The organism is Mycobacterium scrofulaceum (assembly GCF_002086735.1).
In the GTDB taxonomy this organism is placed as follows: domain Bacteria; phylum Actinomycetota; class Actinomycetes; order Mycobacteriales; family Mycobacteriaceae; genus Mycobacterium; species Mycobacterium scrofulaceum.
The window spans coordinates 113,747-156,149 of record NZ_MVIJ01000008.1 but is presented as its reverse complement, the minus strand read 5'-3'; the positions used below and the strand labels follow the sequence as shown (position 1 = coordinate 156,149).

48 protein-coding genes and 1 pseudogene (1 of these 49 only partly in view) are annotated in these 42,403 nt (G+C 68.9%); 8 read left to right on the top strand and 41 right to left on the bottom strand.

The genetic code is table 11. From position 1 onward, the window contains the following. Positions 1–125 precede the first annotated feature (125 nt). Both BST44_RS07960 and BST44_RS07955 read right to left on the bottom strand, forming a co-directional pair. The gene (locus tag BST44_RS07960; RefSeq protein WP_083176363.1) at positions 126–1,109 is read right to left on the bottom strand and encodes a DUF4436 domain-containing protein; all 984 of its coding nucleotides are present in this window, start codon (positions 1,107–1,109) and stop codon (positions 126–128) included. A gap of 227 nt (positions 1,110–1,336) precedes the next feature. Further along, entirely contained in the window at positions 1,337–2,227 is an 891-nt protein-coding gene (locus BST44_RS07955; RefSeq protein ID WP_083176399.1) for a formylglycine-generating enzyme family protein, read from the bottom strand. Positions 2,228–2,523: 296 nt separating this feature from the next. On the opposite strand from BST44_RS07955, the gene pstS reads away from it, so the two are divergent. Next, the gene (gene pstS / locus BST44_RS07950; RefSeq protein WP_083176361.1) at positions 2,524–3,651 is read left to right on the top strand and encodes a phosphate ABC transporter substrate-binding protein PstS; all 1,128 of its coding nucleotides are present in this window, start codon (positions 2,524–2,526) and stop codon (positions 3,649–3,651) included. 3 nt (positions 3,652–3,654) lie between these two features. Here pstS and BST44_RS07945 read toward each other — a convergent pair whose 3' ends face one another. The 15 genes from BST44_RS07945 to BST44_RS07875 all read right to left on the bottom strand — a co-directional run bounded on the left by BST44_RS07945 (position 3,655) and on the right by BST44_RS07875 (position 14,221). Then, a complete protein-coding gene (locus BST44_RS07945; RefSeq protein WP_083176359.1) occupies positions 3,655–4,590 on the bottom strand; it encodes a DUF4436 domain-containing protein in 936 nt (311 codons plus the stop codon). Positions 4,591–4,633: 43 nt separating this feature from the next. Beyond that, positions 4,634–5,311 carry a hypothetical protein gene (locus tag BST44_RS30625; RefSeq protein WP_244184753.1) on the bottom strand — a complete coding sequence of 226 codons (678 nt, stop codon included), beginning with the start codon at positions 5,309–5,311 and terminating at the stop codon, positions 4,634–4,636. Next, a complete protein-coding gene (locus BST44_RS07935) occupies positions 5,286–7,646 on the bottom strand; it encodes an arylsulfatase (RefSeq protein ID WP_083176355.1) in 2,361 nt (786 codons plus the stop codon). Before BST44_RS07935 ends, BST44_RS30625 begins: the two co-directional genes overlap by 26 nt. A 116-nt stretch (positions 7,647–7,762) precedes the next feature. Then, positions 7,763–8,107 (bottom strand): 30S ribosomal protein S17, encoded by a 345-nt coding sequence (rpsQ, locus tag BST44_RS07930; protein ID WP_083176353.1) that lies wholly within the window; start codon positions 8,105–8,107, stop codon positions 7,763–7,765. Further along, on the bottom strand, positions 8,107–8,340 hold the full coding sequence (rpmC, locus tag BST44_RS07925) for a 50S ribosomal protein L29 (RefSeq protein WP_067924221.1): 234 nt from the start codon (positions 8,338–8,340) through the stop codon (positions 8,107–8,109). Before rpmC ends, rpsQ begins: the two co-directional genes overlap by 1 nt. Next, positions 8,340–8,756, bottom strand: coding sequence for a 50S ribosomal protein L16 (rplP, locus tag BST44_RS07920; RefSeq protein WP_007167840.1), 417 nt, complete (start codon positions 8,754–8,756; stop codon positions 8,340–8,342). Before rplP ends, rpmC begins: the two co-directional genes overlap by 1 nt. Positions 8,757–8,759: 3 nt before the next feature. Then, positions 8,760–9,596, bottom strand: coding sequence for a 30S ribosomal protein S3 (gene rpsC, locus BST44_RS07915; RefSeq protein WP_083176351.1), 837 nt, complete (start codon positions 9,594–9,596; stop codon positions 8,760–8,762). Next, the gene (gene rplV / locus BST44_RS07910; RefSeq protein ID WP_083176349.1) at positions 9,596–10,144 is read right to left on the bottom strand and encodes a 50S ribosomal protein L22; all 549 of its coding nucleotides are present in this window, start codon (positions 10,142–10,144) and stop codon (positions 9,596–9,598) included. The genes rpsC and rplV overlap by 1 nt, the downstream gene beginning before the upstream one ends. After that, positions 10,141–10,422, bottom strand: a complete 282-nt coding sequence (rpsS, locus tag BST44_RS07905; RefSeq protein WP_010908582.1) for a 30S ribosomal protein S19 — start codon at positions 10,420–10,422, stop codon at positions 10,141–10,143. The genes rplV and rpsS overlap by 4 nt, the downstream gene beginning before the upstream one ends. Positions 10,423–10,443: 21 nt before the next feature. Then, positions 10,444–11,286 carry a 50S ribosomal protein L2 gene (gene rplB / locus BST44_RS07900; RefSeq protein WP_083176347.1) on the bottom strand — a complete coding sequence of 281 codons (843 nt, stop codon included), beginning with the start codon at positions 11,284–11,286 and terminating at the stop codon, positions 10,444–10,446. Positions 11,287–11,313: 27 nt separating this feature from the next. Beyond that, complete coding sequence (gene rplW / locus BST44_RS07895) at positions 11,314–11,616, bottom strand: 50S ribosomal protein L23 (protein WP_065441075.1); 303 nt, start codon at positions 11,614–11,616, stop codon at positions 11,314–11,316. Then, entirely contained in the window at positions 11,617–12,270 is a 654-nt protein-coding gene (gene rplD / locus BST44_RS07890) for a 50S ribosomal protein L4 (protein WP_083176345.1), read from the bottom strand. Then, positions 12,270–12,923, bottom strand: coding sequence for a 50S ribosomal protein L3 (gene rplC / locus BST44_RS07885; RefSeq protein ID WP_083176343.1), 654 nt, complete (start codon positions 12,921–12,923; stop codon positions 12,270–12,272). The genes rplD and rplC overlap by 1 nt, the downstream gene beginning before the upstream one ends. Positions 12,924–12,938: 15 nt before the next feature. Further along, complete coding sequence (gene rpsJ, locus BST44_RS07880; RefSeq protein ID WP_003873519.1) at positions 12,939–13,244, bottom strand: 30S ribosomal protein S10; 306 nt, start codon at positions 13,242–13,244, stop codon at positions 12,939–12,941. Positions 13,245–13,612: 368 nt separating this feature from the next. Next, positions 13,613–14,221, bottom strand: a complete 609-nt coding sequence (locus BST44_RS07875) for a TetR/AcrR family transcriptional regulator (protein ID WP_083176341.1) — start codon at positions 14,219–14,221, stop codon at positions 13,613–13,615. A gap of 147 nt (positions 14,222–14,368) precedes the next feature. On the opposite strand from BST44_RS07875, the gene BST44_RS07870 reads away from it, so the two are divergent. Then, positions 14,369–15,964: an MFS transporter gene (locus BST44_RS07870; RefSeq protein WP_083176339.1), complete on the top strand. Its 1,596-nt coding sequence runs from the start codon at positions 14,369–14,371 to the stop codon at positions 15,962–15,964. A 150-nt stretch (positions 15,965–16,114) separates the two neighbouring features. After that, positions 16,115–16,402 (top strand): hypothetical protein, encoded by a 288-nt coding sequence (locus tag BST44_RS07865; protein WP_142274396.1) that lies wholly within the window; start codon positions 16,115–16,117, stop codon positions 16,400–16,402. Between the two features lie 242 nt (positions 16,403–16,644). Here BST44_RS07865 and mftG read toward each other — a convergent pair whose 3' ends face one another. From mftG to mftA, 7 genes are all read right to left on the bottom strand, one after another. Continuing rightward, positions 16,645–18,084: a mycofactocin dehydrogenase MftG gene (gene mftG / locus BST44_RS07860; RefSeq protein WP_439330703.1), complete on the bottom strand. Its 1,440-nt coding sequence runs from the start codon at positions 18,082–18,084 to the stop codon at positions 16,645–16,647. Between the two features lie 36 nt (positions 18,085–18,120). Further along, complete coding sequence (mftF, locus tag BST44_RS07855) at positions 18,121–19,533, bottom strand: mycofactocin biosynthesis glycosyltransferase MftF (protein WP_083176333.1); 1,413 nt, start codon at positions 19,531–19,533, stop codon at positions 18,121–18,123. Beyond that, positions 19,530–20,261 (bottom strand): mycofactocin biosynthesis peptidyl-dipeptidase MftE, encoded by a 732-nt coding sequence (gene mftE / locus BST44_RS07850; RefSeq protein WP_083176331.1) that lies wholly within the window; start codon positions 20,259–20,261, stop codon positions 19,530–19,532. Before mftE ends, mftF begins: the two co-directional genes overlap by 4 nt. Before the next feature lie 164 nt (positions 20,262–20,425). Then, positions 20,426–21,616, bottom strand: coding sequence for a pre-mycofactocin synthase MftD (gene mftD / locus BST44_RS07845; RefSeq protein WP_083176329.1), 1,191 nt, complete (start codon positions 21,614–21,616; stop codon positions 20,426–20,428). Positions 21,617–21,618: 2 nt separating this feature from the next. Then, entirely contained in the window at positions 21,619–22,785 is a 1,167-nt protein-coding gene (gene mftC, locus BST44_RS07840) for a mycofactocin radical SAM maturase (RefSeq protein WP_083176327.1), read from the bottom strand. Next, positions 22,782–23,054 carry a mycofactocin biosynthesis chaperone MftB gene (mftB, locus tag BST44_RS07835; protein ID WP_341865313.1) on the bottom strand — a complete coding sequence of 91 codons (273 nt, stop codon included), beginning with the start codon at positions 23,052–23,054 and terminating at the stop codon, positions 22,782–22,784. The genes mftC and mftB overlap by 4 nt, the downstream gene beginning before the upstream one ends. A 5-nt stretch (positions 23,055–23,059) precedes the next feature. Continuing rightward, positions 23,060–23,149 (bottom strand): mycofactocin precursor MftA, encoded by a 90-nt coding sequence (mftA, locus tag BST44_RS07830; RefSeq protein WP_040621348.1) that lies wholly within the window; start codon positions 23,147–23,149, stop codon positions 23,060–23,062. A gap of 98 nt (positions 23,150–23,247) precedes the next feature. Between mftA and mftR the strand changes: the two genes are divergently transcribed. Beyond that, the gene (gene mftR, locus BST44_RS07825) at positions 23,248–23,844 is read left to right on the top strand and encodes a mycofactocin system transcriptional regulator MftR (protein ID WP_167380169.1); all 597 of its coding nucleotides are present in this window, start codon (positions 23,248–23,250) and stop codon (positions 23,842–23,844) included. Further along, positions 23,841–24,887 (top strand): DUF2332 domain-containing protein, encoded by a 1,047-nt coding sequence (locus tag BST44_RS07820; RefSeq protein WP_083176323.1) that lies wholly within the window; start codon positions 23,841–23,843, stop codon positions 24,885–24,887. The genes mftR and BST44_RS07820 overlap by 4 nt, the downstream gene beginning before the upstream one ends. Before the next feature lie 7 nt (positions 24,888–24,894). On the opposite strand, the gene BST44_RS07815 is transcribed toward BST44_RS07820, so the two are convergent. The 9 genes from BST44_RS07815 to BST44_RS07775 form a co-directional block, all read right to left on the bottom strand. Beyond that, the gene (locus BST44_RS07815) at positions 24,895–26,070 is read right to left on the bottom strand and encodes an NAD(P)/FAD-dependent oxidoreductase (protein WP_083176321.1); all 1,176 of its coding nucleotides are present in this window, start codon (positions 26,068–26,070) and stop codon (positions 24,895–24,897) included. Positions 26,071–26,095: 25 nt separating this feature from the next. Then, on the bottom strand, positions 26,096–26,914 hold the full coding sequence (locus BST44_RS07810; RefSeq protein WP_083176319.1) for a mycofactocin-coupled SDR family oxidoreductase: 819 nt from the start codon (positions 26,912–26,914) through the stop codon (positions 26,096–26,098). A gap of 47 nt (positions 26,915–26,961) precedes the next feature. Continuing rightward, positions 26,962–27,789, bottom strand: a complete 828-nt coding sequence (locus BST44_RS07805; protein ID WP_083176317.1) for an SHOCT domain-containing protein — start codon at positions 27,787–27,789, stop codon at positions 26,962–26,964. 90 nt (positions 27,790–27,879) lie between these two features. After that, positions 27,880–28,632, bottom strand: coding sequence for a PE family protein (locus BST44_RS07800; protein ID WP_083176315.1), 753 nt, complete (start codon positions 28,630–28,632; stop codon positions 27,880–27,882). Positions 28,633–28,770: 138 nt separating this feature from the next. Beyond that, on the bottom strand, positions 28,771–29,961 hold the full coding sequence (gene tuf, locus BST44_RS07795; RefSeq protein WP_083176313.1) for an elongation factor Tu: 1,191 nt from the start codon (positions 29,959–29,961) through the stop codon (positions 28,771–28,773). Positions 29,962–30,071: 110 nt separating this feature from the next. Continuing rightward, positions 30,072–32,177 carry an elongation factor G gene (fusA, locus tag BST44_RS07790; RefSeq protein WP_083176311.1) on the bottom strand — a complete coding sequence of 702 codons (2,106 nt, stop codon included), beginning with the start codon at positions 32,175–32,177 and terminating at the stop codon, positions 30,072–30,074. A 68-nt stretch (positions 32,178–32,245) separates the two neighbouring features. Next, complete coding sequence (rpsG, locus tag BST44_RS07785) at positions 32,246–32,716, bottom strand: 30S ribosomal protein S7 (RefSeq protein WP_083176309.1); 471 nt, start codon at positions 32,714–32,716, stop codon at positions 32,246–32,248. Then, positions 32,716–33,090: a 30S ribosomal protein S12 gene (rpsL, locus tag BST44_RS07780; RefSeq protein WP_007167812.1), complete on the bottom strand. Its 375-nt coding sequence runs from the start codon at positions 33,088–33,090 to the stop codon at positions 32,716–32,718. The genes rpsG and rpsL overlap by 1 nt, the downstream gene beginning before the upstream one ends. A 245-nt stretch (positions 33,091–33,335) precedes the next feature. Further along, entirely contained in the window at positions 33,336–33,980 is a 645-nt protein-coding gene (locus BST44_RS07775) for a TetR/AcrR family transcriptional regulator (protein ID WP_083176307.1), read from the bottom strand. 136 nt (positions 33,981–34,116) lie between these two features. Here BST44_RS07775 and BST44_RS07770 point away from each other — a divergent pair, with 136 nt between their 5' ends. The 3 genes from BST44_RS07770 to BST44_RS07760 all read left to right on the top strand — a co-directional run bounded on the left by BST44_RS07770 (position 34,117) and on the right by BST44_RS07760 (position 35,820). Beyond that, complete coding sequence (locus BST44_RS07770) at positions 34,117–34,485, top strand: DUF3060 domain-containing protein (protein WP_083176305.1); 369 nt, start codon at positions 34,117–34,119, stop codon at positions 34,483–34,485. Positions 34,486–34,541: 56 nt separating this feature from the next. Then, a complete protein-coding gene (locus BST44_RS07765; RefSeq protein WP_439330702.1) occupies positions 34,542–35,030 on the top strand; it encodes a DUF3060 domain-containing protein in 489 nt (162 codons plus the stop codon). Between the two features lie 88 nt (positions 35,031–35,118). After that, positions 35,119–35,820: a DUF732 domain-containing protein gene (locus tag BST44_RS07760; protein ID WP_083176303.1), complete on the top strand. Its 702-nt coding sequence runs from the start codon at positions 35,119–35,121 to the stop codon at positions 35,818–35,820. A 20-nt stretch (positions 35,821–35,840) separates the two neighbouring features. Here BST44_RS07760 and BST44_RS07755 read toward each other — a convergent pair whose 3' ends face one another. The 8 genes and pseudogenes from BST44_RS07755 to BST44_RS07720 form a co-directional block, all read right to left on the bottom strand. After that, entirely contained in the window at positions 35,841–36,608 is a 768-nt protein-coding gene (locus BST44_RS07755; protein WP_083176301.1) for a crotonase/enoyl-CoA hydratase family protein, read from the bottom strand. Next, on the bottom strand, positions 36,605–37,324 hold the full coding sequence (locus BST44_RS07750; protein WP_083176299.1) for a PaaX family transcriptional regulator C-terminal domain-containing protein: 720 nt from the start codon (positions 37,322–37,324) through the stop codon (positions 36,605–36,607). The genes BST44_RS07755 and BST44_RS07750 overlap by 4 nt, the downstream gene beginning before the upstream one ends. Before the next feature lie 3 nt (positions 37,325–37,327). Continuing rightward, entirely contained in the window at positions 37,328–38,266 is a 939-nt protein-coding gene (locus tag BST44_RS07745) for a crotonase/enoyl-CoA hydratase family protein (RefSeq protein ID WP_083176297.1), read from the bottom strand. After that, positions 38,263–39,891: an acyl-CoA dehydrogenase family protein gene (locus BST44_RS07740; protein WP_083176295.1), complete on the bottom strand. Its 1,629-nt coding sequence runs from the start codon at positions 39,889–39,891 to the stop codon at positions 38,263–38,265. Before BST44_RS07740 ends, BST44_RS07745 begins: the two co-directional genes overlap by 4 nt. 51 nt (positions 39,892–39,942) lie before the next feature. Further along, positions 39,943–40,773 carry an extracellular catalytic domain type 1 short-chain-length polyhydroxyalkanoate depolymerase gene (locus BST44_RS07735; protein WP_083176293.1) on the bottom strand — a complete coding sequence of 277 codons (831 nt, stop codon included), beginning with the start codon at positions 40,771–40,773 and terminating at the stop codon, positions 39,943–39,945. A gap of 10 nt (positions 40,774–40,783) precedes the next feature. Further along, the gene (locus BST44_RS07730) at positions 40,784–41,539 is read right to left on the bottom strand and encodes a deoxyribonuclease IV (protein ID WP_083176291.1); all 756 of its coding nucleotides are present in this window, start codon (positions 41,537–41,539) and stop codon (positions 40,784–40,786) included. Positions 41,540–41,567: 28 nt separating this feature from the next. Next, positions 41,568–41,810 (bottom strand): annotated as a pseudogene (locus BST44_RS07725) (dihydrofolate reductase family protein); the annotation flags it as partial. Positions 41,811–42,012: 202 nt separating this feature from the next. Next, positions 42,013–42,403, bottom strand: partial view of a DNA-directed RNA polymerase subunit beta' gene (locus BST44_RS07720; protein ID WP_083176289.1) — the 3' portion only. The gene runs 3,560 nt beyond the window's last position; only the last 391 of its 3,951 coding nucleotides appear in the window; its start codon lies off the right edge, out of view — the gene reads right to left on this strand; its stop codon occupies positions 42,013–42,015.

The window sequence follows — 42,403 nt, the reverse complement described above, 5'->3', positions numbered from 1 at the left end:
TCCGCCGTCCCCGAGGGATACCGCCGCTCGAAGAGCTCATCAAACTCCGCGATCACCGCCGCCGACGACACCCTCGACTCGAACATAGGTTCGAGTATGCCACTCCCCTCCGACGAACTCGTCGGTCAGTCCCCCTGGCGCACCCAGGAGAAGATGTAGAGGCTCATCGCCGTCACCAGCGCCAGCAGCACCCACTGCACCAGGGCCTGGTCGATCCACGAACCGGGCGGTGGGCTGCCGGGCAGGATGTTGCGCAGCGGCACGACGGCAAACAGCATCGCGGCGTACCAGGTGCCGAAGGGCGGGACGAACTTCCGCCTGCCCATTGCCATCGGGATGGCCACCAGCAGGGCCAGGGTCGGCAGGGCCACCAGGACGAGGCAGATGACCAGGTCGAAGACAAGCGGGCCGTCGGCCCTCTCCAGGGTGACGACCACGTTGCCGGTGTCCAACGAGCGCGATGTCCGAAGGCCGCTCGGGTCCCGGACGCGCTCGACGTTGATGCTCCAACCGTCCAATGAGCCGGTTACCTCGACGAGCGCCGGCACCTTCCTACGGTTGTCACCGGACCCGACGAATGCGTCGGCCGCGATCGGCTCGGTCTTGTACTTGTCGAATGGCCAGTTTCGGGGATTTCCGTGCGCCTCGATGGTCGTCGTGAGTTGTGCCGGCGCCTTCCCTTTCGGATAGTTCAGGTCCCCGAGGTCGCTCGTCGGATACAGCCGCACGGCGACGTCGTTGCCCAACACGTCGAATCGTGGGTCGTACTGCGCAACACCCGGGTACACGAGCACGTTGACCGTGAGGCGATTTGCGACCGGCTTCAGCTCCTCGACGCGTAGCTGCACGATGGTCGCATCACCCCCGCCCTGACTCAGGTCCAGCGGAGGAAGCGGACCCGATTCCCGCTGCAGGGCATGGACGAAGAGCAGCGAGAGGGCATAGGTGATGGCGACGGTGACCAGGATGGCCACCCCGATCTCGACCTGGGACTTCTTCAACTTCGGCGGCTTCACCTTGCCTGCCGATTTCTTCTTCTTCTTCGCCGGTCCGGCCGGGTCGCCGACCGCCGGTTGCGGCGACGCCGGCGCCGGTGCCTCAGACGTCATGGGCCGACCGCCGTGACGGCTTGCTCCGGCCGGGCGGAAATGGCCGCCGAGTTTCCATTCGTCGGGGCACCACGTGGTGGGATGCTAGCGAACGGCCATGCTGGTCGCGCGGCGAATTCCCATGTCCGCGTGCGTCTTGCGGTTCCGTCACCCGGGCGACATCCGCCGTTCATCTGCCCGACGACGGCGCCGTCCGCGGAACCAGCGGGTGGCGGGGCACCGGTTTGCTAGGGCGACGCCGGGTCCGCCGCGCAGCGAAACCCGATATGGGACGTCGCGGTGTCCTGAGACTGCGGCGACCGGGCCGCCGGGCGGTAACGGTGGCAATACTCGGGCGCACACAAATGCGAACCACCTTTGAGGGCTTGGCTGACCGAGGGGTTCGGGGGTCCCGTCGGGGCGCAACAGGCTTTCGGCGGCTGATCGAGGCGGTGGTGCGCGGAAAATTCGGTGGCGGTCCACTCCCACACGTTGCCGATCATGTCGAGCAGGCCGAATCCGTTGGGCGGAAACGTTCCCACCGGTGACGTTCCCACCCAGCCGAGCGCCCCGTCGTTGCGGTAGGGGAAGTCTCCTTGCCAAGTGTTCGCCATCAGCCGTCCGTCGACTCTGGGCTCGTCGCCCCAGGAGTAGGTCGTCGTGCTCCCCGCGCGCGCCGCGTACTCCCATTCGGCTTCGCTCGGCAGCCGCCGGCCGGCCCAGCGAGCGTAGGCCGCGGCGTCCGGGTAGGCCACCTGGACCACCGGGTGGTCCCGGCGATCGGCGATGTGGCTGTGTGGCCCGAATGGATGGCGCCAGTTCGCCCCCGGCGCCCAGTGCCACCATTGGCGCCAGTCCCGCAAATCGACCGGGCCCGTCGTCGGGCGAAACACCATGGCGCCCGGGCATAGTTCGCTGGGATCCGCGCCCGGATAGAGCGCAGGGTCGATCGGTTGCTCGGCTACCGTCACATAGCCTGTGGCGGCGACGAATTCGGCGAACTGTGCATTGGTCACCGGGTGCCGCTCCAGCGCGAACGGGCCGACGGTGACGGTGTGGATGGGCGCCTCTTCAGGGTAGAAGCTGGTCGAACCCATGCGGAACGACCCGCCAGGCAAGTCGACCAGCTCGGTAAGCACCACTTCAGCGTAGGACCACGGCGCAGTGCCGGTGACGCCGCGGGAGAAACGGGCACCCGCGGATAACTGCGGGAGGACCCGACGCCGAAGCATGCCGATCGAGACCGGCCTCAATTTCCTTCTGCCCCAGCCGATTAGGGCGCGATGCTACCCTCTGTTCGCCAGGCCGAGCCAACCGGTTCACCTGAAATTGGTTTGCTTGCTCGCGAGCATGACGGTAAGTCTCGACATGTGCCGAAAGGGGTGACACCCGAGCCCCGCACCGCCGGATCCGTTGCCCGCAAGGAATCGCCGAAGTGAAGCGCAATCGCTCAGCCGCCGCCATGAGCTTGCTTGCCGCGGGCGCTTTGGCGCTTCCGGCATGCAGCAGCGCTCCCGCGACCCTGCCGTACACCGCCGGAGCGAAGGTCAACTGCGGTGGCGACCAGGACTTGTCCGCCAGCGGCTCGACCGCACAGGCCAACGCGATGAACCGGTTCATCGCCGCCTATACCAAGGCCTGCCCCGGGCAGAACCTCAACTACACGGCCAACGGCTCCGGCGCCGGCGTCAGCGATTTCCTCTCCGGCAAGACCGATTTCGCTGGATCTGACGTACCGCTGACCGATGACCAATACGCCGCCGCCAGACGGCGATGCGCTGGTTCGGACGCCTGGAACCTGCCGGTGGTGTTCGGTCCGCTGGCCATCACCTACAACCTCGCCGCCGCCGACTCTTTGGTGCTCGACGGGCCGACGCTGGCCAAGATCTTCAACGGGACCATCACGCGCTGGGACGATCCGGCCCTCACCGCCCTCAACGCATCCATGCCCGCAGAGGACATCCACGTCATCTACCGCAGCGACGCGTCCGGGACCACCGACAACTTCCAGTCCTACCTGAAGGCCGCCTCAGGCGGGGCCTGGAACAAGGGCACCGGCAAGGCGTTCAGCGGCGGCGTCGGAATCGGCGCCGCGGGCAACGCAGGCACCGCCGCGCTGGTCAGAACCACCGAGGGGGCGATCAGCTACAACGAACTGTCGTTCGCGCTCAAGGAAGGGCTGTTCGCCGCGGAGATCAAGACCCCGGCCAGCCGCAGGTCGTTGCGGCCGGTCCGGATCGGCGCCGACGCGGTCGGCAAGACGATCGCAGGCGCCAAGGTCATCGGCGACGGCAACAACCTCGTGCTCGACCTCTCGTCGTTCTACAACCCGGCCCAACCCGACGTCTACCCGATCGTCCTGGCCACCTACGAGATCGTCTGTTCCACCTATCCCAGCGCCGACGTGGCCAAGGCGGTCAGGGCCTTCCTGCAGGCAGCGATCGGTCCCGGGCAGGTCGACCTCGCGAGGACCGGCTACATCCCGCTGTCGGTGGACTTCCGGGCGCGGGTGTCGAGCGCCGTCGACGCGATCGGCCCCCGCGACACTTCGAATGCGGAGTAGCCCTCACGTCCTCTTCGGCGTCTTTTTCTCGCGGGATCGCCACCAGGCGACGATGAACAGCGACATCGCCGTCACCAACCCGATCAGCACCCACAACACGACGGCCTGGTCGATCCACGAGCCCGGCGGCGGGGAACCGGGCAGGAAATTGCGCAGTGGGACGACGGCGAACAGCAGCGCCGCGAACCACGTCCCCAACGGCGGCAGGAACGTGGTCCGCCCCAGCGCCATCGGAATGGCCACCCACAGGGCCAGCACCGGCAGCGCAATGAGGACCAGGCAGATGCCGACGTCGAAGATCAACGCGCCCTTGGACCTTTGCAACGTGATCACGAGGTCGTCCTGCACATCGGGATTGGCGTCTTCGGGGTCGTGGATGCGGGTGACGGTGGCGTCCCAGCCGTCCAGCTTGCCGGTCGCCTCGACGCGGGCGGGCGCCTTCTCGCGGTTCGCGCCGGTACCGGTGAACACGTCCGCGGCGATCACCTCGGTCTTGTAGGTGTCGAACGGCCAGTTGGCGGGGTCGCCGTGGGCCACGATGGTCGTGCTGACCTGGGCCGGCGCCTTCCCCACCGGGTATTGCAGGTCGCCGAGGTCGTTGTCGGGGTACAGCCGTACCGCGGCGTCGGTGGTCAGCACCCCAAAGTTCCTGTCGTACAACGAATCCTTGGGGTAGACGGTCACGTTCACCGTCAGGCGGTTCGCTACGGTGTCCAGCTTCTCCAGGCGCACCTGAACGACGCTGTCTTCGGCCTCCACCTTGCTCAGGTCGACCGACGGAAGCGCCGGCGCCGACTTTGCCAGCAGGTGCACGGCGATCAGCGACAGGGCGTAGATGACGATCAGGGCCGCGACGATCCCGAAAGCGATCGCGATTTGCCGGCCGCGGTGGTTGGCGGGGGCCGGCGGCGCGGGGGGCGCCGGAGTCCCGGCGGTCATTGGGGCATCACGGGCCAGATGCTAGCAGGGGGAACGGCAAATTTCAGGGGATAATGACCGCGAACTGCTGCGTGACGGTCGATTTCGCCGCTTCGAAATCGGGCGATTTGCCGGGACCCTCCAGGTGGATGGCCACCAGATACGCCTGGGTGTTCGTCCAGACGTGGGTGATGCGGTCGGCGAAGTCGTTTGCTCCCGGGCCTCCGCCGGTGCCGTCGAGCAGCTGGCTGCTGTAGCCGCAGAACTGGGCCGCCGTGACGGTGACCTTGACGCCGGGCCGCGCCGTTCGCAGGTCGCTGGCATAACGCAGGAACGCCCCGCCGGGGTCGAGGTCGGTGCGGGCGATGGTCACGCGCACCGACATGCCGTCGGGGCCTGCCGACGTCAACGCGACGTCACCGGTGCCCGGCGTCGACGGCCAGCCGTCCGGCAGCGCGACCGTGAGCACGGGCGCGACCGGGTCCGCGACGGAGGCCTTGGTCATCGAGCCGCTGGCGGGCGGGGGCGGGAAGCACGCCAGGGCGTTGGGTGGGATGTGGTCGGGCAGCGTCGTTTCGACGCCGGGCACCGGCTCGGCAGGGTCGGAGGGCCGCGTCGTCGAGGTCGTCGCCGAAGCGCTCCCGCCGACGGCGGTGCCGGCGGTGGTCTTCTCGCAGCCCACCGCCGGGGCCGCCAACAGGCACAGCGCCAATGCCTCAGTCGCGCGAAAAGGCAAGCGCAATTTCGGCTTCCACGTCTATGTACGGCCGACCGGAGAGGTCGACGGTGACCTGCGCGATGGTGCCCCCGGTGAACGAGAACGGCGCCTTGTAGCGGTTGCACACCCCCGAGCCGCCGTTTCGTCCGACGGTGATGCCGGCACCGGCGATCCCGAAGGTCCCGGGATGGGTCTGCACGTCCGCGAGCGTGCCGACCACGTCGTCGTCGATGAACAAGGTGACGTCGCCGAGCGGCGTGTGGCTGTCCGGCACGGTTCCGGTCCGCGCATAACTCACCCCGAGCAGGTGTCTGCCCAGCGGCACCGCGCCCGACGAGGAGACCGCCTGCTGCCGCTCGCCCAGAAAGTTGTACACGTAATGCAGGTGCCCGTCCTGGATGAACAGCACGTGCCCACCGTGGGCGCCGCCCTGCTTGAAGAGCACCCCCTCCGCGCCGGTGGTGTCCACGGTCACCTCGGCCAGCACCGAGAACGACCTGCCGCGGATTTCGGCCCCGGCGCCGATACTCACGTCCGCGCAGTCGGGGTAGTAGACGTAGCTGGACCTCTCACCGACGAGGTACGGGCGGAACCGCGTCATGGTCTCGATGATGTTCAGGTCGGAGAGCGGCAGCCCGTTGTACTTGGCCGCCTCGGAGAACCACAGCGCCTTGAGTTCTTCGAGTTTGTCCGGGTGCTCGGCGGCCAGGTCGTGGCATTGGCTGCGGTCGGTCTCGATGTGGAACAGCTCCCAGCGGTCGGTGTCGAAATGCGACCAGCCGGCGGGCGTGGCCGCGTGGACGGTGTTGGCGAACCAACCCTCGTGCCATATCCCGCGGGTGCCGAGCATGGAGTAGAACTGGGTGCGCTTTCCGGTGTCGGTGCCCGGATCATCGAGGGCCGCCTTGAAACTCACGCCGTCCAACGGCTTCTGGGCGATGCCCCGCACCGTGTCGGGCGGTGCCATGCCCAGCAGGTCGTAAACCGTGGGCGTGATGTCGCAGACGTTGACGTAGTGGTCACGGATCTCCCCGTGCGCCGCAACACCATTGGGCCATGAAATGATCGCCGTGTCGGCGATGCCGCCCTCGTGCGAGGCGTACCGCTTGTACAGCTTGTAGGGCGTGTTGAAGGCCATCGCCCAGCCGATGGGGTAATGGTTGTAGGTCTGCGGGCCACCGAGGTGGTCGAACAGCTTCATGCTCTCTTCGACGGTGTCGATGTAGCCGTTGAAGAACTTGCCCTCGTTCACCGAACCGTTCGGCCCGCCCTCGCCGCTGGCACCGTTGTCGGAGATCACCACGATCAGGGTGTTGTCCAGCTGACCGGACTCCTCCAAATAGTCCAGGATCCGGCCGATCTGGGCGTCGGTGTAGCTCAGGAAACCGGCGAACACCTCCGCCATCCGGCTGAACAGCTTCTTCTCGTCATCGGCCAGCGACTCCCACGGCCGCACGGTGTCCTGCATCGGCCACGGCTCGCCCTGCGGGCCCGTGACGTCCGAGTACGGGTTGACCGGCGACAGTTCGGTGTCGGGCGGCACGAGGCCCATCGACTTCTGCTTCTCCAGGACGATTTCGCGGTAGGCCTCGTATCCCATGTCGAACTTGCCGGCGTACCTGTCGGCCCACTCGGCGAAGACGTGGTGCGGCGCGTGCCCGGCGCCCGGGCACACGTAGCTGAACCACGGCTTGTCCGGTGCGATCACCTTGGCGTCGCGGATGAATTCGATGGTCTTGTCGGCGATGTCCTTGGAGAGGTGGTAGCCGTCTTCCGGTGTGCCCGGCGGGTTGACCGGATGGTTGTCGTAGACCAGGTCCGGATACCACTGGTCGGTCTCACCGCCCAGGAAGCCGTAGAACCGCTCGAAGCCCCGCGAGGTCGGCCAATGTCGTTTGGTCGAGGCCAGATTGGACTCCTCGAGCGGCGTGAGGTGCCACTTGCCGACGCAGTAGGTGTTGTACCCGCGCTCGGCGAGCACCTCGGAGAGCAACGCCGTGTCGAACGGGATGCGGCCGTTGGCATTCGGGAACGCGTCGGTGAACTCCTCGATGGTGGCCATGCCGACCGTCGTGGCGTTGCGGCCGGTGAGCAGCGACGCGCGGGTCGGCGAGCACAGCGCGGTGGTGTGGAACTGCGACAGCCGCACACCGCGCTCGGCGATGCGGGTCATGGCGGGCATCTCGACCAGTCCGCCGAAGCAGTCCCACGTCGCGATGCCGGTGTCGTCCCACACGAGGTACAGGATGTTCGGCGAGTTCTCCGGCGCGGTCGGCGCGGCGTACGGCCCCCAATCCGGCTCGGAGTCCCGGATGTCCAGCTCGATCTTGCCTTGAAACGCTCGGGAGTCAGTCGACATCCGCAGAGCGTAACGCGACCGCGAATGTTCCGATCGCTTTTCGCAACCGCCTCAGGCCCGGCAGAGTGAAACGCCCGAGACCTTCGGGTCTCGGGCGTTTCGATGTCGCTTCCGGGCTACTTCGCCTTTTCCAGGATTTCGACGAGCCGCCACCGCTTGGTCGCCGACGTCGGACGAGTCTCCATCAGCGAGACGCGGTCGCCGATGCCCGCGGTGCTGTTCTCGTCGTGCGCCTTCACCTTCTTGGTGGTGCGGATGATCTTGCCGTACAGCGGGTGCCGCACGCGGTCTTCCAGCTCGACCACGATGGTCTTCTGCATCTTGTCACTCACCACGTAGCCGATGCGCATCTTGCGCCGGCCACGCACCTTCGGGTTGGCGGGAGTGTGCTTGGGGCCCTTGTCTTTCGACCCGGCGTCCTGCGCGGCCGCCTTCGGTGCCGCCTTCTTCGCTTCTGCCATCACGATTCCTTACCGTCGGGCCCGCTGGCCAGGCCCAGTTCTCGTTCGCGCAGCACGGTGTAGACACGCGCGATCTCCTGCCGCACCGTGCGCAGCCGGCGGTTGTTGGACAGCTGCCCGGTCGCCATCTGGAAACGGAGGTTGAACAGCTCCTCCTTGGACTCACGCAGACGCTCGGCGAGCTCTTCGTCGGTGAGCTCCCGCAGTTCGCCGGGCGAAATTCCCACGGCCATCAGAACTGATCCTCTCGAGTCACGATGCGCGCCTTGATCGGCAACTTGTGGATTGCCCGGGTGAGCGCCGCCCGCGCCACCTGCTCGTTGGGGTAGCTCAGCTCGAACAGCACGCGGCCCGGCTTGACGTTGACCACCCACCATTCCGGTGAGCCCTTACCCGAGCCCATCCGGGTTTCGGCCGGCTTCTTGGTCAACGGGCGGTCCGGGAAGACGTTGATCCACACCTTGCCGCCACGCTTGATGTGGCGGTTGATGGCGATACGCGCGGACTCGATCTGGCGGTTGGTGACGTAGGCGTGCTCCAGGGCCTGGATGCCGTAGTCACCGAAGTTCACCGCCGTGCCGCCGCTGGCGATGCCGCGTTGGCGGGGGTGGTGTTGCTTACGGTGTTTAACCCTGCGGGGAATCAACATGATTCAGCTCTCCGTGCTTTGCGGTTCTGCGGCGGGCGCGGCCTCGGCCGCGGCGGACGCAGTGCTTTCTTCGGCGCCCGCGGCAGCCCGGCCGGCCTCGGTGCTGGTCGCCGTGGTGCCCGACGCACCGCTGCGCCGGGGACGCGTGCCCGACGGGCGTTCGCGGCGGGGACGGTCGGCCGCCGGAGCGGCCGCGGCCAATTCGCGCTTCCCGCCGACGATGTCGCCCTTGTAGATCCACACCTTCACGCCGATCCGGCCGAAGGTGGTCTTGGCCTCGTAGAGGCCATAGTCGATGTCGGCGCGCAGCGTGTGCAGCGGCACCCGGCCCTCGCGGTAGAACTCCGAGCGGCTCATCTCCGCGCCGCCGAGGCGGCCCGAGCACTGCACCCGGATGCCCTTGACGTTGGGCTGGCGCATCGCCGACTGGATGGCCTTGCGCATGGCGCGGCGGAACGCCACGCGGTTGCTCAGCTGCTCCGCGACGCCCTGGGCCACCAGTTGCGCCTGGGACTCGGGGTTGCGGACTTCGAGGATGTTGAGCTGAACCTGCTTGCCGGTCAGCTTCTCCAGGTCCGCGCGGATGCGGTCGGCCTCGGTGCCGCGGCGCCCGATCACGATGCCGGGCCGCGCGGTGTGGATGTCGACCCGCACCCGGTCGCGGGTGCGCTCGATCTCCACGTCGGCGATGCCGGCGCGCTCCAGACCGGTGGACAGCAGCCGCCGGATCGCGACGTCTTCCTTGACGTAGTCCGCGTACTGCTTGTCGGCATACCAGCGGGACTTCCAGTCCGTCGTGATGCCCAGCCGGAAGCCGTGCGGATTGATCTTCTGGCCCACTAGTCTGAGCCTCCCTTCGCCTCAGAAGTCTCAGACGTAGTTTTCTTGGCCGGAGCGGACTTCGCCGCGGCTTTCTTGGCGGGTGCCTTCTTCGCCGGTGCCTTTGACGCCGCCTTCTTGGCGGGAGCCTTCGCGGCGGCCTTGCTGGCCTCGGCCCGGCGGGCCCGCGTCGACTTCGCCGAGCGCTGGCCGGAGGCCGGGCGGCTCTCCACCACGACGGTGATGTGGCTGGTGCGCTTGCGGATCCGGAACGCGCGACCCTGCGCGCGGGGGCGGATGCGCTTGGCGGTCGGGCCCTCGTCGGCGTAGACCGTGGCGACCACCAGGGTGGCGGGGTCCAGCCCGTTGTTGTTCTGCGCGTTCGCCGCGGCGCTGGCGATCACCTTGGCCACCGGCTCGCTGGCGGCCTGCGGCGCCCAGCGCAGGATGTCGAGCGCGTCGGACACGGACCGTCCGCGCACCAGGTCGATGACCCGGCGCGCCTTGGTCGGTGAGACCCGCACGAACCGCGCCTTGGCGACCGCCGACGGGAATTCAGTTGTGGTCATCGCCGTTTGGCCTTCCGGTCGTCCTTGATGTGTCCCTTGAAGGTGCGCGTCGGGGCGAATTCACCAAGCTTGTGGCCGACCATCGCCTCGGTGACGAACACCGGGACGTGCTTGCGCCCGTCGTGGACGGCGAAGGTGTGGCCGATGAAATCCGGGATGATCGTGGAACGCCGGGACCAGGTCTTGATGACCTGCTTGGTGTTCTTTTCGTTCTGCACGTCCACCTTCTTCAGCAGGTGGTCGTCGACGAACGGGCCCTTCTTCAGGCTGCGTGGCATGGTTGGCTACTCCTCGAGTTCCTAGCGACCGTGCTTCTTGCCGGTGCGCCGGCGCCGGACGATGAGCTTGTTGCTGGCCTTGTTCGGGTGGCGGGTGCGGCCCTCCGGCTTGCCCCACGGGCTCACCGGGTGCCGACCACCGGAGGTCTTGCCCTCTCCACCACCGTGCGGGTGATCCACCGGGTTCATGACCACACCACGGACCGAGGGGCGCTTGCCCTTCCACCGCATCCGGCCGGCCTTGCCCCAGTTGATGTTCGCCTGCTCGGCGTTGCCCACCTCGCCGACCGTCGCGCGGCAGCGCACGTCGACGCGACGGATCTCGCCGCTGGGCATACGCAGCGACGCGTAGGTGCCCTCCTTGCCGAGCAGCTGGATGCTCGACCCGGCGGACCGCGCCAGCTTGGCGCCACCGCCCGGCCGCAGCTCCACGGCGTGGATCACGGTACCGGCCGGGATGTTGCGCAGCGGCAGGTTGTTGCCCGGCTTGATGTCGGCGTTGGCGCCCGACTCCACTACGTCGCCCTGCGAAAGACCCTGCGGCGCGATGATGTAGCGCTTCTCGCCGTCGAGGTAGTGCAGCAGTGCGATGTTGGCGGTCCGGTTCGGGTCGTATTCGATGTGCGCGACCTTGGCGTTGACCCCGTCCTTGTCGTTGCGGCGGAAGTCGACCACCCGGTAGGCGCGCTTGTGACCGCCGCCCTTGTGGCGGGTGGTGATGCGGCCGTGTGCGTTACGGCCGCCATGGCCGTGCAGCGGGCGCACCAGCGACTTCTCCGGCTCCGACCGGGTGACCTCGGCGAAGTCGGACACGCTGGAGCCGCGGCGGCCCGGGCTCGTCGGCTTGTATTTACGAATTGCCATGTCTCATCAGGTCTTTCTCTCGCGCGGCTAGGCCGGGGCCCCGAACAGGTCGATCGGCTTGCTACCCGGTGCCAGCGTGACGATGGCCCGCTTGGTGCTCTTGCGTTTTCCGTATCCGGTCCTGGTGCGCTTGCGCTTGCCCTGCCGGTTCGCGGTGTTCACCGATGCGACCTTGACGGAGAAGATCTTCTCGATGGCGATCTTGATCTGCGTCTTGTTCGAATCGGGGTGCACCACAAAGGTGTACACGTTCTCGTCCAGCAGCCCGTAGGACTTCTCCGAGATGACCGGGGCCAGGATGATGTCGCGGGGGTCGGTGATGGTCGCCATCTACGCCGAAACCTCCTCGGTGCTAGCCGCGTTGCCCGCGATGTAGGCGTTGAGCGCCTCGACGCTGAACACCACGTCGTCGGAAAGCAGCACGTCGTACGTGTTGAGCTGGTCGGGCGTCAGGATGTGCACACCCGGCAGGTTGCGCACGCTCTTGGCGCCGGCCTCGTCGCTGCGGCCGATCACGATCAGCACCTTCTTGCGGTCGGTCAGCGTGCCCAGGAACGCCCTGGCGTTCTTCGTCGAAGGGGTTTGGCCGGCGACGATTTCGGTGACCGCGTGGATGCGGCCGTTGCGCGCCCGGTCCGACAACGCGCCGCGCAACGCCGCGGCGATCATCTTCTTGGGCGTGCGCTGGGCGTAGTCGCGCGGCTTGGGGCCGTGCACGACACCACCGCCGGTGAACTGCGGGGCCCGCGTCGAGCCCTGACGGGCGCGGCCGGTTCCCTTCTGCCGGTACGGCTTCCGCCCACCGCCGCTGACCTCGCCGCGGGTCTTGGTCGAGTGCGTGCCCTGACGCGCCGCCGCGCGCTGCGCGGTGACCACCTGATGCATCAGCGCGATGTTGGCCGGGGCGTCGAACAATTCGGCCGGCAACTCGATGGAGCCCTCGACCTTGCCATCCGGCGTCTTCACGTCAATCTTGAGCGCCATTACTTCTCACCTCGTTTGATCGCGCTGCGGACCATCACGAGCCCACCGGTGCGGCCGGGGACCGCACCCTTGATCAGCAGCACGCCGTTCTCGGTATCGACCTTGTGCACCAACAGGTTCTGGACCGTAACGCGGTCGTTGCCCATCCGGCCGGCCATCCGCGTGCCCTTGAAGACGCGCGCGGGGGTGGCGCAGCCGCCGATGGAACCGGGGCGGCGGTGCACCGCCTGCGCACCGTGACTCGCGCCCTGGCCGCGGAAGCCGTGGCGCTTCATGGTGCCCGCGAAGCCCTTGCCCTTGGAGGTCCCGGTCACGTCGACGTAGCTGCCGTCGGCGAAGATCTCCGCCGTCAGCTCCTGGCCGACCTCGTATTCGCCGGTCGCGGCCTCGTCATCGAGCCGCAGCTCGGCCAGGTGCCGGCGCGGGTTCACCCCTGCGGCGCTGTACTGGCCGGTCACCGGCTTGTTCACCTTGCGCGGGCTGATCTCGCCGTAGGCCAGCTGCACGGCGCTGTAGCCGTCGCGCTCGGGCGTGCGGATGCGGGTGACCACGTTGGGCCCCGCCTTGACCACCGTCACCGGGACGATCCGGTTGTTCTCGTCGAACACCTGCGTCATGCCCAGCTTGGTACCCAGAATGCCTTTTCTTGCCATGAGTTCGCCGGTCCCCTACTGGATGTTGACGTCGACACTAGCCGGGAGGTCGATGCGCATCAGCGCGTCGACGGTCTTCGGCGTCGGGTCGAGGATGTCGATCAACCGCTTGTGAGTGCGCATCTCGAAGTGCTCCCGCGAGTCCTTGTACTTATGCGGAGAGCGGATGACGCAATACACGTTCTTCTCAGTCGGCAGCGGCACCGGACCTACGACACTGGCACCCGTGCGGACGACGGTCTCGACGATCTTGCGCGCCGATGCGTCGATGGCCTCATGGTCGTAGGCCTTGAGCCTGATGCGGATCTTCTGTCCCGCCACGCTTCTCCTACCCTCACTCCACTGTCGAAAATCCGTGTCCCGGACCTGGTACTCCCAGCGCGCTGATCGGGCCCGGTTGTGGGCCGATCGAGCGTCGCGCCGGATACTGCGCCGCTGTTTACCTGTCGTGGTCCACCGGCCCCCGCGGTCGGGTGTGTCACCCTCACGCAGCCTGGACCGCGGCAAAAATTGTCGCGCTCCAAGGATGGGACCGGACGCGCCCGTTTTGGGCGCTGGTCGTATGCCCGACCAGGCGTGAACCCGGCCCAAGGCAACCTGAACAGTATGCCCTAGATCGCGGGTTTGGCCAAATCCCCGGCCAAGGTCGCCGACCTGGTCCTTTGGGGCCTCGAGGAGCCCCCGTGGCCTCAGGCCCCTGCCGATTCGACGCTCGCCGCGTCGGCCCGGTTGTGGGCGCGCTGAACATGGAGGAATCCGTCGACCGCCGCCAGCGCGCACTCGCGGTAATCGAAGTCGGGAAGCGTGGACAACTTCCCCAGCACGAGTGGGCCGATGAGCAGCGCGATGGCGCGGGAGCGGTCCACCTCGCCGAGCTCGGCGGCCTCCGGACTGTCGAAGATGGCGTCGAACGGCGCCGCGTACTGCTGGGCGATGCGCTCGCGCAGCGTGGTGATCGCCGCGCTGTCGGCGGCCTGGCCGTCGCGGGGTCCGGGCCACTCGTCCAGGTCCCGACCCAGTGCCAGCCACGACATGGCCGTCATGACCGCGGGCGCCTGGGCCACCGACTCGGCCTGGGCCAGCACGACCGCGACCAGGCGATCGCGCAGCGAACCCTCGGCCGGCGGTGTGGGCGACGGCGGGATGAGGCTGTTGAAAGCGGCCGCGAGCAGGTCGTTCCCGCTCGGGAAGTGGCGATACAGCGTGGCCCTGGCTACGTTGGCGGTACGGGTGACCGCATCGACGGTCACCGCGCTGGGCCCGCCGGAGTTCAGCAACGCCGCGGCGGCCTCGAGCAAGCGGGCCCGCGAGCGTGCTGGACGCGGATCGGTGCTATCGCCCGTAATTGTCACCCACCTCCGGCGTTTGAGAACGAGACTATCGGTCTACCTACAAGACTATTGGTCTCGAAATTTCCCCCGACGCCACCGTGAGGAGGCGCATCCATGATCGAAACCCTGGTCCGGCCCGACCAGCGTACTGATGCAGTCAGCATCGGCGGTAGCCCCCGAGCGCGTAATTGGACGCTGGCCGTCGCCTGCATGGGTGTCGCGCTGGTGGTCGCGTCGATGACGGCGTTGAACACCGCGCTGGGCGACCTCGCGGTGGCCACCTCGGCCACGCAATCGCAACTAAATTGGGTCGTCGACGGGTACACCGTGGCCCTGGCGTGCCTGCTGTTGCCCGCCGGCGCGATCGGCGACCGGTACGGCCGGCGCGGGGCCCTGCTGGTCGGCCTGGTCGTCTTCTCGGTCGGCTCGATGGCGCCGGCGATGCTGCACAACCCGGCGCAGATCATCGCCGGACGCGCGGTCGCGGGGATCGGCGCCGCCTTCGTGATGCCCGCGACGCTGTCGCTGCTGACCGTCGCCTATCCGAAAGACGACCGGACCAAGGCGGTCGGCATCTGGGCGGGCACGGCCGGATCCGGCGGCGTGCTGGGCATGCTCGGTTCCGGCCTGCTGCTGCGCTTCTGGGACTGGCACGCCATCTTCTGGTCCCTGGGCGCCGCCGGGCTGGTGATCCTCGCGCTGGCGTGCACGGTTTCGTCGTCACGTGACGGTGGCGCCCCGCGGATCGACGCGCCGGGCGCGATCCTGATCGGCGCCGCGGTGGCGATCGCGGTGGCGGCGATCCTCGAGGCGCCGACCCGCGGCTGGAGCGACCCTCTGGTTTGGGGCGGGCTCGGCGCGGGCGCGGTGCTCGCCGCGGCCTTCGGCGCGGTGGAGCTGCGCCTCGCCCGGCGCGGCGCGCACCCCCTGCTCGACGTCCGGTTGTTCGCCGATCCGAACTTCGCCACCGGCGTCGCCGCGATCGTCATCCTGTTCGGCGCGACGTTCGGGTTCTTCTACATCGGCATGCAGTACGTCCAGCAGATCATGGGCTACTCGGCTCTGACGACGGCAATCGCGTTCGGCCCGTTCATGGTGCCGCTGGGCATCTTCTCGGCGCTGTCGTTCTGGTACGTGCCGAAGCTGGGCCTGCGGCTCGTGCTGTCCGTCGGAACGCTGCTGATGGCGATCGGCTTCGCATGCATGTACCGGTTGAACCTGCACTCCTCCTACACCGAATTCGCCTGGCCGACGCTGGTTTTGGCGACCGGGATCGGGATCTGCACGGCGCCGACCACCTCGGCGATCATGGGTGCGGTGCCCGACGAGAAGCAGGGCGTCGCGTCGGCGGTGAACGATACGTCCCGGGAGATGGGCGGCGCGCTGGGGATCGCGGTGGCCGGTTCGATTCTCGCGGGCCGCTATTCGCACGAGCTGGCCCCGAAGCTGGCCGGCTTCCCCGCGCCCGTCCGCGGGCCGGCCACCGATTCGCTGGCCAAGGCCGTGGAAGTCGCGGGCCGGATGGGGCCCCAGGGCCACCAGCTGGCGCAGCTCAGCAAGACCGCGTTCCTGGCGGCCTTGCACGCGTCGACCATCACGATGGCCGTCATCGTCGCCCTCGCCGCGGCGCTGATCGGCGTGTGGGCACCCGGTCGCGACGGCCGGCAGTTACGGCCGGTGCGCGCGCTGCTGTCCCGCCGCCGGCGCTGACCCACTCAAAAGTTCCAATGGTGTTGTCCGGCATCGGGTTCGACGGATTCAACACCACCGGGAACGCTTGAAAACGTCCGCCGATTCTGGTATCACCGAATCTATATCGACAGATACAGGTCATCTCTCTGTAAGCGCGAGGTGGATGTGGTGTTGATCGGGGTTACGAGCGTGGTCGAGCCGGTCTGCCCGGCGGTGGACGAGGCGGCGGCGATCGTGGAGGCCGAATGGATGCGCCTGACCCGACCGAGCGAGCCGGCCCGGCACCCCACCGGTGAGTTGCCCGCGCCGCGGCGCAGCACGCGCCGCACCCGCACCTTGGCGCGCACCGCACCGACGCGCAGCGAGTGCCCGCCGCATGCCCGCGTGCGTCGGGCCCGATGGCCGGTTTCCCCGGTCTGGGCGCGGGAGCGTTCGCCTCCGGTGCGCGCGGGATAGCAAGCCTGCCAACGCTTCCGAAATCGGCGAAGGGAGGTGTTCGACAGAGACGACGAACGGTTATCGAACAGGGAGACGGCGGTCGTGCCGTCCACGAATATTGCGACGCATTGTCCGCGCGACGCATGCCAGCGCGCACTGCCACCTGACGTGGCCATCTACGTGGACCGCATGAACACTCGCCGCTCGCGGGGGCGGGCCGCAGGCCGCACCGGCGGCCCGCCCCCCCCATTCACGTGCCGTCACCGCACGAAATCGGCGGCGTGATGCCCCAGCATCACGATCGTGGCGTGCGGCCCGCGACTGGTGATGGCCGGCAGGATGGAGCCGTCGATCACCCAGAGGTTCTCGATGCCGTGCACGCGGCAGCGATGGTCGACGACGGCCCGCGGATCGGCTGCGGCGCCCATCGGCGCCGTGCCGCATAAGTGTTGGGAGGTGGACCAGACGGGGTCGCCGACATACGTTGCTGTGCTGGTCAATTCGCGGACAAGTTCCGCACCCGCGCGCAGCGCGGCGAGGTCGTCGGGCTCGCTGTCGTAACGATGCTCGATCCTGGGCGCCACGTCGGGATCCGCCGAGACCAACGTGAGGCGCCCGCGGGCCCGCGGTTGCATGAGCGCCACCCCGATGTGCGGCCAGTCGGCGTGTCCGGCGGTACCGTCTCCGGTCATGGCGACGAATCCGCCCGTGTACGGCCTGATCTCGAGATCGTCGGTGGTACTCAACACCACCTCGAGCACCGGGCGGCCGGGGGCCACGGTCCAGTCGGTCGGCAGCACCCACTCGGGGTGATCGCTGAACGACGTTCCCACCGGCAGCGGCGCCACCACCGGCACCCCGACGGACCGCAGACCGCCCTCCGCGCCGACGCCGGAAAGCATGAGCAGCTGCGCCGTCTGAATCGCGCCCGCGCACAACACGATCCGGTCGGCGCTCAGCGTCAGTCGCCCGCGCGGCCCGATCGCGTCGACGCCCACCGCGGAGTTGCCGGCGATGCGCAACCGCGCCGCGCGGGTCCGCGCGTGCAGCGTCAGGTTCGGCCGGCCCAGCGCGGGCAACAGAAATCCCGCGCCGGAGCCGGTGCGCACCCCGTCGACGATGTTGAGCGGGACGGCGCCCATTCCCGAAACCGGTTCGTTCCCGGCGTCATTCAAGTCGTCGATCCAGTCGAACCCGGCGGAACGGGCGGCGGCGATGAAACGCTCCGTGGTTCCGGTCATCTCGCGCGTGCGGCGCACCCGGATGGGCCCGCCGCCACCATGGGCCGGCCCGTCGAAGTCGAGGTCGGTTTCGATGGCGCGGAAGCTGCCCAGGACGTCCGACCATGCCCAGCCAGGCAGCGCGAGGCGATCGAAGTCACGCGGCAGTCCCCGGCAGAAATAGCCGCCGTTGATCGCGCCCGACCCGCCGACCGTCGCTCCGCGTACCAGCGGATGCGTGCGCGCGGGTCGTTCGGTCAGGCTGGTCTGATAGCGCCGCACCAGGGGACTGCCCAGCCCGATCGGGAGTTGCATCCCGTTGGCGGTTTGGGCGAGCAATGCCGGATCGTCCAGGCCGGGACCCGCCTCGAGGACGGTCACCTCGCAGCCGGGGTCCTCAGAAAGGCGTTCGGCGACAACCGATCCAGCGCTGCCGGCGCCGACGATCAGCACATCGCTGTTCGGGGCGGCCTTCATCAACGGCGGGACTTCATCAAGGGCGGAACAAGGTGGCGGCTAGCTCCGGATCTGCGGCTTCAGCGCGCGCAGGTTGCGCTCCCGCAGCACACCCCACCACAATCCGAGCCCGTACGCCAGGTCGTCGATCCGCTTGAGCAACAGATACGTCAGCAGGCCGATCGGCTCGGCGTCGTCGCCGATGGCGTCCCGGCGACGCAGCCAGTCCACCACGCCGTCCATGACGGCCGCGACCAGGACAACCCGGCGGAAGTGCCGCGACAGGGTGGCGGCGAGCAGGGCCACCGGCCAGTAGTGGCGGCACAGGGCCGACGCCAGCTGCAGCGCCGCCGACCACAGGCCACGCGACGCGATCGTCACCACGTCGGTGATCGACGTCTCGGCGCCGCGCATCGCCCTGGCGATCCGGCGGCCGGTGAGGACGGCGACGACGACGGACGCCAACTGGGACAGGCTGGTCCCGAAGGCCATCAGGATCCAGGTCATCAGCGCCCACCCGGAGATCACCACCGGCGCCGTCTTGTCCGGGTGCCGGATGGAGAGCGGGGCGGCCGAACCGCCATAGAACGCCTTGCGCGCGAGCCAGTCCCGCAGTTCGGTGCGGTGGTCGTGCGCTACCAGGGCGACGGGCTCGTAGCGCAGCCGGGCCCCGGCCTCGATGAGCCGCCAACACAGGTCGACGTCCTCCCCCGACTGCAGGGTCTCGTCGAAGCCGCCGACGCCACGCAGGGCGGAGCAGCGGCAGATGATCGCCGCGCTGGGCACGTAGGACACCGTGCTGTGGGGCAGCACCGGCGCCTCGCGCTCGCCGAGGTCGAGTGAGGAGTGCACCGCCTCGTAGCGCGCCACGACGTTCTCGCTGTGCGACAAACCGACGATGCGCGGCGCGACGAGGGCGACGGTGGGATCGCAGAAATGCCCGAGCAGCGCCTCCAGCCAGCCGCGGCGTGGCGCGACATCGGCATCCAGGAACGCGACGTAGTCGGTCCGGCAGGCGGCCAGCCCGGTGTTGCGGGCGGCGGCCGGGCCCCGGCTGCGCGAATGCCGCAACACCTCGACGTCGCAGTGCGCGCCGACGAAATCGTCCGACTGGATCGGCGGGAACGAACCGTCGTCCACCACGACGACCCGCAGGCCGCGCAGCGAGCTGACCAGCCGGCGCACCCCGGACAGGTTGTCCCGCACCGGGATTACCACGGTCACGTCGCGGTGCGACGGGCCACCCGCCGGCCGCGGATGCGCCACCGTGGCGTCCAGCAGCGTGCGGGCCAACTGGGCGCTGAGCTCGTCGCGGACCTTCAGCCGGCCGTCGCACAGCATGTCCTGGGCGGCCGGGGCCAGCTTCAGCAGCCGCGTCGGCGAACCGCCGAGCAGCGCCGAGCCGTCCCCGAGCACCCGCACGCGGCGATCGACCTGCACGGCGAAGCCGTCCGGCAGCCGCGGTTGGCTCATGTCAGCATCCCGTCGCGCCCGGGCGACCACCGCGACACCCGGCGGACGGAGCCGTCGACCATCTCGGCGAGGATGCGCCGGCCCTCGTCGGTGGTGGCGGTGGTCGGGTCTCCGAGGACGCCCACGGGGCTGACCGCCGCGACTCCCCCACGACGCAGCGACGGGAGCAATTCGGGCAGCGGCGCCCGGTTGCCGGCGAGCCACCGGTCGGTCCGCACGTCACCGGGCGAGATGTGCAGCAACAGCGACGTTTCGGTGTGCCCGGCGTGGGCATCGCCGCCGCCGGCCTGGCACGGGCACCAGCCGGCGTCGCGGCCCTCGTCCCGCAGCCGGGCCACCGCCGCGGCCAGCGCGGCCACGTTACCGCCGTGGCCGTTGACGAAGACCAGGCGCCGGGCCCAGCCCGCGGCCGACCGGCCGTACTCCAGCAGCAGCACGGTCAGGGCGTCGGTGCCGATGGAGATCGTCCCGGGGAAACTCTGGTGCTCGCCGCTGGCGCCGTACGCGATGGCCGGGGCCACCGACCAGTCCCCGCCGAGGCGGGCCCGCACCCCGCGGGCGACCGCGGTTGCGATCCGGGTGTCGGTGTCCAGGGGCAGGTGCGGACCGTGCTGTTCGGTGGAGCCCAGCGGGATCAATATTGACGGCGAGGTGCCCGAAAGCTGGCTTGACGTCGCCATTGCCAATTCGCCGATTACGGGCACTCGGTGATGGTAGGACGAATTCACCTGGCGTGCACCGGTTGTTGTCCCTCGAAAACAATTTTTTTCCGGCTGGTTCATTCAGCCTTCCAAATCTGTGCTCGTCCGTCACGGACACCACGCGTGTATCACCATTCGGCGGGCCGCGACGATTCCGGGAAAATCCGCCCGGAATATCGGTGATTAGCTGCTCAGGCCTCCCCGGCGGGCGGGGCGCCGAGCGCCCGGGTGAAGCCGGGCGGCACGAGGACGTCGCCGGGACCGAGGTCCCCGACGCCGGCATGACCGAGACCCATCAGCGCGGAGTCGATGCCCCCGCGCAGGATGTCGAGCACGTTCTCCACTCCCGCCTGGCCGGCGGCCGCCAGCCCCCACAGGTACGCCCGGCCGATCATCACCGCCCGCGCCCCGAGCGCCACGGCCTTCACGACGTCGCTGCCGCGGCGGATCCCACCATCGAGCAACACCTCGACCTGGTCGCCGACCGCGGCGGCCACCGCGGGCAGGGCGCGGATCGACGCCGGCGTGCCGTCCAGGTTGTTCCCGCCGTGGTTCGACACCGAGATCGCCGAAACCCCGGCATCCACGGCCCTTTTCGCGTCGTCGACGCGCATCACGCCCTTGAGCATGAACGGCCCGCCCCACAGTTCGCGCAGCCAGGCGATGTCTTCCCAGGTGGGGGGCGGCGTCCCCATCCACTCCCCGTAGGCGGCGAAGAACGGCGGACCGGGTTCGCCGCGGCGCCCCTGATTGGGGACCCGCAGCTCGGGCGGGTGCAGGGTCTTCGCCCACTGCAGGAGCCACCGCGGCTTCGTGATGACCTCCGGGCTCATCTTGACGATGGTCCTCAGATCCATCTTTTCCGGAATCGAGGGGCTGCCCCAGTCACGGCCGTGCGAGAAGCTCCAGTCGGTGGTGACGATGAGGCCCACCGCCCCAGCCGACCGGGCGCGCTCCACCCGCGCGGCGATCGCGTCGCGGTCGCCCAGCCAATACAGCTGGAAGAACAGCTTGGGGTTCGCCGCGATCACCTCTTCGATCGGCTTGCTGGCGAACGACGACAGCCCCATGGCCGTGCCCCGGGCGGCGGCGGCCCGCGCCACGGCCACCTCACCGTCCGGGTGCACCGCCTGCACGCCGGTGGGCGAAATCAGCACCGGCATCGAAATATCTTGCCCCATAACGGTAGTTGACAGCTCGCGCTTTTCCTGCACACCGATGACATGCGGCGCGAACCCGAGTTCGCTGAACGCGGCGACGTTGTCGCCAACCGTGATTCCCTTTTCGCTCGCCGAAATCAGCGAAGAATAGGCCGATTTGGGCAACCGTCGCCTCGCGCGTTCCTGCGCGATGGCGACGGTTTCAAACCATTTCTCGGCCATGACTACACCGGGCTTTCGTTGCACAATCGCGCAGGCGGACGCGACAGCGTCAGCAGTACTGGCCCGCCGTTCTTTCGGGAGTGGTCGGCGCGCGGGCGCGGGGTTTCCCGCGTGCCGGCCAGCGCCGCCGCGCTGTGGCCCTGGACGCATTCGGGGTCCGGCCCGTCCATCGGCAGGCCGGTGAAGAACTTGGCCGCCATGCAGCCGCCCCGGCAGGCGTCGTAGTGCCCGCAGCTGCCGCAGGCACCCGGTGACTGCGGTTCGCGCAGCTCACGGAACAGCGGCGCGTTCTTCCAGACGTCGTCGAACCCGCCGTCGGTCAGCACGTTGCCGGCCAGGAAGCGGTCGTGGATGGCGAACGGGCAGGCGTACACGTCACCCACCGGGTCGATCAGGCACACCACCCGGCCGGCGCCGCACATGTTCAGGCCGGCCAGCGCGCCGGAGCTGCCGAGCGGCGACAGGTGGAAGAAGGAGTCACCCGTGAGCACCCGCTCGCCCTTGGCCACCAGCCAGTCGTAGAGCTGCACCTGTTGCTCGGCGGTGGGGTGCAGGTCCTCCCACACGTCGGCGCCCCGCCCCGACGGACGCAGCCGGGTGATCCGCAGGGTGGCGCCGTAACGGCTTGCCAGCGCGGCGAATTCGTCGAGCTGGTCGACGTTGTGCCGGGTGACCACGACGGAGATCTTCGCGTCCTTGAAACCGGCGGCGGCCAGGTTCTCCAGCGCCCGCACCGCCATGGCGAACGAGCCCGGACCGCGGATCGCGTCGTTGACCTCCGCGGTGGCGCCGTCGAGCGAGATCTGGACGTCGACGTAGTCGCTCGCCGCCAACCGGGCGGCCACCTCTTCGGTGATGCGCACCCCGTTGGTGGAGAACTTCACCCCGACGTGGTGCGCCGTGGCGTAATCCACCAGCTCCCAGAAGTCCGGGCGCACCGTGGGCTCGCCGCCGCCGATGTTGACGTAGAACACCTGCATGCGTTCCAGCTCGTCGATGATGTCCATGCACTGACGGGTGGACAGTTCGCGCGGGTCCCGTTTCCCCGACGACGACAGGCAGTGCACGCACGCCAGGTTGCAGGCGTACGTCAGCTCCCACGTCAGGCAGATGGGCGCATCCAGCCCGCTCTCGAACTGCTCGATGAGCCGGGGCACGGTGGCTGTCACGAAACCTCCTGGGGTACCAACATCTTCGAATCGGCGAGCACGCCCAGCGCGTGCAGATACGGCGCCTCCCCCGCGTCGTCCACACCCGCAGCGCGGCAGGCGGAATGGACATCGGGGTGCTCGGCCAGCGACCGCACCACCGTGAGGATGGTGCGGTTCTTCAGGAAGGACAGCTTGCGGGTGCCGAAGTGGTAGAGCAGCGCCCCGAACGGTTCGGGTCGAACCGCCACTTGCGGGTGCAACCGCCAGCCGCGGTCGGGGTCGAACACGCGGGTCAGTAGACCCCGCACATGCCGTCGATGGACACCTCTTCGACCAGGGTCTCGGCGACGAGCTGGGTCTCGGTCTCGGTTTCGTGGTCCACGGGTCATTGCCTTTCGTCGGTTCTTGACAACGATGGGGATCGAGTCACAAGCTTCGTCAGAATATGGCATCGAGTGCCGAAATGGAAGGGCGGGTGTCATGGTGCCGCAGCCGCGGGTGGGCCGTCGCCGCTCGACCACGCCGCACCACATCACCGACGTCGCGATCGAGCTGTTCGGCGCCCGCGGCTTCGCCGACGTCAGCGTCGACGACGTCGCACAGGCCGCCGGCATCTCCCGGCGAACCCTGTTCCGCTACTACGCGTCCAAGAACGCCATCCCGTGGGGCGACTTCGACACCCATCTGGCGCACCTGCGCGACCTCCTCGACACCGTCGATCCGCGGGTGCCGCTGGGCCAGGCGCTGCGCGATGCGCTGTTGGCGTTCAACACCTTTGACGAGTCCGAATCCGCCAGGCACCGCCAGCGCATGCGGGTCATCCTGCAGACCGCCGAGCTGCAGGCCTATTCGATGACCATGTACGCCGGCTGGCGCGAGGTGATCGCCGGCTTCGTGGCCCGCCGGCTGGACTGCAAGACGACCGACCTGGTGCCGCAGACGGCCGCGTGGACCATGTTGGGGGTGGCGCTGTCGGCCTATGAGCACTGGCTCGGCGACGAGTCCGTCCCGCTGCCGACCGCGCTCGGCAACGCGTTCGACGTCGTGCGCACCGGGCTGGACAGGCTGGCCCGGTGAGCGTCGACCACCTTCTGCACACCCTGAGGGCGCAGGGCCAGTTCTGCGCCCGCTCCGGCTCGCCGATGTATGGCGAGCTTTTCGAGCTGGTGGCCACCGACGTCGCGGGCGGCGGCGTCTTCGCGACGATCCTGTCCGGGCACGAGGACGATCCGTCACGCCTGGCGGTGCCGCTGCGGCTGCTCGGCGGCCTGCACCGGTTGGTGCTCGACGGCCGGGCGCCGCGGTTGCGCCGGTTCTATCCCAGCACCGGGGGCAGCTGGGACGCCGAATCGGCGTGGCCGGAGATCGAGGGCGTCGCGGCCGACCACGCCGAGGCGCTGCGGGCGGCGTTGCGGCAACCGCCCCAGACCAACGAGGTCGGCCGGTCCGCCGCGCTGATCGGCGGCCTGTTACGCGTCAACCATGAATCCCGTTTGCCGATAAGGCTTTTCGAGATCGGCGCGAGCGCCGGGCTGAACCTGCGCGCGGACCACTACCACTACCGCTTCCATGGCGGCGAGTGGGGACCCGGCGGCTCGCCGGTGACCATCCAAGACGCCTGGCACGGCGCGCTGCCGCCGGGCGGCGAGGTGCGGATCGTCGAGCGGCACGGCTACGACATCGCGCCCATCGACGTCACCGGCGGCGACGGGGAGCTCACCGTGCTGAGCTACGTCTGGCCCGACCAGACCGCGCGGCTCGAGCGGCTGCGCGGCGCCATCGACGTGGCCCGGCGGGTGCCGGCCAGGCTGCAGCGCGAGACGGCGGCCGACGCCGTCGCCGGCCTGACGCTGGCCGCCGATGCGCTCACGGTGCTGTGGCATTCGATCACCTGGCAGTACCTGCCCGACGAGGAGCGCGACGCGGTGCGCTCCCGGGTCCGCGCGCTGGGCGCGCAGTCCGGACAGCGATCGCCGTTCGTGCACCTGACGCTGGAGCCTTCCCGCGACCGGCCCGGCGCACCGATCCGGTTCCTGGTGCGGGCGCGCCGGTGGCCCGGCGGCGAACTCGAGACTCTCGGCGACTGCCACCCGCACGGGCCGCCGGTGCGCTGGCTGTAGGACCCGTCTAGCCCAGCACGTCCGAAATGGGCGCGCCGGCGGCGATCTTGGCGCGCACCTTCATCACCTTGCCGGGCATCCCGCCGCCGACCACCCCGGCCAGCACCCCGTCGCGCTCGTAGTAGGCCAGGAACTTGCGGCCGTCGTCCTCGACGAGGTGGACGGTGTCGGTGGCCTCGGGCTCGCCGAGGCACTGGATCTTGACGTCGTACTGGTCGCTCCAGAAGTACGGGACGACCACGGCCGACGACGTGTCCTGCCCCAGCATCGCGGGCACCACGACGCGGGTCTGGTCGGCGACGTTGCTCCAATGCTCCACGCGCGCTTGGTGTCCCGTGGCGTCGCGCCAGGACGCGACGTCGCCGAGCGCCCACACGTTGGGCGCGCTGGTCCGTCCCGCCTCGTCGCAGAGGACGCCGTTGTCGACCTCGATGCCGCTGCCCTCGAGCCAGCCGGTCGCCGGGTGTGACCCGATGCCGACGACCACCAGGTCCGCCGCCAGTTCGGTGCCGTCGGTCAGCACCACCGTGTCCACCCGCCCCTCGCCGCGCACCTCGGCCACCCCGACCCCGAGGCGGACGTCGACGCCTTGCGCGCGGTGCAGGCGCGCGACCAGCTCGCCGATCCGTTCGCCGAGGACCGACGCCAGCGGCGTCGGCTGCGGCTCGACCAGCACCACGTCCACGCCGAGGCTGCGTAGGCTGGCCGCCACCTCGCAGCCGATGAAGCCGGCGCCGACGACCACGGCGCGCTGCGCGGAGGACGCGTGCTCCCGCAGGGCCATGCTCTCGTCGAACGTGCGCAGCACCCGGATGCCGTCGAGATCGGGAAGCGTCGGGATGCGCCGCGGCACCAGGCCCGTCGCGATGACGAGTTCGTCGTAACCGATCACGGACCCGTCGGCCAGCGTCACCGTCTGCGCGGCGGTGTCCAGGCCGGTGGCCGCCGCGCCCAGCCGCAGGGTGATGCCGTTCTCGTCGTACCACTCCCGCGGTTTGAGGGCCACGTCGTCGACCTCTTTGCGCAGCACCTCTTTTGACAGGGGCGGGCGGTCATACGGCAGGTGCACCTCGTCGCTGACGATCGTGACGCGCCCGGCGTACTCCGCCCGGCGCAGCTGCTCGGCGGTCCGGGCGGCGGCCAGACCGCCACCGACGATCACAATTCCGTTGCTAGCGGTCACGTGGAGTTCATACCACGGTCGCGGCTCAGTACTTCAACGCGCCCTTGTCCACCGGAATCTGGGTGCCCGTCACCGTGCCCGACCCGTCGCCGGCAAGCCACGCCACCACGTCGGCCACCTCGTCAGGCGTCATGAAGCCGTTGGGCTGCAAGGGCATCGGGGGGAAGCTGTGCACGAAGCCGGGATGGCGGGCAAAGATCTCCATCATCACCTCCGGCTCGATCATCGGAGTGTCCACCGAGTAGGGGTGGATCGAGTTGACCCGGATGTCGTATTCGCCGAGCTCGATGGCCAACGTGTTGGTCAGGGCGGTGAGTCCGTGCTTGCTGGCCGAGTAATGCCCGTTGCCCGGAGTGGCTTTCAGCCCCGCCGACGAGCTGACCACCACGATCGAGCCGCCGTTGCCGGCCTCGATCATCGCGGGCACGGTGGCCCGCAGCGTGCGCCAGGTGCCGGTCAGGTTGACCCCGATCACGGCGTCCCACTGCTCGTCGGTGAGCTCCCACAGCCGGCCCCAGCTCAGGACGCCGGCGTTGGCCACCACGATGTCGAGCCGGCCGAACTGCTCCACGCCGTCGGCCACGAGTTGGCGCAGCGCGGCGTCGTCCCGGACGTCCGCCTCGCGGGCCAGCACCTTGCGGCCCTCCGCTTCCACCAGGCGGACGGTCTCGCTCAGGTCCTCCGGCGTGGCCGCCGGATAGGTCAGCGTGGGCGACGCGGGCGCGCAGATGTCGAGCGCGATGATGTCGGCGCCCTCTCGCGCCAGCCGCACGGCGTGCGATCGGCCCTGGGCGCGGGCCGCGCCGGTGATGAATGCCACCCGGCCCTGCAGTGATCCAGCCACGGGGCAAGGCTAGCAGCGGGACTGAAACCTGTTCTAACTCACCCGGCTCAGATCTCGGAGATGATCTGGGCCCGCCGGCTGTTGTACTCCTGGTCGGTCAGCGCGCCGCTGGCGCGCAGCGTCTCGAGTTCCTGGAGCCGCTGTGCGATCGACGGTTGCGGGGGCGTGACCACCGGCGCCTGCCCCGCCGCGCCGGCCGGCTGGGCGGCCGGCGCCTGTTGGGCCGCGCGGCGCACCACCGCCTGGATCTGCTGGCGCAGCACCGGATTCGACCGGATGTCGACCATCCGGTCGAGCGGAACGTTGTTGGCCTTGAGGATCTGCAGGATCTCCATCAACGGGCCGGCCTGACCGCTCAGGTCGTAGGTCCGGTTGTCCTCGGCCACAGTGAACTGCGCGGGCACCAGGCCGTTGACCAAAGCGCTTCGCTCCCAGTCGATTCGGTATTCGTTGGTGGTCGGGTTGACCAGCACCACCACCTTGCGGGCGCTGAGGTTGCCGAGCCGGGTCACACTGGCGATCACCCGGTCTTCGCTGTCGAACGGCATGAACCCGGGCCCGGAGATGTGCAGGTGCACCTTGACGACCTGCTGGTTGTTGATCCAGGTCCCCGTCTCGGTGACGCCGGTGATCTGGGCCAGCGCCAGCACCCCGCTCTGCTCGAGCGCCGCGTTCTTGGCCGACGACTTCGCGCCGTAGTTGGCCAGCGCGAGCGCGATCAGCACGTCGGCCACGGTGACGAGCAGGCCGACGTAGAACATCCATTGCAGCAGGCTGCCGAGCCCGAGGGTGAAGTAGACGATCAGGAAAATCGGCCCGACCAGGCCGCCGCACAGCAAAACCACCAGCTGCGCCTTCAGGTAGCGCGCCAACACGAGTGTCTCCTTACCCTGGCTGGGATTTTCGTGTCAGGGTAGCGCCCGCGGTCCGACCGCGCGCGCCATACGCGCAAACCGATCGGCGCGCTAGTCCACCCTGGGAATGATGGTGGGCGCCGGGCGCTCCGACGAGCCCGCCGGCGACGGCGTGGCGGGCGAATGGGCCGAGACCATCTTCACCGGCGTGCCGGTCGACACCGGCATCGCCGGGGCGGCGGCGGCCGGCGGCGTCTCCGCCTGTGCGGGCGCCGACGCGAGCGGGCTGAGCGGCGCCACTGTGGGCGCCGCGGGCTGCCCGGCGGCCGGCGCGTAGGCGGGGGTGACCATCCGCACCGAGGTCGCCGGCGTGGTGGCCGGGGCCAGCGCGGCCGGCGCGGTGGTCGCCGCGGCGACCGTCGGGCCGGCCTGTGTCGGCGCGGCGGCGACCGCCGAGGCCGGCGCGACCGCCGACATCAGGGGTCCCGCCGACACACCCGGGGCCGAACCACCGGCGGCCGTCGCCGCCGGCACCTGCGCCGCCACCGACGCGGGCGCCGCCGCGGACTGCAGGGGCGTGGTGTTGGCGGCCTCGGCGGCGAGATACTGCGCCGCGCCGCCGTTCATCAGCTGCACGAACTGGTCGTGGAACGCCGCGGCTTGGGCGCTGAGCGCCTGGTACACCTGCGAGTGCGCGCCGAACAGCGCAGCGATGCTCGCCGATACCTCGTCGGCGCCGGGGGCCAGCACGTTCGACGTCGGGCCCAGCGCCACCGAGTTCGCCGACGTGATCGTCCAGCCAATCCTGGCCAGATCCGACGCCGCGGCGGCGACATACTCGGGCGTCGCGAATACGAAGGACATCCAAACCTCCCGGCCATCTCGCGGCCCCCCGACTCCCTTGTCACGGAATCGTAGCGGAGACGGCCAGGGTTGGTCAGGCAAAACGCGTAAAGCCCGGATTGCCGGGAACGGCAATCCGGGCTTTACGGCCGGCTGGAACTACTTGATGATCTTGACGACCCGGCCGGCGCCGACGGTACGGCCACCCTCGCGGATCGCGAACCGCAGCCCCTCGTCCATCGCGACGGGCTGGATCAGCTTGACCGAGATGTTGGTGTTGTCACCGGGCATCACCATCTCGGTGCCCTCCGGCAGCGTCACCACACCGGTCACGTCGGTGGTGCGGAAGTAGAACTGCGGGCGGTAGTTGTTGAAGAACGGCGTGTGCCGGCCGCCCTCGTCCTTGGACAGGATGTAGACCGAGCCCTCGAAGTCGGTGTGCGGCGTGGTGGTGCCCGGCTTGGTCACGACCTGGCCGCGCTCGACGTCCTCACGCTTGATGCCACGGAGCAACAGACCGACGTTGTCGCCGGCCTGCCCCTGGTCGAGCAGCTTGCGGAACATCTCCACACCGGTGACCGTGGTCTTGGTGCTGGTCGGCTTAATGCCGACGATCTCGACTTCCTCGTTCACGTTGATCACGCCGCGCTCGACACGACCGGTGACCACCGTGCCACGACCGGTGATGGTGAACACGTCCTCCACCGGCATCAGGAACGGCTTCTCGGTCTCGCGGACCGGGTCCGGGATCGACTCGTCGACGGCCTCCATCAGCTGCTCGACCGACTCGACCCACTTGGCGTCGCCCTCGAGCGCCTTGAGCGCCGAAACCCGCACCACCGGGGCGTCCTCGTCGAACTCCTGGGCGGCCAGCAGCTCGCGGACCTCCATCTCGACCAGCTCGAGCAGTTCCTCGTCGTCGACCATGTCGGCCTTGTTCAGCGCGACCAGGATGTAGGGCACGCCGACCTGACGCGCGAGCAGCACGTGCTCGCGGGTCTGCGGCATCGGGCCGTCGGTGGCGGCGACCACCAGGATCGCGCCGTCCATCTGGGCGGCGCCGGTGATCATGTTCTTGATGTAGTCGGCGTGGCCAGGGGCGTCGACGTGGGCGTAGTGCCGCTTGTCGGTCTGGTACTCCACGTGGGAGATGTTGATCGTGATACCGCGCTGACGCTCCTCGGGCGCGTTGTCGATCTGGTCGAACGCGCGCGACTCGTTCAGGTCCGGGTACTTGTCGTGCAGAACCTTGGTGATAGCCGCGGTCAGCGTCGTCTTGCCGTGGTCAACGTGACCGATGGTCCCAATGTTGACGTGCGGCTTCGTCCGCTCGAACTTCGCCTTCGCCACTTCGTTGTCCTCCTGGACTTGTTGGTGCTCGTTAAAGCAGTGTTGGTGTTTTCAGTTGTGCCGCGCCCAAGGCTTTGCTATGACCCGGCAAGATTACTCCCAGTGCAGGTTTACTGACCCGTCGCCTTCGCGATGATCTCCTTCGACACGTTCGCCGGCACTTCGGCGTACGAGTCGAACACCATGGAGTAGTTCGCCCGGCCTTGGGTCTTGGACCTCAGGTCGCCGACGTAGCCGAACATCTCCGACAGCGGCACGTGCGCCTTGACGACGCGTGCACCGCTCCGCTCCTCCATGGCCTGGATCTGGCCACGGCGGGAGTTCAGGTCGCCGATCACATCGCCCATGTAGTCCTCGGGCGTGGTGACCTCGACGGCCATGATCGGTTCCAGGATCACCGGTTGTGCTTGCTGCGCAGCCTTTTTCAGCACCTGCGAACCGGCGATCTTGAAGGCCATCTCCGACGAGTCGACCTCGTGGAAGGCGCCGTCGAGCAGGGTGACCTTGAGGTTCACCAGCGGGTAGCCGGCCAGCACGCCGTACTGCATCGCGTCCTGCGCGCCGGCGTCCACCGACGGGATGTACTCCCGCGGGATGCGGCCACCGGTGACCTTGTTCTCGAACTCGTAGGTCGCACCGTCCTCGCCGGTGAACGGCTCGAGGTTGATGATCACCTTCGCGAACTGGCCCGAGCCACCCGTCTGCTTCTTGTGGGTGAACTCGACGTTCTGCGCGGCCCGCTTGATGGTCTCCTTATAGGCCACCTGCGGCTTGCCGACGTTGGCCTCGACCTTGAACTCGCGGCGCATGCGGTCCACCAGGATGTCCAGGTGCAGCTCGCCCATGCCGCCGATGACGGTCTGGCCGGTCTCCTGGTCCAGGTGCACCTTGAACGTCGGGTCTTCCTCGGCGAGCTTCTGGATCGACAGCGACAGCTTCTCCTGGTCGCTCTTCGTCTTCGGCTCGATGGCCACCTCGATCACCGGGTCCGGGAAGGTCATGGACTCGAGCACGACCTGGTCGTTCGGGTCGCTCAGGGTGTCACCCGTGGTGGTGTCCTTCAGGCCGATCACGGCGTAGATGTGACCCGCCGACGCGGTCTCCACCGGATTCTCCTTGTTGGAGTGCATCTGGAACAGCTTGCCCAGCCGCTCCTTCTTGCCCTTGGTGGAGTTGATGACCTGGCTGCCGGAGTCGACCTTGCCCGAGTACACCCGGACGTAGGTCAGCTTGCCGAAGAACGGGTGCGTGGCGACCTTGAACGCCAGCGCCGAGAACGGCTCGTCGGTGGACGGCTTGCGGGTGACCTCGACGTCCTCCTTGCCCGGGGCGTGGCCGACGGCCGGCGGCACGTCCAGCGGCGAGGGCAGGTAGTCGATGACGGCGTCCAGCATCGGCTGCACGCCCTTGTTCTTGAACGCGCTGCCGCACAGCACCGGGTAGGCCTCCGAGCTGATGGTCAGCTTGCGGATGGCGCCCTTGATCTCCTCGACGGTGAGCTCCTCGCCGCCCAGATACTTCTCCAGCAGCGCCTCGTCGGTCTCGGCGACGGCCTCGAGCAGCTTAGTGCGGTACTCGTCGGCCTTCTCGGCCAGGTCGGCGGGGATGTCGACGACGTCGTACTTCTCACCGAGCTTGGCCTCGGCGCTCCAGACCTTGGCCTTCATCTCGACCAGGTCGACGACGCCCTCGAAGTCACCCTCGGAGCCGACGGGCAGCTGGATCGGGATGACGTTGGCGCCGAGGCGCTCCTCCATGGTCCGTACGGAGAAGTAGAAGTCGGCGCCGATCTTGTCCATCTTGTTGACGAAGCAGATGCGCGGGACGTCGTACTTGTCGGCCTGCCGCCACACCTGCTCGGACTGCGGCTCAACACCCTCCTTGCCGTCGAAGACGGCCACGGCACCGTCGAGCACGCGCAGGCTGCGCTCCACCTCGACGGTGAAGTCGACGTGCCCGGGGGTGTCGATGATGTTGATCTGGTTGTCGTTCCAGAAGCAGGTGGTGGCGGCGGAGGTGATGGTGATCCCCCGCTCCTGCTCCTGCTCCATCCAGTCCATGGTGGCGGCGCCGTCGTGCACCTCACCGATCTTGTAGCTGATGCCGGTGTAGTAGAGGATGCGCTCGGTCGTCGTCGTCTTACCGGCGTCGATGTGCGCCATGATGCCGATGTTGCGGACCTTGGTCAGGTCGGTCAGCACGTCCTTCTGTGCCACAGAAGTCTTCCCACTCTTTCGATTGCTTGGTTGCTGTCGTTAGCCTCCGGCCTCATCGCCGGACGCTGTCACCAGCGATAGTGCGCGAAGGCGCGGTTTGCCTCGGCCATCTTGTGGGTGTCCTCACGCCGCTTGACGGAGGCCCCGAGGCCGTTGCTGGCGTCCAGGATCTCGTTGGCCAGCCGCTCGATCATGGTCTTCTCCCGGCGCTGCCGCGAGAAGCTGACAAGCCAGCGCAGCGCCAGCGTGGTGGACCGGTCCGGACGCACCTCGACCGGCACCTGGTAGGTCGCACCGCCGACGCGGCGGCTGCGCACCTCCAGCGCGGGCTTGACGTTGTCGAGAGCGCGCTTGAGCGTGATCACGGGATCGGTGCCGGTCTTGTCGCGGGCGTTTTCGAGCGCAGCATAAACAATGCGTTCGGCCAGCGATTTCTTCCCCTGCAGCAGAACTTTGTTCACCAACTGGGTGACCAGCTGCGACCCGTAGACGGGGTCGTTGACCAGCGGGCGCTTCGGCGCGGGCCCCTTGCGCGGCATCAGCTCTTCTCCTTCTTGGCGCCGTAACGGCTGCGAGCCTGCTTGCGGTTCTTGACGCCCTGGGTGTCGAGCGAACCGCGGATGATCTTGTACCGCACGCCGGGCAGGTCCTTGACCCGGCCACCGCGCACCAGCACCATCGAGTGCTCCTGCAGGTTGTGGCCCTCGCCCGGGATGTAGGCGGTGACCTCGACCTGGCTCGTCAGCTTCACGCGCGCGACCTTCCGCAGAGCCGAGTTCGGCTTCTTCGGGGTGGTGGTGTACACGCGGGTGCATACGCCACGGCGCTGCGGGCTGCCCTTCAGGGCCGCGGTCTTGACCTTGGCGATCTTGTCGCGGCGACCCTTGCGGACCAGCTGCTGAATCGTTGGCATCGAGGAGGCTTTCTGTGTTCGTGTTGGGCGTCGGTCGGCGGTTCTCAAGTCTTCGTAGTGCAATTATGTCCGGCCGCACTACCCCGCGGCCGGGTGTGTCGCACGCGGCGCGCACCGGAGAAACTCCGATGCACCGTGGACATGTGAATTTGCCCGGCATCCACTTCCTTACGGTTAGGCGCCGTAAGCCGCCAGGCACGAGCCTCCACAATACCCGCCGCCGGTCTCGCAGGTCAAAGCGGCGGCTAACCGATGGCGCCGTTGTGGGCGACGCGCCGCTCCAGACCCGCCGCCAGCCGCAACACCATGTCGGAGAACAACGCGTCGGTGTCGATGTCGTCCATCACACCGGTCATCTCCAGCAGCACGAAGCCGTGCAACGCCGACCAGAACTCCAGCGCGGCATGGAACGCCTCGTCGCCGTCGAGCCCGTAGGACGACAGCACCGAGATCACCGGCGCCGCTGCGCCCCGGGTGGCCGCCGTGTACTCGGGGTCGTCGCCGCCCAGCGGCATCCGGGTGAACGCCGAGTACCGCCCGGGGTGGTGATGGGCGTAGCTGCGGTAGGCGCCCGCCATGACCAGCACCGCGTCGTCGCGGGCGCGGCCCTCGCCGACCCGGTTCAGCATCGTGATGATGTCGTCGATGACGCGGATCCGCACCGCGCGGCGCAGGTCCTCCAGGCTGTCCACGTGGTTGTACAGCGACGGGCCCTTGGTGCCCAGCTGCGTCGCGAGCGCATTGATGGTCAGCGCGTCCCAGCCCTCCCGGTCCAGGAAGGTGAGCGCACCGTCGATGATGCCTTCGCGGCTCAGCTTGGCCGGGCGCGAGCCCGTTCTCCCCGCGCGCTGGCGCCCGCCCGCCGACGGCGGTTCCGGGTGAGCTGCCATGGCGGGCCCTTCGCTTGTGATGATGGGGGTGCTTAACTAATGACTCTAGTTGACGCCGGCCGCGAAACTATTTCAGCCATGGCTGGATGGACGTAATCTCATTCGAGCAGATTCACCCGTACCGAGGGGGCCCGCAGTGAACTGGACAACCGTCGCCGGGTCGCTGGCAACCTGTGTCATCACCGTCGCCGCCACCCCCGTGCCCGCCGCGCACGCGAAGAACGGCGACACCCACGTCATCGGGGAGGGCATCGAGCAGACCCTGGACTGCAACGACGCCACACTGCTGGTCAACGGCACCCGCAACAACGTGACGGCGTTGGGCAACTGCTACGCGGTGACCGTGATGGGCTCGTCCAACACCGTCGTCGCCGACTCCGTCTCGCACGACATCACCGTGTACGGCTACGACCAGACGGTCTTCTATCACAACGGCGCGCCGTTCCTGTGGGACCGCGGCCGCGAGCTCGGGATGACCAACCGGCTCCAACAGGTACCCGGCTGAGCACACATCGCCGTCCGAACCGAAGATGCCATCAAATCGAGGGGAATCGAGGAACATTGTCCGCCCACATCTTTGACCGCCCCTCGGGGCTGACCGCCCTGGCCGTGGCGCCGGCCGTCGCAGCGGTATTGCTGGCCGGCTGCAGTTCGACGGCCAACCCGCCCACGAGTTCCACCACGACGACCAAGAGCAGCGCGACGACGACCACGAGCGCCGGGGCGGCCCCGACGACGGGGTCGAGCGGGGCGAGCACCACCGCGTCGGTCGAGATCGGCAACACGGTCAACTACGGGTCGATGGGCACCACCACGACGCTCGACTGCGCCAGCGGAAAGTCGCTGAACGTGGGCGGTTCGGACAACACCCTGACGGTCACCGGCGACTGCGCGACCGTGACCGTCGGCGGTACGAACAACAAGATCACCATCGACAAGGTCGACACCCGCATCAGCGTGGTGGGGCTCAACAACACCATCACCTACAAGGACGGTGAGCCCAAGGTGGACAACCTCGGCTCGGGCAACACCATCACCAAGGGCGGCTGACCGATAGTCGTTCGCCGCACCGGTTTTCGCCGAGATGCTGCGGGGGTGGCCGGGGCATATGATTCTGGCAGCAGAACGGAATCCAGCCATGCTCACCAGTACCACCCACCGCGCCGGCGCGCTGGTCGCGGTCATCGTGGTACTGACCGGCGTGGTCATGCTGCCCCACGGCGCGGCGGCGGCCGACCCCAGCCCGGATGACCAATTCGTCGCACTGCTCGACCAAAAGGGAATCCCGGCACTCGAAAACGTGCCGAGCCTCATTGCCACGGCCCACCGAATTTGTCGCCAACTCGACGGCGGAATGCCGGTGGACGCCGTGGTCGACGACATGAGGGAACGGGCGTTCAATGCCAACGGCACCGGTGGCCAATACCCGCCCGACCGCGTCATGCGCACCATCGCGCGATTCATTTCCGCCGCGGTCGAGGCCTACTGTCCGAACGATCAACCGAAGATCGCTGGTCTGCAGACCATGGCGAATCCCCTGCCGGGCCCTGACGACCCGAATCTTCGGGGGCCGCGATCGGCGTTGCACGTAATCCCCGCCGGGGAAACCGGACAGCCGGACCCGCCGCAACTTCCGCCGCCGCCGGCGCCGACCGCCCAAATCTTGACGCCACCGCTGCCGGTCGCCCCACCGCCGCCACGGCAACAACCGCCGCCACCGGCGCAGGGGCCGCAACCGCAGCCGCCCTCCTCCCCCGAACCGGGGGGCCCTCCCGGCGCGGGCGGCGGCGCTCCGGAGTCACCCCCGATGCCGCCCGGCAGGGTGCGGCTCGCACCGTAAGACGCCGGATCCTTTGTCGGTCAGCCGGCCGGCGCGCCGTGCCGGCCGGCGCCCGCGGCGAACCGCCCGGCCCCCTCGTTCGCCTCGGCGGCGACGCGGGAGATGCTGGCGAACTCGAAGTCGATGGCGTCGGATTCCGTTGCCCCCCACTGGTGCAGCGCGGAGAGGCGGTCGGATCGCAGGCACTGCTGCGGCAGCGCGGCGAGTTGGGCCGCCAGCTCCTCGGCCGCCTGCCGCGCCTGGCCCTTGGGCACGACGCGGTTGGCCAGCCCCATCGCGAGCGCCTCGTCGGCTTTGACCCCGCGGCCGGTCAAGATCATGTCCATCGCGCGGCTCTGCCCGATCAGCCGCGGCAGCCGCACGGTGCCGCCGTCGATCAGCGGCACCCCCCACCGGCGGCAGAACACTCCGAACACGGCGTCCTCCTCGGCTACCCGCAGGTCGCACCAGACGGCCAGCTCCAGGCCCCCCGCGACGGCGTAGCCGCTCACCGCCGCGATCACCGGTTTGGACAACACCATGCGGGTCGGTCCCATGGGTCCCGGGCCCGTCCGGTGCACCGCGTTGGCGTCAGGCGTGCCGAAGGCCTTCAGATCGGCTCCGGCGCAGAAGGTTCCACCGTCGCCCCACAATACGGCGACCGACGCGGTGTCGTCGCGGTCGAATTCGTCGAATGCGGCGAAGAGCGCCGCGGCGGTGGGGCCGTTGACCGCGTTGCGCGCCGCCGGCCGGTTCAGGATCACCGTCGTCACCGGGCCGTTGCGCTCGATACGCACCGGATCGCTCATTTTGCCTCCGCGAATAGTGGTTCCCGCCGCCCGAGCAGCTCGGCGGCGAAGTCGTGGTAGGCGGCGCGCAGCCCGATGCCGGGCCAGTCGGCCGGCAGCAGCTCGTCGGGCAGCACCGGGTCGGTCAGCAGGTGTCGCACCGTCGCCGCCGCCACCACGAAGCGGCCGGGAATGTCGCGCGCGGCGGCCATCTCGTCGAGCAACCGGTGACCCGTCCGCGCCCAGCCGGGCAGGTCCCACAGCTGGGCGGCCAGTCCGGCGGGGTCACCGTCGCGAGCCCGCAAGACCCGCACCCGGGCGTCGATGTCGGGGTCCAGGTCGAGTTCCAGGTTGTCCGGCCGCATCCAGACACCTTCCCGCAGTTCGCCGAAGCGCTTGTCGTGCATGGCGGTTCGCAGCGCGGCCCGGGTCCGGGCGTCACTGCCCACGCTGGTCACGATCAGCGTGACCCACTCCCCGCCCCAGGCGCGGACGCGTGGGTCGATGGCGTCGTCCTGTCGCCGCTGCCGGACCAGCAGGCGGTCCGAGAGCCGGTAGCCGTCGGCGGAGCGGATCAGGTCGCCCGCGCCGACCATGCGGGTCAGCGCCACCCGCAGCGTCGTCTCCTTGATGCCGAAATCGGAAGTGAGCCGGACCAATTCACTCGCGCTGGCGCACGCCGGGTGGGCCCCCAGCAGGACGCTGAGCACCACCGACCGGGCCGTCATGGTGGGCATGGTTTACACCTGGGACGCGCGGCGGCCGTAGTCGCCGAACGGCTCGTCGCGGTGCCGCACCGCGTCGCGGAAGCCGTGCGCGGTGGCGTCGGCGACGAAGGCGTGGCCTTCCGGGGTGTGCCGGGCGACGCCGTCGAACACGGTGCTGATCATCCGGCTGGTGGCCACCCCCTGTTGCAGCAGAGCGGAATTCAGCGCGAGCTTGACCATGATCAGCTGGTTGACGGGCACCGCGGCGATCCGTTGCACGAGCCGCTCGGTGCGCTCGTCGAGGTCTTTGGCGTCGGGCGCCTCGACCGCCAGGCCCCATTCGGCGGCCTGCGCGCCGGTGATGCAGTCACCGGTGAAGAGCAGGCGCTTGGCCCGCTGGTCGCCGAGCCGGTGCGCCCACAACCCCGCCGCCGGGACCCCCCATACCCGGGTGGGCGGGTAGCCGATCTTGGCGTCGGCGGCGGCGATCACCTGGTCGGCGTGCAGCGCGATGTCGGTGCCGCCGGCCACACAGTAGCCGTGGATCTTGACCACCGTCGGCTTGTCGGCGTGCATCAGGCTGGAGAACCCGCGCACGAACCGGCTCATCATCTGGTAATCGATCATCGAGTCCCACGGCTGGTCGGGTAAGTGGTTGACCGCCTGGGTCTTTCCGCTGAGCACGGTTCCCGCATACGCGCCGGTGCCGCCCGCCGAGCCGGTGCCGTCGGCGTAGGCGCTCAGGTCGAAACCCGCGCAGAAACCCTCGCCGCGGCCGGACACCAGGATGACGTGAACTTCGGGGTCGAGGTCGGCCCGTTCCACCAGCGCGGAGAGCTCCAGCGGGGTGTCGGCGACGATCGCGTTGCCCTTCTCGGGCCGGTTGAAGGTGATCCGGGCAACCCGGTCGGTGACCTCATAGGTCATCGTCTTGAGGTTGTCGAAGTCGACCGGCCTGATCGCGTGAGTCATCCCTTTACCAGTGCCCGCTCGAGGATCGGCGCCAGGTCCAGCCCGGCGGGCATGGTCCCGTATGCGCCACCCCACTGGCCGTCGAGGCGGGTGGTCAGGAAGGCCTCGGCGACGGCGGGGTGACCGTGACGCACCAGCAGCGCGCCCTGCAGCGCCAGGCAGATGTCCTCGGCGACCTTGCGGGCCCGGTGCGTGATGGTGTCCAGGTCGGTCAGGTCTGACCGCAGCCGCTCGACGTGGCCACCCAGCCGCGGGTCGGCGCCCGCGCTTTCGGCAAGTTCGGCGAACAGCACCTCGACGCATTCGGGTCGGGTGGCCATGGCGCGCAACGTGTCCAGCGCGCTGACGTTGCCCGAGCCCTCCCAGATGCCCATCAGCGGCGCCTCACGGAACAGCCGCGGCATGCCCGAGTCCTCGACGTAGCCGTTGCCGCCCAGGCATTCCAGCGCCTCGGCGGCGTGCGGGGTGGCGCGCTTGCACACCCAGTATTTGCTGGCCGCCAAACCGATGCGGCGCAGCAGCGCCTCGCGGTCGTCGCCGCTCAGCGCCTTGTCGGTGGCGCCGGCCATCCGCATCGCGACGATGGTGGCTGCCTCGGCCTCCACGGCCAGGTCGGCGAGCACGTTGCGCATCAGCGGCTGGTCGATCAGGTAGGCGCCGAACGCCTTTCGGTGCTGGGCGTGGTGGATGGCGCGGGTCAGGCCGGTGCGCATGCTGGTGGCGCTGCCCAGGGTGCAGTCCAGCCGGGTGAGGTTGACCATCTCGATGATGGTCGGGACGCCGCGGCCCTCCTCCCCCACCAACCACGCGGTGGCGCCGTCGTATTCGACCTCGCTGGACGCATTGGCGTGGTTGCCGAGCTTGTCCTTGAGCCGCTGCAGGAACATCCGGTTGCGGGTGCCGTCGGGCAGCACCCGGGGCAGCAGGAAGCAGGACAGCCCGCCGGGGGCCTGGGCGAGGACCAGGAAGATGTCGCACATCGGCGCCGAGGTGAACCACTTGTGACCGGTCACGCTGTAGCTGCCGTCGCCGTTCGGGGTCGCCTGCGTGCTGCCGGCGCGCACGTCGGACCCGCCCTGCTTCTCGGTCATCGACATGCCGGCGGTGATGCCGCGCTTGGTGGCGGCGAGCTTGAGCTCGGGGTCGTATTCGCGGCTGGTCAGCAGCGGCTCGTAGATCGCCGCGAGGTCGGCGTTGAAGCGCAGCGCGGGGACGACGGCGTAGGTCATCGAGATCGGGCAGGTGTGGCCGGGCTCGACGTTCCAGACCGACATCTTGGCGGCCCGCACCACGTGCGCGCCCGGGCGGTCGTCGGCCCACGGCGCGGCATGGATGCCGTGGGCGATCGCCGTGCGCATCAGCTCGTGGTAGGCCGGGTCGTATTCGACCTCGTCGACGCGGTGGCCGTAGCGGTCGTGGGTGTGCAGGATGGGCCGGTTGCGGTCGGCGAGCTCACCCCAGCGCTGTGCCTCGCGGCCGGCGGCGATCGCGCCCACCTCGTTCACCTCCTCGAGGCCCCATTCCCCGCCCTCGCGGATCAGCGCCTCGACGAGCACCGCGGAAGTCGCGGGGTTGTAGTTTTCCAGCGGGGGAACCTGGTTGGTGACGACATGCGTATCCGACATGCCCCTCATGTTACAGTTTTCCGACAGTCGCACAAGAGGTGTAATAGGCCGCTAGCGCGGATGCGCGCCGAAGAACTCCCACAGGGTGCGGGCGGCGAATGGGGGCCACTCGTGGCCACCCCCCTCGATGGTGACGAGCGTGACGGCGCGGTTGCCGGCACATCCGGCCGTCGACGTGGTGACCGGGCCGTTCGTCGTGGTGGCCGGGGCCGCGCAGTGATCGATGTTGCGCCAGAACGCGTTCACGTCCGGCACCGACGGACCGTTGATCACACTGAACCCCTGCCCGCCGCCGTAGGGCACCAGCCGGTCCGCCGTGCCGTGGATGTGCATGATCGACAGCGGGCGCGGGTTGCGACATCGGTTCAGCTGCGTGCCGGCGACCGGACCGATCGCGGCGAAGATGTCGGTGTTGCATGCCAGCGTGTAGGACATGATGGCGCCGTTGCTCATGCCGGTGACGAAGACCCGGGCGGGATCGGTGCCCACGTTCCTGGCGATGTCGGCGACGGCCGCGACGATGAAGGCGACGTCGTCGACGCCCTCGCGCCCCGGGCGGCCGCAGCAGGTTTCGCCGTCGACGTTCCACGCCCGGTCCAGGCCGTCGGGGTAGGCGACGACGAAACCGCCCGAGTCGGCCAATCGGTCCCAGCCGTAATCCCTTTCGACTTGCCTCGCGCTCCCGGAATAGCCGTGCAGCACGACCACAAGCGGGGCCGAAGCGGCCGCCCCCGCGGGCTCGTAGAGCCGGTAGCTGCGGTCGTGTCCGCCCACGCTGAGGTGGTGCAGGCTGGGGCCCCTGACGAAGCCCGACGGCGGCGGCGGCGAACAGCCCGCGATCAAAAGGACCACCCCGAGAAGGGTTGCGAGCCGACCGAGCACGGGCCGCAGCTCAGCCGTTGGTTTTCTCCCGCAGGAACGCGATGTCGTCCTTGCGGCCCTCGTCGGCGGTTTCACAGATGACCGGTGCATCGGCGGCCTTGACGACGGCGGCCAGCAGCTCCGGATCGATCCGGCCGGTGCCGAAGTTGGCGTGCCGGTCGGCGCCCGAGCCCGCCGCGTCCCGCGAGTCGTTGCAGTGCACCAGGTCGATGCGGCCCGTCAGCGCCCTGATCCGGTCGACCGCGTCGACCAGCTCCTCGCCCGCCGCCCACGCGTGGCAGGTGTCCAGGCAGAAGCCAATGCCCTTGTCGCCGATGCGATCCCACAGCCGGCCGATGGTGTCGAAATGGCGGGCCATCGCGTGGTCGCCGCCCGCGGTGTTCTCCAGATACACCGGAACGTCGGTGTTGAGGTAGTCCAGCGCCTTGACCCAGCGCTCGAAGCCGGCCTCCATGTCGTTGTCGTCGGCGTGGCCGCCGTGCACGATCACCGCCGTCGCGTTGATCTGCGCCGCCGCGTCGCAGGTGTCCTGCAGGATCTTGCGCGACGGGATGCGGATGCGGTTGTTCGCCGACGCGACGTTGATGAGGTACGGCGCGTGGACGTAGAGGGGCACCGCCGACGCCTTGAGCGCCTCGGCGTCCTCGCGCGGCTTCGGCTTCTTCCAGCTCTGCGGGTTGCCGAGGAAGAACTGCACCACGTCGGCGCCGTCCGCCTCGGCGGCGGCCAGCGGATCGTCGTTGTCGACGTGTGAACCGATGAGCACGGTGGTCAGTGTAGTTGGGGTGCGGCCGTCATCGCCGCCAGAACAAGTGGTGGATGACCCCACCGGCGCTGGGTACGACCTCGTGGTGGAACCGGTCCTCGAGCTCTTCGGGCGACTCCCAGAGGCGCGATCCGGCACCGATCTCGACCTCCGCGACCGCAACGTGAAGAGCGTCGACGAGGCCCGCGTCGAGAAATTGGCGCACGGTGCTCGCGCCGCCGCCGAGCCGGACGTCCTTGCCGCCGGCGGCCAGCTTCGCCTGATCAGCCACGCAATCCTCCTGAGGTCTTGGACAGTCGAAAGGTCGACCCTGGCCGCTGGCCGAACCCATCGGCGTTGGCGGCTTCTGCTGACGAGCAGACACAAAATCGCACTGGCGCAGCCGCATTCATGCGATTTTCTGTCTGCTCGCGATGAAGAAAAGAGCCCCCGCACTGGGCGGGGGCTCTTTTCTCGTCGAACTGGCGCTCGGACTACCGGTAGTCGCTGTAGCCGTAGTCGTCCAGCGGCACCGCGGCGCCGGTGGCCTGGCCGAAGTCCGGGCTGTAGTACTGATCCTCGTAGGACGGGATCGTGTACGCGGCGGCCCGGGCCTCCTCGGTCGGCTGCACCTGGATGTTGCGGTACCGGTTGATGCCGGTCCCGGCCGGGATCAGCTTTCCGATGATCACGTTCTCCTTCAGACCGTTGAGCTTGTCGCTGCGGCAGTTGATCGCCGCATCGGTCAGCACGCGCGTGGTCTCCTGGAACGACGCCGCGGACAGCCACGAGTCCGTGGCCAGCGAAGCCTTCGTGATACCCATCAGCACGGGACGGCCGGCGGCGGGCTCGCCGCCCTCGGCCACCACCCGACGGTTCTCCGCC

What these genes read in the sequence shown, in the direction of transcription:
- BST44_RS07960 (WP_083176363.1), bottom strand. Translation starts at nt 1,109, where the DNA reads ATGACGTCTGAGGCACCGGCGCCGGCGTCGCCGCAACCGGCGGTCGGC.
- BST44_RS07945 (WP_083176359.1), bottom strand. Translation starts at nt 4,590, where the DNA reads ATGACCGCCGGGACTCCGGCGCCCCCCGCGCCGCCGGCCCCCGCCAAC.
- BST44_RS07935 (WP_083176355.1), bottom strand. Translation starts at nt 7,646, where the DNA reads ATGTCGACTGACTCCCGAGCGTTTCAAGGCAAGATCGAGCTGGACATC.
- rpsQ (WP_083176353.1), bottom strand. Translation starts at nt 8,107, where the DNA reads ATGGCAGAAGCGAAGAAGGCGGCACCGAAGGCGGCCGCGCAGGACGCC.
- rpmC (WP_067924221.1), bottom strand. Translation starts at nt 8,340, where the DNA reads ATGGCCGTGGGAATTTCGCCCGGCGAACTGCGGGAGCTCACCGACGAA.
- rplP (WP_007167840.1), bottom strand. Translation starts at nt 8,756, where the DNA reads ATGTTGATTCCCCGCAGGGTTAAACACCGTAAGCAACACCACCCCCGC.
- rplV (WP_083176349.1), bottom strand. Translation starts at nt 10,144, where the DNA reads ATGACCACAACTGAATTCCCGTCGGCGGTCGCCAAGGCGCGGTTCGTG.
- rpsS (WP_010908582.1), bottom strand. Translation starts at nt 10,422, where the DNA reads ATGCCACGCAGCCTGAAGAAGGGCCCGTTCGTCGACGACCACCTGCTG.
- rplB (WP_083176347.1), bottom strand. Translation starts at nt 11,286, where the DNA reads ATGGCAATTCGTAAATACAAGCCGACGAGCCCGGGCCGCCGCGGCTCC.
- rplW (WP_065441075.1), bottom strand. Translation starts at nt 11,616, where the DNA reads ATGGCGACCATCACCGACCCCCGCGACATCATCCTGGCCCCGGTCATC.
- rplD (WP_083176345.1), bottom strand. Translation starts at nt 12,270, where the DNA reads ATGGCGCTCAAGATTGACGTGAAGACGCCGGATGGCAAGGTCGAGGGC.
- rplC (WP_083176343.1), bottom strand. Translation starts at nt 12,923, where the DNA reads ATGGCAAGAAAAGGCATTCTGGGTACCAAGCTGGGCATGACGCAGGTG.
- BST44_RS07870 (WP_083176339.1), top strand. Translation starts at nt 14,369, where the DNA reads ATGATCGAAACCCTGGTCCGGCCCGACCAGCGTACTGATGCAGTCAGC.
- mftF (WP_083176333.1), bottom strand. Translation starts at nt 19,533, where the DNA reads ATGAGCCAACCGCGGCTGCCGGACGGCTTCGCCGTGCAGGTCGATCGC.
- mftD (WP_083176329.1), bottom strand. Translation starts at nt 21,616, where the DNA reads ATGGCCGAGAAATGGTTTGAAACCGTCGCCATCGCGCAGGAACGCGCG.
- mftR (WP_167380169.1), top strand. Translation starts at nt 23,248, where the DNA reads ATGGTGCCGCAGCCGCGGGTGGGCCGTCGCCGCTCGACCACGCCGCAC.
- BST44_RS07800 (WP_083176315.1), bottom strand. Translation starts at nt 28,632, where the DNA reads ATGTCCTTCGTATTCGCGACGCCCGAGTATGTCGCCGCCGCGGCGTCG.
- rpsG (WP_083176309.1), bottom strand. Translation starts at nt 32,716, where the DNA reads ATGCCGCGCAAGGGGCCCGCGCCGAAGCGCCCGCTGGTCAACGACCCC.
- rpsL (WP_007167812.1), bottom strand. Translation starts at nt 33,090, where the DNA reads ATGCCAACGATTCAGCAGCTGGTCCGCAAGGGTCGCCGCGACAAGATC.
- BST44_RS07775 (WP_083176307.1), bottom strand. Translation starts at nt 33,980, where the DNA reads ATGGCAGCTCACCCGGAACCGCCGTCGGCGGGCGGGCGCCAGCGCGCG.
- BST44_RS07760 (WP_083176303.1), top strand. Translation starts at nt 35,119, where the DNA reads ATGCTCACCAGTACCACCCACCGCGCCGGCGCGCTGGTCGCGGTCATC.
- BST44_RS07755 (WP_083176301.1), bottom strand. Translation starts at nt 36,608, where the DNA reads ATGAGCGATCCGGTGCGTATCGAGCGCAACGGCCCGGTGACGACGGTG.
- BST44_RS07750 (WP_083176299.1), bottom strand. Translation starts at nt 37,324, where the DNA reads ATGCCCACCATGACGGCCCGGTCGGTGGTGCTCAGCGTCCTGCTGGGG.
- BST44_RS07745 (WP_083176297.1), bottom strand. Translation starts at nt 38,266, where the DNA reads ATGACTCACGCGATCAGGCCGGTCGACTTCGACAACCTCAAGACGATG.
- BST44_RS07740 (WP_083176295.1), bottom strand. Translation starts at nt 39,891, where the DNA reads ATGTCGGATACGCATGTCGTCACCAACCAGGTTCCCCCGCTGGAAAAC.